The sequence below is a fragment of the Streptomyces deserti genome, from assembly GCF_054782695.1.
The window spans coordinates 1-44,599 of record NZ_BAAGRZ010000042.1; the positions used below are offsets into that span (position 1 = coordinate 1).

Consider the following 44,599-nt stretch of genomic DNA (forward strand, 5'->3'; position numbering starts at 1 on the left):
TCCACTCGGTGAGCAACCCGAGCCGGACTTCATCGGATAACCCGATCCATGGATGCATGTCCGTGTCAACGAACCAGCACCCCGGCGGTCACCGTGCGAGGAGAGGAACTACGTGCACCTCTCAAGCAACGGCATTGCCCGTTGTCCACGAGATACCGGATCGCATCGAGTACCGCCCGGTGGCAGTACGCCTCCGGCCGGCCACCTCGACCCCGTAGCCAGCCCGGCACCGGCAGCAGCGGCCGGATAGCCGCCCACTCCACATCCGTCATGCCCGACGGATAACGCGGCCGCCGCATCCCGTTGTCCGCAGCATTTCCGAACCGGTGAGCCAGACAGTCACACTCCTGGGCGACCGAACTGGACCGCCCGGCCATCGACACGGAAGACTGCGGCACCGGGGCCTCCTGTTGTTGCTCGGTGATTCGACACCAACGAGCTGTTCAGGAGGTCCTACTCGTATGCGCCAAGCACCCCGCGGCCACCCGATCGAGACTCCCGTTCGACGCGCATCTCTCAAGATCGGAAGACAACAGCTTCTTATGCCAGCTGTGCGGAGGCGCCGTCCCGCATGTTGCTGCCGTTGCGCCGTATGGCCGGTTCGACCATCCAGGTGGGCTACAGCCCGGTCTGGCGGGATGCTGGCCACTGCAGGACAGATCACGCCCTGCGGTGTGTGCTTGCTGCCCTGGCGGGTGGCCGAACCGGCTCATCCCGTAGAGGGAGATCACGCGGACCACTGCCTGGCAGCCCATTGCCCTGGGACGAGAGAGATGACACCACGCAGGGCAGTGCGAGCACTGCATGGTGAAGATCTGGGAAGGATGCCGTCTCGAAGCTACTCGGAGGAGCCCAGGGATGCCGTACGTCGTGGCACATGACGGGACGAAGATCGCGTATCGCTCGCTCGGGCAGGGACCGCCGCTGGTGTGCCTTGCCGGTGGGCCGGGAACGGACGTGCGGAGCCTGGGGAACCTGGGCGGGCTCGACCGGCATAGGACGCTCGTTCTGGTGGACTCACGCGCGGCGGGTGCTTCGGATGTGCCGGCCGACCGGTCCGGCTGCGCCTACACCGAACAGGTCCACGATCTGGAGGCGCTGCGTCGTCACCTGGGAGCCGGACCCGTGGACGTACTGGCGCACTCGGCAGGTGCCCTGACCGCCCAGCACTACGCGGCCTCCTTCGCAGACGGGGTGCGCCGTCTGGTGCTGGTCTCGCCCGCCGGCCGCATTGGGCGGGAGGTCGATTCGACCGAGGTCGCCGCCCTTCGGGCGCGGCGCGCCGACGAGCCGTGGTATCGCCCCGCCGCCGAGGCCGCAGAGCTGTTGGCCACCGAAATCTCAGGCGTTGCGGCCGAAGACGCGCAACGGCGCTCGGCTCCCTTTCTGTACGGCAGGTGGACGGACGAGACCCGTGCTCACCATGAAGCCGACCGTGTCCGGCCTCCCGCCTGGCTCTACGAGGCCTTCTACCGAGGGAACCCTGCCGAGCACGCGACCGAGGAGCGGCTGAGGTTCCTGCGGTCGGTGGCAGTCCCGGTGCTGGCGCTGGCAGGCGCCGAGGACTGCGTCGCCGGTACCCGGCCGGCCGCGCTGACCGCGGCGCTTTACCGGTACGGCAGGCTCGAGACCGTTCCGGGCGCCGGCCACCATCCGTGGCTCGACGAACCGGAGTGCTTCCGCGACTTGATCGAAAGCTTTCTCAGGGACTGACTCCGGGCCCGGGGAGGTCGGCCTGCTCCCCCTCCGGGGCACCGCCCGTGGACCGGGCCGCGTGCTGCACCACCTTCAACGCCCCGAAGGACAACAGCCCTTGCGCGCCACCTTCATAGCCGTACCCGCTCGCGCCGCGTCCGCCCAGGGGCGCGTCGGGCGCGGCCCCCGGGGAGCAGTTGACGCCTACGCTCCCGGCGTCGAGTCGCCGGGCCAGCTCACGCGCATGGGCGGTCTCGCCGTAGACGTACGCGGACAGCGCGTACGCGGTGCTGTTGGCCAGCGCGACGGCTTCTGCGTCGTCGCGGTAGGGCAGGACCGGCGCGACCGGGCCGAACGGCTCCTCGTTCAGGATCCGCGCCTGCGGCGGCACGTCACCGAGCACCGTGGCCGGGTAGTGGAAGCCGGCTGTCTCGGGGACGCGCCCTCCGAGCACCAGGCGCGCGCCGCAGCGTACGGCGTCCTCGACCAGGGCGTGCACGGCGGCGCGGCGGCGCGCGCTGTTCAACGGCCCCATCGTGCCGCCCGGCTCGCTGTCCGGTGCGGGCGCGCGAAGCACCAGGCGTCGTACGAAGGCGTCGACGACCTGTTCGTGCACGATGAAGCGGCTCGGGGCGCCGCAACTCTGGCCGGCCGAGCCGAACTTGGCGACCGTGAGGGCGTCCACGGCGGTCTCGACATCCGCGTCCTCGGTCACGATCACCGGTGCGTGCCCGCCCAGTTCGAGGACGCACGGAGTGAGCTGCTCCGCCGCGGCGGCAGCCACCAGGCGGCCGACGCCAGTGGAGCCGGTGAAGGAGACGCGCCGGAACTCCGGGCGGCGCACCAGCGCCTCGGCCTCGGCCGGAGCCGCGTGCACCACTTGGACCAGACCGTCGGGCAGCCCGGCCTCGGCCGCCGCCCGAGCCACCGCGGCGGGGACACAGGGGGTCTCCTCGGGACCCTTGACGACGACGGAGCAGCCCATGGCGAGGGCTGGACCGAGCTTGCGGGCGAGTACCACGGCAGGGAAGTTCCACGGCACGATCGCCAGTACCGGGCCGGCCGGGTCCACCATGACCTCACGCACGATCCCGGCGCGTTCGGGCAGCGCGGTGGGCCTGGTGACCTCGAGAGCGGCGTCGGCGCTCCACCGCAGGGTCTCCACGGCGCGCTGGAGCTCCGCCAGGGCCTCGGCCGGCGTCTTGCCGTGCTCCTGGCTGAAGCGGGGCGCCAGCTCAGGCAGTCGGCGGTCCAGGACGTCGGCGAGGTCCCTGATCTTCCGGACCCGGTGCGCCACCGTTCTGTCCGCCCAGTCCGGCGACGCCTCCGCGGCCGTTCGCGCGACCCGGGGCACGTCCGCCGCGGACAGCAGCGGGACCTCACCGATGCGCCGTCCCGTACGGGGATCGACCACGGCCGCGACCGCGCCGCGTCCCGTCTCGGTGGCCATCAGATCGCCGGCCGGAAGAAGTAGGTACGACGGCCGACGATCCGGCCGTCGCGGACGGTGTAGGTGTCCGCGAACTGCTCGTCCAGGGCTTCACCGGACCGGCTCGTACCGGTGAACCTGCCCCAGCAGGCGGCGGCTTCCAGATCACTGACGATGTGCAGCACATGATGGCACCCGGAGGCGATGACGCGTTCGACGCGATAGAAACGCTCGATCCGCGCCAGGCCCCGTAGCGGCTCGTAGCCGGGGCGGTCGTACACACAGTCCTCGGCGAAGACACGGCCGAGGTCGTCCCAGCGTGCCGCGTCGATGATGGAGAAGAGCTCGGTCACCAGGCTCTCGGCCGACCGGGTGACCGTCGTCGGTGCAGCCATGTCGTCCTCTCTGCGCAGGGGTTCGTGAACCGGGTCAGGCCAGCAGGGACGCGGCGGGCACCCGGCGGATGCCGTCCGCGTCCTCGAATTCGTAGGTGAGAACCGCCAGGGCCTTCGCGATCACGGCGGTCATCGCGTCGTGGTCGTCGCAGGCGCCCCACAGGATGTCCATCTCGTGGGTCATCACCCCGCCGGGCAGCTCGTCGCCTGGCCGCACGAAGGTGCGGTACCCGGAGATCCCGTCCAACTGCCGCACCTCCCGCCGGCCGTGGACGGCGACGAACCGGCAGGGGGCGACCGGCGCGAGCCCGTGATGCTGGAAGTGCACGCGCTCCGGCCGCAGTTCGCCGGCCTCGACGTCCTCGCCCAGCGCCTGCCGGCCCGCGAGCCGCACCAGGTCGACTCCGCAGGCGCGCCGGGACAGCTCGTTGATGTGCCCGCCGACGCGCCCGTTGACCTCGATGATCCTCGGGCCCGCCGGGGTCAGCTTGATCTCGGTGTGGGTCAGGCCGGTGCGCACGCCCAGGGCCATGAGCGCTCGCGTGGTCAGATCGAGGATCTCCCGCCGTTCCGCGTCGGACACCTGGGCCGGCCAGTACTGGCCCGGCTCCCGGAAGGGGTGTGCCAGCGGGAACTTACCGGTCAGCGCCAAGTGGACGACCCCGTCGGGGCCGCACAGGCTCTCGACGGACACGTAGTCACCGGACGGCAGGCCGGGCCTGCCCACCAGCAGTTCCTCGACGACGAGCGGCGCTTCGTGGCCGGGGGACGTACGCACCGCGGCGAACAGTTCCGCCAGCAGGGCCGGGGCCACGGCCGCATCGTGCACCGCGTGAGTGTTGCGGCTGCCTTCGCCTCTGACGGGCTTCACGATCGCGGGGAGACCGACCGCCGCGACCGCCGAGGGCCAGTCCGCCGGAGCGCGCAGCGGATGGCTGCGCACCTCGTCGACGCCGGCCTCCCGAAGCCGTCGCCGCTGGCGCACCTTGTCGGTGAGCAGACGGGCCGTGTCCTCGTCGTGGAAGGGCAGCCCGAGATCGGCGGTGAGTCGGGCAGCGGTCCGCAGCATCGGTTCGCTGAAGGTGACCAGCGCCGACGGCCCGTACCCGCGCAGCGCTGCGGCGTCGGCCGCCGGGTCGCCCGTGAGCGGTAGTACGGCGCCCAGGGTGCCCAGTACCTCCGCGAGCCGCGCCACATGATCGGTGGGGGCCACGACGAACACGATGTCCGCGAGGTCGCGCAGACCCACGGCGATGTCCCCTGCGGCCACGGCCCCCTTGTCGTAGACGACGGCGATGACCGGCCGACCGCCCGTCATGCCCGCACCGCCCGCGATACGGACGGCCATCCGGCCGGGGCCGAGGGATCCTCGGCCGCGACGGCCAGCGCCTGTCGGTACAGCTCGGTGTAACGCCCCGCATGCTCCGGATCCACCAGGTCGGGATCGAAGTCCACGACGACGCGGCTGCCGCCCTCCAGCCCCTCGACCTCGAAGTCGACGCGGAACGGGAAACTGGGCTTGCCCGCCACCCACCAGCCGTCGGCCCGCAGGGCGGTCAGACTCGCGAGGCCGTCGTACAGGTGGAAGTCGGTGTAGTTGAACGTGACGTCGAAGGCCGGACGGCCGAGCCGTCTCTCGATCTCGGCCAGGGGAAACGCCCGGTGGGGTATGGACCGCCGCTCGGCCGTCATGGCGTCCCCGGCGAGGTCCGCCCACGATCGAGCGGTCCGCGTGAACCGCATGGGAAGCGTGTTCAGGTGCAGGCCGACCACCAGGTCGGAGTCCGCGGTCTCCGGGCGGGTGCTGACCACCACGCCGGTGACGATGTCCTGGCCGCGGCCGAGCCAGGCGCCGAGCGTCCAGGCGTGCACGCCGAGCACGAAGGCCTTCAGCGACGCCCCCGACCGCCGAGCCGCGGACCGCAACTCCTCGAGCAGCTCCGGCTCCAGGTTGAAGGCGTGCTGGCCGACCGCGTTCGCCGCGGCCGGGCGGGCGCCCGGGTCGATCAGCAGCACGGGCGCGTCCGCCTCGGCCCGCCAGAACTCCGCCGCCTCGAGGGAGGCGAGCGCCGCGGCCTCGGCGGCGGCGAAGTCCCGGTGAGCGGTGGCGGGCAGCTCCGGCAGGTCGGGGGTGACGCCGCGCAGCAACGCGTCGTACACCGTGAGCAGGTCCATGATCAGCCGTCCCAACCCCCAGCCGTCGGCGATGGCGTGATGGCAGGAGAGCGCCACCTGGAAGGAGTCCCGATCGGTGACGACATGGCAGCGCAGCAGCGGCGCCTTGCTCCAGTCGAAGGGCCGGTTCACCTGCTCCGCACTCCACCTCCGGGCGAGCTCGGCCGCCGTGTGCGGACCGTCCTCGTCGGCCGACTCGACGGTGAACCGTGGCTCGGCCTCGGCCCACACCAGTTGGACGGGCACCGAGAACGTGCCGAGTTCGAAGGAGGTGCGCAGCGCCGGGTGGCGGCGGCTCACCTCGGTCAGCGCCTGACCGAACAGTTTCTCGTCGAACGCCGCCCGGGTCCGCCAGCCCGTCCTGGAGTGGTACAGCTCGGGATCCCCACTGGCCTCGCACAGGTAGATCATCCCGACCTGGAGTGCCGAGGCCGGGATCGCCTCGGTCACTCCGTCGGGCACCAGGGCCCGGTCGGCCGGGTCGAGCAGACCGGCGGGAGCCGGCCCGGCAGCACCGGACGCGGACGCCCCGACGTCCTTCTCGGCGGTGGCCTGTTCGAGGTGGGCCGCCAGTTCGCGGGCCGTCGGGTAATACAGAAGGTCCCGCAGGGAGACGGACAGACCCCGGCTCTGCGCCTCGGTGACGACGCGCAGCGCGATGAGCGAGTCCCCGCCCATCGCATAGAAGTCGTCGTCAGGGCCGATGTCCTCGTCGCCCAGGTGCGTGCGCACGAGATCCAGCAGCAGGTCGGTGACAGAGGCAGTCATGGGCTCCCCTCAGAGCGGACGGGCCTGGCTCGGGACGCGGCGGCGTGCGTCCGCGCTCAGCCGGGTGCGGACGGGCAGTCGGGTGAACCCCGCCACGAAGTTGGACGCGAGCCGACGCGGCGGCCCGGCCGGCTCGAACTCCTCGACCAGGGCGACGATCTGCTCGAAGAGGACGCGCAGGGTCAGCCGGCCCACGGCCGCGCCCAGGCAGTAGTGGGGGCCGTAGCCGAACGCGATGTGCCGGTTGTCGGGCCGGGGCATGAGGAACCGCTCGGGGTCGGCGAAGACCGTCTCGTCACGATTGGCCGAGCCCACCCACACCGCCACCGCGTCCCCCGCCGGCACCACGCCGCCGCTGAGTTCGACGTCCTGGACCGCGTACCGCAGGAAAGAGCGGGCGGCGGACGTCCAGCGCAGTCCCTCTTCCACGAGCGCCGGGACGAGTTCCGGGTTCTCCCGCACCGCCCGGTACACCTCCGGGTTCCGGGCGAGGGCGAGCACGGTGCCCGCCGCGGTGTGCGGGGTGGTGGCGTTCGCGCCGAGCAGCACGCTGTAGCAGTTGACGACGACCTCGTCCCGGGTGAGCGCGGTCCCGTCGACGGAGGCGGCCGTCAGGTGGCGGATGAGGTCCTTGCCCTCGGTGCCCGCCCTCGACCGGGCTTCTCGCCCGAAGTACTCGAACAGCTCGTGGTGCGCGATGGCGAGCGTCGCGGCGCTGCTGCCCGTGCGGTGGACCGGATCCTCGGGCGCCGCCGCCATGCCCGTCCACCGCACGAGGTCCGGCCAATCCTCCTCGGGCAGGTCCATCAGAGCCGCGGCCGCCGCCATGGGCAGCAGCGCGGCATGCTCGCTCACATCCCACACCTGGTCGTCGGCGACGGATCGCAGGGCCGCGTCCACGGCCGTCCGGATCCGCTGCTCCGCCGCCGCCAGCGAGGCACCGCTGAACAGGGCCCGCAGCGGTCGGCGCAGTTCGCCGTGGCGGGGCGGGTCCGTGGCGACGAGCATCTTGCCCGCCGCGGCGTCACCCCGCCCGAGCTGCTGGAGGAGGCTGCCCCGCTCGGACGTGAACTCGCGGTGCTGACCGAGCACCCGGCAGGCGTCCTGGTAGCGGGTGACCGACCAGAAGGCGCGTCCGTCCGGCAGCTCCTGGCGGTGCAGCGGCGCCCGGCGCCGCATCGCCGCCCACACCAGATGGGGGTCGCCCACTGCATGGAAGCCCGCGTCGAACAGGTTGACGCCGTTCAGGTCGACCGCGTCGAGGTCGGTCACGGACCAGCCGCCCGCCAGGTCCTCCGTCACGATTCCGACCTCGCTTCCGCCACGGCTCGGGCCAGTCCGGCAGGGCTCGGGTCCAGATACAGAGAGCGCGGCGAGATGTCGACGCCGTACGACCGCCGCAGTTCGCCCAGGATCGTGACGGCCAGCAGCGAGTGCCCGCCGATCTCGAAGAAGTCGTCGTCCGCGCCGATACCGACGACGCCGATGTGGTCCGTCCACAGCTGGACGATCGCGCGCTCCAGCGGCGACTCGGGCGCCCGGTGGGGCGCGCTCAGCTCGGGCCTGTCCTGCACCGACGTGGCGGCCAGGGCAGCACGGTCCACCTTGCCGTTCGGGGTGAGCGGCAGTGTGTCGACGATCCGCACGAGGGCGGGCACGCAGTAGTCCGGCAGCACCCGCACCAGTCGCTCCCGCACGTCCAGCGCGGAGAGGGGACCTGCGTCGTCGGCGACCACATGGCCGATCAGCCGGCGTTCCCCGGACGGTGCCCGTTGGACGACGACCGCTGCCCGGGCCACGCCGGGCAGCGCGGCCAGCGCCGACTCCACCTCGCCGGTCTCGACCCGGAAGCCCCGGATCTTCACCTGGTCGTCGTCGCGCCCGAGGAACTCCAGCGTGCCGTCGCACAGCCGCCGCACCCGGTCTCCGGTGCGGTACATGCGGGCGCCGGGCGTCGGTGCGTACGGGTCGGCCACGAACCGCTCGGCAGTCCGTCCCGGGGCCCCGAGATAGCCGTGGGCCAGGCCTTCACCGGTGACGTACAGTTCCCCTTCCTCGCCGTCCGGCACGGGGCGCAGCCGCTCGTCCAGGACCCGCGCCCCGGTGCCCCTGATGGGCCGGCCGATCGGGACCGTCGCGGTGGCGGGCGCCTCCCGCATGGGGTGGCAGCAGCTGAACGTGGTGTTCTCCGTGGGTCCGTACCCGTTGACGACGGTGGTTTCGGGCAGGGCGGCGACGGCGCGGGCGACATGCGGCTCGGACAGCACGTCGCCTCCCGCCAGCAGACAGCGCAGGCCGCGCAGTTCATCCAGACCGGTGTCGACGACCTGGTGGAACAGGCCGGCGGTCAGCCACATCACCGTGACGCCCTCGCGGCCCGCGTACGCGGTCAGTTCGGCGGCGGACAGCTGCCCGGGCGGGGCGACGGCGAGCCGTGCCCCGGCCAGCAGCGCCCCCCAGACCTCCCAGGTCGACGCGTCGAAGGCAAGGGGCGCGAACTGGAGGAACACGTCGTCCGCACGGATGTCGGTGATGTCCGTCCCGACCACCAGGCGCAGCACCGCCCGGTGCGGAACGCACACCCCCTTGGGACGGCCGGTGGACCCCGAGGTGTAGGCGACGTAGGCGATGTCCTCCGGTCCGGTCCCGGCGTCCGGCCCCGCGGCCGGCAGGTCGTCGTCCGCCTGCTCGCCGCCGTCCGGGGTGAGCACCGTACGGCCGTGGGTCGACATCTCGGCCGCCAGGTGAGGTGGCGACAGCACCACCTTCACCGAGGCGTCGTCGAGGATCGTCTGCCGCCGTTCGAAGGGCTGTCGGGCGTCCAGCGCCAGGTAGGCGGAACCGGCCTTGAGCACGGCAAGGAGCATCACCACCGCCGCGGCGGAGCGCTCGGCGTGGACGGCGACGACGTCTCCGGGGCGCACCCCGTGCCGCCGCAGCCGCCCTGCCGTCCGGTCGGCTCTGGCGTCGAGTGCGGCGTAGGTCAGCTCGCCGTCGTGGGCGCTGACCGCGACCGCGTCGGGTGTCTCGCGGACCCGCTCGGCGAACACCCCGTGAATGGTCTGCATGATCAGCCGTGACCTCCTCCGTGACCGGTCCCCGCACCACTCGGCTCGGGGCTCCTCGGGTCGGCGAGCAGCGAGGCGAGGAGGTCCGTCAGCTGCTCCGGTGCGCAGAGGAAGGCGTAGTGCCCGCCGTCGAGCACGGAGAACCGGACGTCCGCCGAGTACTCCCGCCACGGCCGGATCTGCTCCAGGGTGATCTCCTCGTCGTCGGCCCAGTGCAGCGCGGTGATGCCGACGGGCAGGGTCAGTGGGCGCTGCCGACGGTAGACACGGTTGGCGTCGAGGTCCTGGTGCAGAACCTCCAGGGTCAGCTCGATCAGGGCGGGATGCGGATCGCCGCCCCGCTCGACGATGATCCGGCCCAGCTCCCGGCCGAGTTGCTCGTCGTCCATGTCCAGGAAGCGGTCCTGCGGACAGTGGTGCGGGGGCACCTGGGCCGAGACGACCAGCCGGTGCGGCAGTGGCAGGCTCCGCTCGGCCAGCAGGGCCGCCGTCTCGAACGCGGGCAGCGCGCCCGCGCAGTGTCCGAACAGCACGAACGGCCGGTCCAGATAGGGCAGCAGCTGCTTCACCAGGTCGGCAGCCAGCTCCTCATAGGTGCCGTAGTGCGGCTCCCGCACCCGGTTCTCCCGGGCCGGGAGCTGGATCGGGCACACCTCGGCGGTGCCGATCACGCGGGGCCACTGGCTGAACATCGAGCCGCCCACACCGGAGTACGGAAAGCAGAAGACACGGGCTTCGGCGTCGTCGGACGGCCTACGCAGCAGCCGGGTGGAGAAAGGGTGCCTGTCGCTCATGTCCACGACACCACGGTCCTGTCGTCGACGAAGCCGAGGATGCCCGCCAGCGTGGTGCGACGCAGCTGCGGATCGGTGTTGGGCTCGACCGCGTGGACGTGGGCGCCGTTGAAAACGTAGACGTCACCGGCGTGCACGTCGACCCACTTCAGCTCGACTCCCTCCAGGGTGTCCAGCGGGTAGGGCGAACCCGTGTAGTGCAGGCCCAGTGCCCGCTTGGACGTCTCGTCGGGCCGGATGTTCCAGTACGCGAGTCGGCCGCCGTCGCCGTTCTCCAGGCAGATGTTCAGTGCCGCGGGCTGGTAGCCGGCCACCTTCTGTATCTCGAAGTCGGCCTGCTGCGGTTCGGTGCACTGGGACAGGTCGTCGTGCGGAGCCAGCGCGTACTCGCCCTGGCCGTGCCAGGAGCGCAGCAGTCCGCGGCAGGCCTCCCGGCCCCCGTGTCGGGCCGGCCGCACCGTGGCGCCGGCCTCGGCCAGCACCCTGTCCAGCCCTTCGTAGAAGATCTTCAGGGGGTCGTCCGGAACGGCCAGCACGTCGTCGAGCGCCGCGGCCATCTCCGCGGTCTCGTCCAGGTACGCCGCGGTGGTCTTGTGGTAATGAAAGGCGCCCAGGAAGTAACCGGGCGCCTCCGCGCCGCGGGTCCTCCTGTCGGGGCTGGCCCAGAACCGCTCGGCCAGCTCGGCGCAGGTGTCCGGCTTCACCATGCCGCGGAACATGACTCCGGCGATCCGGCCGTGCAGGACGTCGAGGAGCGCCCTCGGCTCGAAGGTGTCGTACTCGCGGAAGACGAAGTAGTCGACGTCGCCGCTCCAGCCGGTCAGCCGGCGGCGGGACGCGGTGCTGTCGGTCGTGGCGAACGTGGTCATGATTCCTCCAAATGGTGATCGCCGCGGGCCGGTTCGCCGCCCGCTTCCGGGCGGTTCCCGGGCGGGCCGGAAGCCGGGACGGAGACCGCGGATGTCGCGCTCGCCGGGGACTGCCCGTCGTCGACCGCGCGCACCGAGGGCAGCAGCAGGACGAGGGGTCCCGCCAGCACGATCAGCACACCGGCCCACACCAGTGCGGGACCGACGCCGAGCGCCGCCGACGCGGGACCGGCGAGGGCGAGCCCGAGGGGAACGAACGCGAAGGAGCCCACGGCCTCGTACGACATGACCCGGGCGAGCTTCTCCTCGGGCACGTTCTTCTGCAGGGCGGTGTCCAGCAGCACTTCGTAGACGTCGATGCAGACGCCCGCCGCGAAGGCGAGCACGGCGACGGCGGCGACCGGCGCCTCGGCGGCGAGCAGGAACAGAGGCAGCGGGAAGCCCATGGTCAGCAGTGCCGCCAGCCGGATCGGGCGGCGGGTGCGCAGCCGTACGGCCGTGGTGCTGCCGACCACATAGCCGATGGCCTGCGCGGTGAGGATCAGACTCCAGGCGGGCGCCCCGCCCAGATGGTCCTTGGCGACCACCGGGCCGAGCACGTAGAAGCCGCCGGCCAGCAGCACGTTCACGACGCACAGCTGGGCCACCATCAGCCACACCCACTGGCGTGCCGTGAACTCCTTCCAGCCGTCCCGCAGTTCCCGCACCAGGGAAGCGGACGTCTCGGCGGCCGGGGTCGACTTCAGCCGGATCCCGAACAGGAGCGCGGCGGAGATGAGGAAGGAGGCCGCGTCGATGGCCAACGTCGGCCCGGCGCCGACCAGGGCGACCAGGATCCCGGCGACGGCCGCACCGATGATGTTCCCGCCGCGCATGGCCAGTTGCAGCAGGCCGTTGGCGGACTGCAGGACGTCCCCGGAGACGAGCTGCGGCATCACGGACCGGGAGGCCGGTTCGAAGAGTGCGGCGGCGGCGCCGTTGACGCAGGCCAGGAGGGCGAGGGAGAGCGTCGAGGCGTGCTCGGTGATCACCAGCGCGGCCGCGGCGCCCTGCGCGAGGCCGGCCACCACATCCGCTCCGACCATCACCCGGTACTTGGGCCACCGGTCGGCGACGACGCCGCCCAGCAGGACGAACACCACCTGGCTCGCCAGCCGGGCGGTGAGCACCAGACCGAGCCCGGTGGCCGACCCGTCCGGCAGCTCGAGAACGGTGAAGGCCAGGGCGACCGGAGCGATCGCGTTGCCGAGCAGGGAGACGGATCGGGCCGACAGGAGGCACAGCACCGAGCGATCGCGCAGGACCCACAGGTTCGACGACAACGGTCACCCACCCGTGCCCTGGTCCGGGCGTCCGCAGGCCACGAGGCCGGCCGGGCGCAGGTCGGTCCAGTGCTCCTCCACATACGCCACGCATTCCGGGCGGGGCCGGTCCGCGAGGACCATGTCCCAGCCCGGCGGGACCTCGGCGAAGGACGGCCAGAGGGAGTACTGGCCTTCCGCGTTGCGCAGGACCCGGTACAGCGCGTCCGGATCGTCGAAGGGGTTCGTCATCAGTCGTCTCCGTTCGCGGGGGCCGTACCGGCTCCCTGGGGGGATACCGGCCGCTCGAGGGCAGCGGAGAGATGACGGCCGATCTCCGCGAGCGGGGCCGGGTGGTTCATGTTCGTGTGGGTGGTCTCGATCGGGTGCCACATCACCTCGCCGTCCACGAACTCCTTCCAGACGTCGGGCGTGGGAGCTCCCTCGGTGCGGCCTTGTGTCGCCATGAAGAACAGCACGTCGCCCGTGATCCGCTTCGGCTCGTACGCGCCCACGATGTGCCGGTTGTGCGCCATCGCCGTCAGCAGGGCGACCAACTGCGCTTCCTGAAGGCTGGCGAGGGCTCCCGTGTCGTTCTGCAGGATCTCCACCGCCTTGGCGATCTCGGGCGAGCCCTCCTGCGGGATGGCCTGCGGCCGGGACGGGTCCAGCAGCGCCGCCAGCATCTCCCGGTCGTCCAGGCGGTAGTGGTTGGGCACGCCCGGATAGCAGTCGAGCATGGTCAGCAGCGCCACCTCATGGCCCTGCCGCTGGAGCTGTGCGGTCATCTCGAAGGCGACGATGCCGCCGAACGACCAGCCGAGCAGGTGGTAGGGGCCGGCGGGCTGGATGGCCCGGATCCGCTCGGCATAGTCGGCGGCCATCTCCTCCACCGTGGCGGGCATGTCGTCCGGGTGGAGCAGGCCCCGTGCCTGGATGCCGTAGACCGGGACATCGCCGGGGATGTGCTTCAGGAAGCCCGCGTAGCTCCAGCTGAGACCGCCGCCGGGGTGGATGCAGAAGAGTGGGGGCCGCGTGCCGACCGTCCGCAGCGGCAGTTCGATCTCCAGGGCGCTGTCCCCGTTGCCGATGCCGGCGTGTTCGGCCAGCCCGGCCACGGTGGGCGCCTCGAACAGGGTGCGCATGCCGATCCGCAGACCGAGGGTGTCACGCACCCGGCTGATCAGCCGGGCCGCCAGCAGTGAGTGCCCGCCGAGCTGGAAGAAGTCGTCGTCGATGCCGACCGAGGGCAGTCCGAGCACCTCGGCGAACAGTTCGGACAGCACTTCCTCACGCGGTGACCTGGGCCGCCGGGTGCTGACATGGTCGGTGAGGTCGGGCGCCGGCAACAGGTCGCGGTTGAGCTTGCCGTTGCCCCGCAGCGGGAGGGTCTCCAGGCTCACGAACGCGGCCGGCACCATGTGTTCGGGTACCCGCGCGCAGAGGTGGTCGCGCAGCTCGGCGGGACCGGGGCCGTCCGGCGATCCGGGCACCACGTAGGCGACGAGCCGCTTGTCGCCGGGCCGGTCCTCGCGTACGACGACCGCCGCGCGCGCGATCCCGGGATGTTCGGTCAGGACCGTCTCGATCTCGCCCGGTTCGATGCGGAAACCGCGCACCTTGACCTGGTCGTCGGCCCGGCCCGCGAACTCCAGGGTGCCGTCCCGTCGCCAGCGCGCCAGGTCCCCGCTTCGGTACATCCGCTCGCCGGGCGCTCCGAACGGGTTGGCGACGAACCGCGCGGCGGTCAGCCCGGGCTGCCCCAGATACCCGCGCCCGACGCCGGCGCCGGCCAGGTACAGCTCGCCCGTGACGCCCACGGGTACCGGGTTGAGCCACTGGTCGAGGACGTGGACGCGGGTGTTGGCCAGCGGCTGTCCCACGGGGATGACACCGTCCAGGTCCTCCGGGCGCACCCGGTGGACGACGCTCATCATCGTGGTCTCGGTGGGGCCGAGCTGGTTGACCAACTCGCAGCCCCAGCGGTCCAGCAGCTCACGCGCCTCGCCCGGGCGCAGCGTCTCCCCGGCGGTGCCGACCAGCCGCAGCGAGGAGAAGTCGGCCGGGTCGGCCCCGTACACGATGATCGACTCCAGCAGCGAGGGCACGACGCAGAGGATGACGGTGGGACGGCTGTCGCGGATGGCGCCGATGACGACACCGGGGTCCCGGCTGCCCTCCTCCGGCAGCAGGGCGACGGACGCGCCCACCGCCAGCGGCCCGAAGATCTCGCGCACCGGAGGCTCGAAGGCCAGGGAGGTGATCTGCAGGCTGATGTCCTGGGCGGTCAGACGGAACCGCCGTGCCATGTCGAGCAGCCGGTTCACCACACCGCCGTGCTCGATCAACACGCACTTGGGCTTGCCGGTGGAACCGGAGGTGTAGATGGCGTACGCCAGATCCCTTCCGCCGGTGTCGCGGTCGGGCCGTAGGACCGGGGCGGCGTGGAGCCGTGCGTCGGAGTCGACCCGGACCACCTCGGTGCCGGCCGGGGCGATGCCGTCGGCGAGGTCGCCCCGGCTGACCAGGAGGGCGGCCCCGCTGTCTGCGGCCATGTACCGCAGCCGTTCCCCGGGCAGCTCCGGGTCCAGGGGCACGTACGCGCCGCCCGCCTTCCACACGCCGAGCATGGCGGCCACGGCCTCCGGGCCGCGCGGCAGGCAGATCCCGGCGACCGTGCCCGGGCCCACGCCCAGGGCGCGCAGCAGGTGGGCATACTGGTTGGCGCGTTCGTCGAGCCGCCGGTACGTCCACCGGACATCCTGCTGTATCAGGGCCGTCGCGTCGGGGGTGCGGTCCGTCTGCTCCTCGACGAGGTCCGCCACGGTCTTCCGGCGTGGGAAGGGCGCGTCCGTGTCGTTGCGGTCCACCACCAGCAGCCGGTGTTCGGCCGGATCGAGGACCGCGAGGCAGCCGAGCCGTGAGTCGGGCCGCGCCACCACGTCCCGCAGCAGCCGGACCAGGCACGCGGCGACGTGCTCGGCGGTCTCCCGGTCGAAGAGGTCGCGGCTGTACTCCAGGTCGCCCAGAATGCGCTGCGGCGCGTGGGGCGCCCCGCCTCCGGTGTCGAACTTGAACGACAGGTCGAACTTGGCGGTGCCGGTGGTCACCGGCTGGGACGAGACCTCCAGTCCGGGCAGGGCGAAGTCGTCCGGGATGCCGTTCTGGGCCGCGAACATGACCTGGAAGAGCGGGTGACGGGCGGCTGAGCGGGGCGGGTTCAGCACCTCGACCAGCCGCTCGAAGGGCAGGTCCTGGTGGTCGTAGGCGGCGAGACTGCCCGTTCGTACCCGGCGCAGCAGCTCCGCGAAACTCGGGTTGCCGGAGGTGTCGGTGCGCGTCACCACCGTGTTGACGAAGAAGCCCACGAGATGGTGCAGCGCCTGATCGCCGCGGCCCGCGACGGCGTTGCCGATCGGGAGGTCGGTGCCCGCTCCCAGACGGGTCAGCAGCGCGGCCACCGCCGCCTGGAGGACCATGTGGACCGTACAACCGCTGCGCCGGGCCAGGGCGAACAGATCGGCGCTCAGCGTCTCGTCGAGGTCGACGGGAACCATGTCGCCGAGGAAGCCGGGATCGGCCGGGCGGGGACGGTCGGCCGGCAGCGCCAGCTCCTCCGGGGCGTCCTCCAGCGCCGCCCGCCAGTACGCGAGCTGCCTGGCCGCCAGGGTCCCGGGCCGGTCGTCGCCCTCCAGCAGACGCCGCTGCCACAGGGCGTAGTCGGCGTACTGGACGGGCAGGGGCGGCCACGCGGGCGCCGTGCCGGACAGCCGGGCCGTGTACGCCTCCGTCAGGTCCCGCATGAGCGGCTCGAGCGACCAGCCGTCACCGGCGATGTGGTGCAGCACCAGGAGCAGCACGCTCCGTTCGGCGCCGGTCTCGAAGAGCGTGGCACGCAGCGGCAGATCGGCCGCCAGATCGAAGCTCCGCCGCGCTTCCTCGGTGAGCAGTCCGTCCACCTGGCCGGGGGCGGCACGGCGGACGACCAGTCGCAGAGCGGCGTCCGCCGGGTCCAGGATCCTCTGGTACGGGGTGCCCTCCCGGTCGACGTACAGCGTCCGCAGGATCTCGTGCCGCCGCACCACGTCCCGCAGGGCCGCTTCGAGAGCCGCCACGTCGACGCGGCCGTTCAGGCGCAGGGCGTAGGGGATGTGATAGGCCGGGTTCTTGCCGTGCACCTGCTGCAGGATCCACAGCCGCTGCTGGGCGAAGGACAGCGGGACGTCACCGGACCGGTCCGTCGGGGTGAGGGCAGGCCGTGCGGAGTCCGGTCCCGTCTCCAGTCTGCGGGCGAGGGCCGCCGGGGTACGGGTGTCGAACAGGTCCTTGAGGGCGACCTCCACGCCCAGCAGGGCCCGGATCCGGTTGACCACGCGGATGGCTGTCAGCGAGTGACCGCCGAGCGCGAAGAAGTCGTCGTCGGGGGCCAGCCTGTCGCGGTCCAGCACTTGGGCGAACAGCTCGCAGATCAGCTCCTGGCGCAGGGAGCCGGAGAACGCGCCGCCCGGTGAGGGGGGAGCGTCGGCGGGGACGCCGGACAGGGACAGCCCTTGTGCGCCGAGCGCGTCCCGGTCCAGCTTCCCGTTGGCGGTGAGGGGCAGGGCTTCCAGGGTCCGCAGGGCGGCGGGCACCATGTAGTCCGGCAACCGCTCCAGCAGGTGGGCGCGCAGGCCGGGTTCGTCCAGGGGGACCGACGGATCGGGTATGACGTAGGCGACGAGGGTCGGCGTGCCGTCGGCGTCCTCCCGGGCGGCAGCGGCCTGCCGGACGGCGGGATGAGCCATCAACGCCGCCTCGACCTCGCCCAGTTCGACACGGAAGCCCCGAATCTTGACCTGTTCGTCGGCCCGGCCCAGATACTCGATGTCGCCATCGGGCAGTCGGCGCCCCAGGTCTCCGGAGCGGTAGCCGCGCACCGGGCGGCCGTCCGCGCCGGTGACCGTGACGAAGCGCTGGGCCGTCAGTTCCGGACGGCCCAGATAGCCCCTGGCGACGCCGGGACCGGTCACCACGATCTCGCCCGGCTGCCCGTGGGGGACGGGTGTCAGGTCGTCGTCGGTGATGAGCACACCGAGATCGGGCAACGGGCGGCCGATCAGGCTGCCGCCGCGGTCGAGGTCCTCGCGCAGCACGCGCCGGTATGTGGCATGCACGGTGATCTCGGTGATGCCGTACATGTTGACGAGCGCAGGAGTCCGGTCCCCGTACTTGTCCAACCACGGCGCGAGGTCGGTGAAACGCAGCGCCTCTCCGCCGAACACCACCCACTTCAGGGGCAGCCGCTCGTCGTGGCGGGCCTCCTCGGCGACCAACTGGGCGAACGCGGTGGGGGTCTGGCTCAGGACGGTCACCCTCTCCTCGGCCAGCAGCCGGCGGAACGCGGCCGGGTCCCGGGCGGTGTCGCCCGGAACGACCACGATCCGGCCGCCGTGCAGGAGGGCTCCCCACATCTCCCATACGGAGAAGTCGAAGGCGAACGAGTGGAAGAGGGACCACACGTCCTCGTGGCCGAAACCGAACAGGGCCTGGCTGCTGTGGAAGAGCCGCAGGACGTTGTGGTGGGTGACCTCGACACCCTTGGGACGGCCCGTGGTTCCGGACGTGAAGATGACGTAGGCACGGCTCGAGGGCGCGATGCCCGGTGCCGTGTACGTCCAGTCACCGGGATCGTCGGGGACGTCGTCCACGTACACCACGGGCACGCCTGTGGGGACTCGGCCGGACAGCGAGCGTGAGGCCAGGACGAGGGGCGGAGCCGCGTCTTCGAGGATCGCCTGTGTTCTGGCGCGGGGGGAGGCGGGATCGAGGGGGACATAGAAATTGCCGGTCTTCAGGACGGCGAGTGCGGCAGCCACCATGTCGGTGGAACGATTCATCATGAGGGCAATACCCTGATCGCCCGCCCACACGTGTAGCAGAATTCTCTTGACCAGCGAGTTCGCCCGCACGTCCAGTTGACGGTAGCTGAGGCTTTCTTCGCCGCAGCGTACTGCTTCCCTGTCGGGATACTTCTCCACCGTTGCCGAAAATGCCTCAAGGAGGTTTTCCGAGAAGGATGAAGACCTTCCGGAAAGGGCGTCTGGTATCGGCATCTATCCCCCGTACCCTCGCTTCACGCTTGAAAGGGCGGCGCGGATTCTGCATATGCAGACCGTGCACACACGAGGACGCTAGCCATCATCGGGGGAATGATCAACCACCCATCTCTGTATGACTGAAACAGATACATCGCCAGGGATACGGGATGACACGTTCCCGCAGCTGGAAGGGTTGCGGGCCGCCCTTCGGCAGCCCCGGAGCGTGGCTTGAACCGAGGCGTTTCTCCTCTGATACCTCGGGTACGGATAGAGATATTTCGACCCTGCCGGGCCGCGGAGAAGGGGCATTCCGGCGAGGAGTGCAAAGCTCATGGCAGCGCGATGGGCCGTCATACTCTTCCCCGTGTCCACAGGGCCCGCCGACGTTACGGCGGCCGGAGGTCGAGTCCGGTCTTGGTGACGATGCCGTCGGTGAGAGCGGGTCGGTGCCGCATCCGCTTGAGACGGCTTTTCACCAAGACGGTGAGCTGGTCGAGTCTGCGTTTGGCGAGGTGAGCCATAAGGAAGCAACTGCCTCCGGACGCCGGTTCTGGCCTGCCGGGCGGTGCAGCGCGCCGGTCGCCGACGCTCGTACGCTGCGCCCTCCGCGGTGACGAGGGAAAGGTGGGGCTATGTGGGCGCCTGGCCCTTGGCTCGGCAGGGCAGATCAGCTGAGTCTTGCTGCCGTGCCGCACCGTGAGCCTCTGGCACCGTACACAGGGGCCGATCTGCACGTCGGCCGAAACGGACTGATGCGTCACCGGGCCGGTGTGACTGAGCGCTTGAGTTGGCCTGTTGAGCGTCGTGGTTGGCCCACGGGGCCCGATCGAGCAGGTGAGTGCCGGTTCACGCATCGGTGGCGGATGCCGCTGATGCCCGGCGGGGTGGCGTGGTGGCTACTGGAAGCTCTCGCAGCGTACGGACGGGGGAGCAGAAGACTGGGAGGAAGGCGCCGGCCAGGCAGATCGCGCCCACCCAGACTGCCGCGCGGAGGCCTGCCGCCTGGCCGACAAGGCCACCGAGGGCGGAGCCGATGGCCAGGGCGCCGGTGAGCAGGAATCGGAAGGTGGCATTCATGCGGCCGAGCAGCGGATCAGGGGTCAAGTGCTGGCGCAAGGTGACGCCGAGGACGTTGTCGATGCCCGTCTTGGTCATGGACGCGAGCCACCCGGCACCGGCCACCCACAGCCACGGCCCCTCGCCGATCAGCGCGACAGCGAGTGCGGCGGGTGCGAACCAGAGCCCGGCCAACCCCAGGGTGCGGCCGTGGCCGAGGCGGGCGGCGAGGTGGTGGGCGAGGCCGGCGCCGAGCAGGATGCCCAGGCCGCCGGCAGCCCAGTACGTCCCGAGCGCCCCGGCGGACAGGTGCAGTTCGCGGATGAACAGCACTGGCAGTATGGCATTGATCATTTGTGCGCCGAGGTTGGTGAGGGTCGCGGTGAGCGCCAGCGCGCGTAGCTCGCGGCTGCCCAGGACGTGGTGCAGCCCATCCGCTATCTCGGCCCGCAGCCGTCGCCGGTCGGCCGGTAGCACGGCAGGAGCGTGTCGTCGGCCGATGCCCGTGAGGCCGGTGGCGGAGGCCAGGTAAGCGACGGCCCCGCCGAGGATCGCGAGGGGAGCCGTGAAGAGCTGGACGAAGAAGCCGCCGGCCCCGCGGCCGGCGATGTTGGCGCCGGCCATCAGGCTCACGAGGGCGGCGTTCGCCGGCACCAGGCGCTCGCGGCCGACCAGTTCGGGCAGGACGCTCTGCGAGCCGACGTCGAAGAACACCGTGGCGCAGCCGTTCAGCAGCACCACCGCGTACAGCTGCGGCAGTGACAGCACGCCCAGGCGACGGGGATCGAGGCGAACAGCGCGGCGCGGGCGGCGTCGGCGGCGACCAGCACCCAGCGGCCGGGCAGGCGGTCCACCCAGGCGCCCGCGGGCAGGCCGATGAGGAGGAAGGCGGCGGTGGACAGCGCGGCCAGCGCACCGGCCTGGCCGGGGCCGGCGCCGAGGGTGGTGACGGCCAGTAGCGGGATCGCCACATAGTCGACATTGCTGCCGAGGTGGCTGAGGGCGCCCGCGGCGAAGAGCACGCGGAAGTTGCGCAGCCGCCACGGGGAATGGGGCGCTTCGGTCATGGCCGGTACCGTGCGCGACCGCCAACCGCTCCACCTAGTGATTTGTCCTCAGCTAAATGATCGAGATCGAACTCGGCGTGGAGGACGTGGCCCGTACCCGCTTCGCGATCTCCCCGCTGTGGGAGGTGGTGGCCAGCGTCCGGGTGCTCAAGGGCGCGGACGAACACGGCCTGCATCGCACCTGGGCCGAACAGGTGCGCCCGAGGCTGGCGGCGGCGGACCTCGACCTGGGGCCACTGTTCGACCTCGTTCCGGTGTCGACGCGCTCGCCCTGGGCCGGCCGCATTCCGGGGTTCATCTGCCCGCCGCCCACGACGCCGCTGCCGTCACTGGATGTTGAGCTGGCCACGGTCGGGCCACCCCGCCGGCGCTCCTGCCCACGACGGCCGAGGTGCCGCCTGCGCGGATGGCGGCGCTGCGCGCCGACCCGGCAGCCGAGCTGGGGCGACTGGCCGACGTGTTGGAGGCGTATTGGGAGCTGGCTCTGGCGCCGTACTGGTCGCGGATCCTCACGCTGCTGGAGGGCGACATCCGCTACCGCGCCGGCCGCCTGGTCGAAGGCGGCGCCCAGCACCTGTTCGCAGACCTTGACCCACGGGTCACCTGGGCCGGAGGCACTCTGCACCTGAAGCACCGCACCGTGCGCGGAGGGCGCCGGCTCGACGGCCGGGGCCTGCTGCTGGTGCCGTCCGCCTTCGTGTGGCCGCGTGTGTTCTCCGTGCTCAACGAGCCATGGCAGCCCTCGCTGCGCTATCCGCCACGCGCCGTCGGCATGCTATGGCAGACACGGCCCGCGACCGTGTCCGATGCCCTGGCGGGGGTGCTGGGCCGCTCCCGTGCAACCCTCCTGACTGAGCTGACCGCTCCCGCCTCGACGACCGACCTCGCCCGCCGCACCGGGCTGACTCCCGGCGGCGTCTCCCAGCACCTGACGGCCCTGCGCACCGCTGGTCTGGTCAGCGCCCACCGTGCGGGCAGAGAGGTGCTGTACGCACGCACCCGGGCCGGCGAGGTCGTCGTGGAAGCCGCAGGCTCAGGATCACCGCCGTCCGCCGCCCAAGCGTGAACCACTCACCTGCGCGATCGGGCCCCGTAGGCCAACTACGACGCTCAGCAGGCCAACTGAAGCGCTCCGTCACAGCCGGCGGCTGGTGGAGGAACACTGCGGTGGGCATATCGCATTGCACCAACTTGCCCAGTTCAAAGGCCGTTTGTCCCGATGGCAGGTCGAACGGGGACAGCACAAGGGACTTATCCCCGCTCCGGCCCTGGACTCGGGCCGGTGGTCGGATGAACAGGCCGACGACGTCAAGGCACGCCGCGACCAGATCATCGAGGTGCTCGGCACACCCCCGGCTACGGCGCGAGCCGCGGCGCGCAGGCGCCGGATCTCGCCAGCAAGAAGCCGGAGGTGTGGGCGTGCGACGTCGAACAGCTCGCCGAGCAGGGCCCCCTGGAGCGCGTCGCCGAATTCGAGGGCTACGCGCTGTACGACGAGCGGCAGCTGACCTCCCCACCCCGGAGATGTGCGCGGCGCTCGAACAGATCGTGACCGAGCGGGCCGCGTGGCTTCAGGCCTCGGCCCGTACGGACGAGGCGGCCGGCCGGTGCGGCTGAGGTCGCCGAGTTCGAGAAAGCCGCCAAGGAGCAGGGCATCGCGCCGGGCCGCAATGCCTCGGATCGCCGACCTCTACCCCGGCGAGGCCAACCGATGCCAGGACGCGGCCCTCATCGCGGACGCCGCCCGCACCATGCCGCTCACTCTGCGCTCGCTTGAGCTGACCGACGAGATCACCACCGAGCTGACCATGCTGGTCGGCTTCGACCAGGACCTCGCCGCCGAGGCCACCCGCACCAGCAACCGCATCCGCGGCCTGCTCACCCAGTTCCACCCCAGCCTCGAACGCGTCCTCGGCCCTCGTCTGGACCACCCCTCACCTGGCTCCTCGAGCGCCACGGCTCCCCGCAGGCCCTGCGCAAAGCAGGCCGCCGCAGACTCGTGGCAAGAAGAACCGCGGCAGCCGGGGGATCATCGCCGCCGACGACATTGACTACTTCATCGAACGCGTCAACGCCCACGCCGACGCCTACGGTCTGGAACCCATCCCCACGGCGCACGTCCGCTCGCACATGTTCCGCCGCACGATGTGGGTGATCACCGGCCGTGAACCGGACTCCGAGACGCCCTCGGCCTCCAGCTCAAGCACGCCGCCCGCCGGGCCCTGGCCAACTGCACCACGCAGGGATACGCCCAGATGGACACCACATGGGCCAAGTCGAGAAAGGCCGACGCTCAACGCTCGCCGCTCTGAAGCCCATACCGGCCTGACCGGCGGAACGGCCCGCCTACGCTTCATCACGCCACATCGTCGGCATGCTCCTCCTTCGGCCGCTCCGCGGGGCGCTCCGGCACGGGGCCGGCCAGGCCGGGGATACGTCGGCCGACGAGCAGGTAGATGACCACACTGGCCAGGGCGAACGAGCCGACGCCGAGGAACATGGTGGTGCCGTCGTAGGCCGCGAGCAGGAGACCGCCGGTGTAGGGGCCGATGAAGACGCCGAGTTGGGCGAAGGTCTGCGCGCCGAAGTAGGAGCCGCGGCGGTCCTCGGGCGCGATCCGGTCGAGGATGGCGAACTCCGCTGGATAGATGAGGATCTCGCCGAGGGAGAACACCACCATCGCGGCGACGAAGTGCCAGATGTTGTCCGCGAACGCGAAGCCGGCCATGCCGAGGACGGTCAGCAGACCGCCAGCGACGATGGACGTCACGGGGTTTCGCTTGTCCATGAAGCGGGAGACGGACAACTGCAGGACCACCACGGTCACCGCGTTGGTGGTCAGCACGTAGCCCAGGATCGCGGTGCCGTCGGCGAACCCATCGGAGAGATGCTGCGCGAGCAGCGAGGAGACCCGGCCGTGCACGGCCTCCAGCAGCAGTCCGGCGAGGATGAGGAACAGCAGCCGCGAGTCGGTCGCCACGACCCGCGCGCTCTCCGCGAGCCCTTTGAGAACGCTGCCGGAGAGCTGTGTCTGGCCCTCACCGGTGGCCGTCCGGCCGGGCTTGCCGGCCGGCACCGGCGACGACGAGGTAAGCAGCAGGACTGTGGCCAGGCCGAGCAGGTAGACGGCGTAGCCGAGCGCGCCGACGAGGAATGCCGACCGGTCGCCGGCCAGACCGACCGCCGCGCCCACGACCGGCCCGACGGCGAACCCCATGTTGGTGGTCACGTACTGGTACGAGAACCACTTCACCCGTCGGCCCGGCGGGAGAAGGTCGCTCAGCAGCGCCTTGCCCACAGGCCCGAAGGAGCTGCTGCTCAACGCCATCGTCGCGTTGAGGACGAACACGGCCAGGACGTCGTGGCTGTAGTAGAGGCCCACGAACGAGCTGATCACCCCCACCAGGGAGATCAGCAGCAGCCGGGTCCGGCCGAAGAGGTCGGAGAGCGCCCCTGCGACGAACCCGGCGAAAATCGAGAAGAACACCGACGAGCCGATGATGAAGCCGATCAGGCCCGGCTGGAGCCCGATTTCCTTGTGGAGGAACACGGCCAGGAAGGGCACGGTGACCGAGTTGGCGAGGCTCATGATGCCGGAGCCGACGATCAGCGCCCGGGCGAGTGTGGGTGGCGACGCGGTGGTGGTGTTGGTCATCGCGCTGTCGCGCCCTTTCCGGTGTGGAACGTGCCCGGGTGGGCCGGCCGGTGTCGCCCGGCACCTCGTGCTCGGTGAGGAATCGTGCGTGCCCGTGGGGGCAGCCCGCCCAATGGAGGAAGGCCGTCCCTGTCGTGTGGCCCCGGGCTGTGACACCGCCCGGAAGCCGGCTAATTAGGAGGGGCCTTGGTCGTGCTGCCTCGGGCGGCCGGGGGTCATCCACGCGGCGGCGACGGTGGCGACCGCCGCCGCGACCGCCGCTACGGTGAACCCCTTGGTGAAGCCGTTCAACGTCGTCCCGGTCAGGCTCGCGGCGGCGACGCTGGACACTACGGCGGCGCCGATGGAGGCGCCGAACTCGTGGAAGGTGCTGACGATGCCGGAGGCGATTCCCGCCTCTTGGGGCGCCACCTGGCTCAGTGCGGTCGCCGAGGCGATGACGAACATCGCGCCGGTGCCCGCGGCAGCGACGGCCACACCGGCCACGACACCGGCCGGGTGCATGGACACCGCGGGAACGGCCATGCCGACTGCCGCGGCCGTCAGGCCCGCGACGGCCGGCCCGCGTGCCCCCCACCGCCCGATCGCTCGTCCGGTGAGGTGTGCCCCGAGCATCGTCGCCACTGCCACCGGCAGGAACAGCAGGCCGGTCCGCAACGCGCCGTACCCACGGGCATGCTGGAAGTAGAAGGTGCCCAGGAAGAACACCGCGATCATCAACGCCGTCGCCATCATGATGAGGAACGCGCCCGTCGCCACGGGCCGCCGCACCAGCAGTCGGACGTCCATCAGAGGTGACGCCGCCCGCCGCTGCCACACCACGAACAGCGCATAGCCGACGGCGGCCGCCAGGACGAGCGTGCCCGTGAGCGCGGTGAGCCATCCCCGTTCACCGGCAGCGATGAGCGCATAGATCAACGACGCGGTGGAGGCCGTCACCAGGATCGCGCCGAGGACGTCGAGCCCGGGCCGGCCGGCGAACGCCGTCCGCGCCGGCAGCAGAACGGCGAGCGCCACGGCGATCACCAGGCCAATGGGCACGTTGACGAGGAAGACCCACGGCCACCCGGGACCGGAAGTGAGCAGACCGCCGAGAAGGACGCCGAGGGCGGCGCCGCCACCACCCAGCGCGGACCACACGCCCAGGGCCTTGTTCCGCTCGTCCCCGTCGAACAGGGCCACCACCACCGACAACGCCGCGGGCGACAGCAGCGCCGCTCCGACTCCCTGCGCGACGCGACCGCCTACCAGCATGCCCGCGGAGTCGGCCAGCCCAGTGACCAGCGATGCCGCGGTGAACAGCAGGAGCCCGGCGAGTACGACCCGCTTGGCCCCGATCAGGTCCGTGAGCCGGCCGCCGAGCAGCATCAGCCCGCCGAAGGTGAGCGTATAGGCGCTGACGGTCCAGGTCAGCGCCTCGCGGCTGAGTCCGAGGCCGGTCTCGATGTGTGGCAGGGCGATGGCCACGACGGTGACGTCAAGGATCAGCATGAGCTGCGCCACGCCGAGGAAGCCGAGGATGCGCCACCGCGACGGATGCGGCTCATGAGGTGATCGCTGCCGGACTGCATGCTGGGTTACCAAGATTCCCTCCCCGCCCACAACTCGTACGCTCGTGTACGAGTTCTGTCCTCGACTATAAGCCGTATCTCCGTGTACGAGTTAGGGTTTCGGCATGGTCGCTCCCTCCACCCGCCCCAAACGCCGCGCCGACGCCGAGCGCAACATCGCCCGCATCGTGTCCGCGGCGCGCACGCTCCTGAGCTCCGACCCGAACGCCACCACCGACGACATCGCGCAGGCCGCGGGCGTGGGACGGATGACCCTGTACGGGCACTTCCGCACTCGCGCCGACCTGGTCGAAGCCGCGCTGAAGGACGCGCTGCGCGCCGGAGAGAAAACCTTGGCGGCCGTCGACCTGACCGGAGACGCCCGCGCGGCCATGTCACGCCTGCTGGCGTCGAGCTGGCAGCTCACGGCCGAGTCCGCGGCCCTGCTGGCCGCCGCCGGAGAAGTCCTCCCCACGGGGCGGGTGCGAGAACTGCACGACGAACCCGCCCAGCGCGTGGACCAACTCATCCGCCGCGGCCAGGAACAAGGAGTCTTCCGCACCGACCTGCCCACCGCCTGGCTGGTCAGCGCCGTCCACTACATCCTCGACGGCGCGGCGAAGGAGGTACGCGCCGGACGCCTGGCCGCACGCGACGCCGCCGACGTCGTGACGAAGTCCGTGCAATCAGTGCTGACCGGCTAGGTTCCACCGCAGGGCGATGTCCAGAGGTTCTGGCAGCACACGAAGGCTGGTGATGGAGAAATCGAAGTGCCTGCGGGACGGGGCCGCGATGGCGCCTCCCAAGGCCCAAGGACGACTTGTACGCGGCGATCCGCCGTGACGCACGGACAGGGATGCCGCACTGGGCTTCGAAGACGTGAGCACAAAGCAGGCTGCGGAGCGGCGGGCACGGAGCCCGCCGTCGGTTCAGTGGCCGGACTCGGCGTGAGAGCCGTGGTCGCCGAGCTGGGCTTCGAACCAGTCGTGCAGGGCGTCCGCCAGCGCGGGCTCCCTCGTGGTGTAGGTCAGTGTGGCGCCGTCCGCCCGCTCTTTGAAGCGCACCTCGATACGGTCGTGACCGTCTTGCAGCGCGGCAAGGCCGGGCATGTCCTCGCCGTGGATGCGGGCGGGGTCCCCGAAGTCTCCGCGGCCGAACGCCGTTGCTTCCTTGCGCAGATGGGCGCGTATCAGATCGATCTGTTCCGCGTCACCGGGCCGGTCAGCCACCACATCCTGGGTACCGCCCGCCGCGGTGGGAGTGAAGCGGTGGGTGGTCTGTTCGAGGTCGAAGGGCATCACACTCCGGCCCCGATCGGCCACCACCTTCTGTCGCTCACTCTGCCCCTCGCCCGGATCCTGCTGCGAGCCGCCGGCCGTCAGGGCGACAGCCGTCACTGTGCCGGCGACCGCCATACCTGCGGCCGCCCACAGGGCCCTTCGCCTGGTGCTACTCATCCAGTGCCTCCACCATCACGTCGAGGGCGTGGAGCACGCCCGCTCTCTCATGAGCCGGGATTGATTCAAGGAGCCGGGAGAAGCGCTCCCGTCGTGCCTGAGCGAGATTCTGCGCGGCTTGCCGTCCCGAAGCGGTGAGCCGCAGCACGACACCGCGTCCGTCGTCGGGGGCCGGGGCGCGCTCCACCCAGCCGCGCGAGGAAAGCTGCGTGACCAGCCGGCTCACGGTGCTCTTCTGCAACCGCAGTCGGCGTGTCAGCTCCACCTGCCGGAGCTCGCCCTCCTGCGCCAGCTCGCCCAGAGCGTGCGCCTCGGAGACCGGTACCGGCTGGCCACAAGGGGTTGTTTCCGGCTGGTGCAGCCCGAAGGCGCGAACGAAGCTCCCCAGTGCCTCCTGGAGAACGACCGGGTCATCAGCCCGTTGATCCCTGGACATGGTTCGACCGTACAACCAGAAGGTTCGATAGCACAACCAGGTTCCGGTGGTTGGGCAGAGGCACTGCTCAAGAAGTGATCCGGACAGTGGCAGAGGGACGACCGAAAGCGCCAACGCGACCGGGGCCGCGCATGGGTAGGCGACAGCTGAGCCGCATCAGTCGCACGAGGCACCAACAAGACACCCCACGGGATGGGACCGCAGGCCGCCGAACAGCAGCGTCGGACCGGGACCGATACTGAGCGGACGGCTCAGACGGGGGGGAAGGTGGACTGGTCAACGGGGACGCTTGGGTTCGCCGCGGGCGTGCTGATCGCACTCGTCACCGCACCGGTGGGAGTCTCCGGCGCCGTGTTCCTGCTGCCCGTCCAGCTGAGCGGCCAGGCCGAGCGAGCCCAACAGCTGCTCAACGAAGTTCTACGCCGCTTCCATCTCAAGACTCGGGCCGCCGCCCTCGCACTCGCCTCACCCCGGGCCGTCAGCCGCCCCAGAAAGCCCTCTACCCCCGACCGAACCTCAGCGGGCGGCCCCCGCCGCGTCTAGGGCATTTCTGTTGGCTGGGTGGATCTCGGGGTTCGCCGGGCAACAGCCCGCATGGTGCGGCGACACGAGCTGACAGATGCGCAGTGGCAGCAGATCCTGGCCGAGTTACAGATCGAGGCCGACGCCGCCGAACCCGACGGCCAACCGCCGGGGCCCGCCATCGCCTTCCGCGGGACTTCCCGCAAGAGGGGGCGGTGCGCGTGTGGAAGCCGATGGACGGCAGGCGCTGGGTCGCTCGCGGGGCGGACTGACCAGCAAGACCACTTGCTGTTCGACGACCGGGCCCGTCCGCTGTCCTGGCAGATCTCCCCGGGTCAGCGGGGCGACAGCCCCATGTTCATCCCCGTGCTGGACGGCTTACGGATCCAGCGGCGCGGTCCCGGCCGACCGCGCCGCCGTCCGGACCGCGTCCGTGGCGACAAGGCATACTCCAGCCGCGACAACCGCGCTTACCTGCGGCGGCGGGGGCTCAAAGCGACCATTGCCCAGCCCGATGACCAGCAGGACAACCGCAGGCGCAAGGGCCGGGCCGGCGGGCGGCCACCGGCCTTCGACAAGGCCCAGTACCGCCGCCGCAGCGCCGTCGAGCGATGCGTCAGCAAGTGGAAGCAGTACCGCGCTGTCGCCACGCGGTACGACAAACCCGACTACATCTTCAACGGCACCCTGGCCGTCACCGCGATCGTCATCTGGCTCGAGACATCGTCCAAGAGCCATCAGAAACGACCTAGTGCTGTGACCGGAAAGGTTTGCCGGAAAGCTCGCGGCGTCCGGTGCGGTGCATCGCAAGGCGGAGCATCGCCCGCGTACTGGATGTACTCGGGTGATGCGACAACGCGGCGAGGTGCCGTGCCGGGCGTCGCGAGCCGGTGAACATTTCCGGTCACAGCACTAGACGAACAGAAACCGAGTCGACCGCCCCAGTCCGGTCGTCCCACTCGGGTACAGCCACCGTGACCTGCGCCTGTGCCGCTCGGGGGCCAAGGCCCTGGGGGTGCGAGGCGAAACGCGAGGGCGAGGATCCGGGGCATCCCTGATGCGGTCGCGGCGTCCCCACCGGCACAATGCAGACCATGGCAGATCCACGTCCGGACTACCTCGCGCGCCTCGACGCCGCGCTCGTCGGCCCTAGGCACACCCGCCGCAGCCTGGTGCGCGAGGCGGCGGATCATTTGGATGACGCCACCGAGGCGCTCGTCGCAACCGGTCACGACGAGGAGTCCGCCGCACGCCTGGCGGTCGTCGACTTCGGCTCGGTGCCGGACATCGCGGCATCATTCCAGACGACGCTGGCCGTGGCCGCTTCCCGGCGTACGGCGTGGCTCCTGCTGCTCGTCCTCGGCTACCAACCACTCCTCTGGGACTCCGGTCTCAACCTGGCCTCGAACACCGCCGAGGCCCGATCCGACACATGGTTGTTCCACCTGCTTGACGACACGATCGAGACAGGCAGCTGGATCGTCCTGGCTGGCGCACTGTTCCTCCTCGTGGCCACCGGGATCGGCAACCGATGGTGGTTCAATGGTCGGGCCACAGCAAGGTTCACCGGCGCCTTCGCACTCGCCGCTACGACGTTCGTGCCCCTTACCAGTGTTGCAATGATCGTGACTGCCGACGGTGGTAATGCCGGGCTCTGGATGCTGGCGCTCACCCTGGTGGTGTTGCCGCTCGCCGGCGTCGCGGTATCTGCCCGGCATACCCTGGCGGCCAGCTGATACGTCCGTGAAAGCGCGCCGGACCGTGCTGATGCGATGCGGGGTCGGCATGGCGGAGAGGGACTCCGGCTCTGCGGGCTAGCCCGGGCGGAGCACGGCCTCGACGACACTGGCAAGGCCCCGCCAGGCGTCACGTTCAGCTCGCAAGGCCCTGTGGCCAGCAGGGGTCAAGCTGTACGTCCGGCGCCTGCGTCCACCGACCGTGCTCCACGTGCTGACGAGCAGGCCAGCGGCCTCGAGGCGCCGCAGTGCCGGGTACAGCGTCCCGGTGGCGAGATCGAGCGCGCCGTCGCTACGCGCCGCCAGGGCCTCGGAGATGGCATAACCATGCAGGCCGCCACCCTCCAAGATCGCGAGGATCAGCGCGTCCAGGTGCCCGCGTAGCGCATCCGCCTTCATGGCAGTAGCGTACGGGCTGCTTCATAAGTAGACAAGCTACATGTAGTGTGTTTACCTATCGCCCGCTGAAGCCTAGGCCGGCTCAACGGATGCGAAAGGACGAACAATGGTGACCACAACTCTTTGGCTGCTCCGGGCGACTCTGTTGCTGCACGCCGCCCTGGCGCTCGCGCAACCGGTGTCGGCCGGGAGCTACCTGTCAGGCAATTTCGACATCCTGGCGACGCACGGCAATAGCGGGATCCTGCTGGTGGTGGCCACTGCAGTGTGGGGCGCCGCGGCGCTCGGACACGTCGCGGCCAACCGGGGGGCCGGATGGCCGCTGCTCCTCCTCGTCCCGGTCGTCTTCATGGCCGAGGGGATACAGATCGGCATGGGACACCAGCGCAACCTGGCGGTGCACATCCCCCTGGGAGTGTTCATCGTGCTTACGGCGGTGCTCCTCGCCATCTGGTCCTTCACGTCGTGGGCACGCCCGCAGCGGCGTGTGACGCGAGTTATAACTGGAGAGGAACGATGACGATCTCGCGCCGGAAGTTCCTTGGCCTCGCCGCCGGCGGAGTGGGCGCCGCCGCCACCGGCTGCTCGACATCCACGCCGGCCTCGACCGGCCAGCTCTTGCCCAGCAGCATCGCGCTGCCCCGGCCGTTCACCGTGCCACTGCCGCAGATGCCAGTCCTCCGACCGACAGCGACGGCCCGCGGACGAGACGTGTTCGACCTCGTGCAGCGCCCGGCGACGCTTGAACTACTGCCCGGAGTCCGCACCGACCTGCTGACCTACGGCGGCACCTTTCCCGGGCCGCTGCTGGAGACGCGAAGCGGCCGGCCGGCAGTGGTGCGGCACCGCAACGCACTCGACGTACCGGTTTCGGTGCACCTGCACGGGGGCCACACGCCCAGCACGAGCGACGGCTACCCCACCGACCTGGTGCACCCCGGCGAAAGCCGCGACTACGCCTACCCAATGCGGCAGCGGGCGGCAATGCTCTGGTACCACGACCACCGCATGGACTTCACCGGCGAGCAGGTGTACCGCGGCCTTCTCGGGGTGCACCTGGTGCGCGACGATGAGGAGGACGCTCTGCCGCTGCCCCGCGGTGATCGCGAGGTGGTGCTCGCGATCGTGGACCGTTCCTTCGACGAGCACGGTGAGCTCCACTACCCGTCATCTGGCGCGGGCGAGCATGCCCACCATCACGCTGACTCCCCGGGTGTTGACGACGCCCACATCGAGGGGGTGCTCGGCGACGTGATGCTTGTGAACGGGGTTGCTTGGCCGGTGCTGGAGGTGGACGCCGCACGTTACCGGCTGCGGTTACTCAACGGCTGCAGTTCTCGTCGCCTCGACCTGGTGCTCGACCCACCGCCTGCTGCCGGCGCGGTTTTCACGCAGGTCGGCTCCGACGGTGGACTGCTCACCACGCCGATAGCACACGAGCATCTGGTGATGGCCCAGGCGGAACGGTTCGACGTCCTCGCGGACTTCTCGACGTATCCCGTCGGCACACATGTCACGCTGCGCAACCGGTTCGGCTCCGGCCCGATGGGCGCCGTGATGCGGTTCGTGGTCGCACGGCGCGCCAGCGACGACAGCGCACCAGCGGATCGACTGCCCGATCGACTGTCGGAAATCGAGCCCCTCGACACCACCGGCGCCCGGGTACGCGAGTGGTCCTTCACCCGTGGCGAGGTACACGGCAGGTCGGGCTGGGTAATCAACGGTGAGCCCTTCGACCCGGAGGTGATGGCAACCACGGTGCCACTCGGCAAGACGGAAATCTGGCGCTTCCGCACTGACCTGCACCATCCCGTGCACGTGCACCTGGACCCGTTCCAGGTCGTCGGGCGTGGGACGTCCCGGGGCCCAGGACCGTTCGACCACGGCTGGAAGGACACCGTCGACGTCCGGCCTGCCGAGCACGTCGACGTCGCAGTGCGGTTCACCGACTACACGGGCCGCTACCTCATCCACTGCCACAACCTCGAACATGAGGACCTGATGATGATGGCTGCGTTCGCCACCACCTGACCTTCACCGCGGGTGGCAGACAGAGGCGAGGACGCCCGGACCTGCTTTCGATGCGTCAGAGCAGCCGGAGACGAGACATCAGGCCGGAGCGCTCGCATGAACACGGCCGAACAGCTCGTTCAACAACTCCTGGGTAGGTGCGTCAACTCCGGTGACGGCTCGTCGAGGAGCAGGATGCACGGGCCGGCGGGCCAGTGCGCGGGCCACCAGGACCCGCTGCCGCTGACCGCCGGAGAGCTCACTGTGGTTGCCGCGCTGCTGCCAGGTTCAGGACGGTGTGACGGCCAGCACACGGTTGAGTGCGCCGTCGGTGCGGGCGGTGAGGTCGTCCCAGGTGCCCTCCTCCGCGATCCGGCCGGCCTCGAGGACGGCGATGCGGTCGGCGCGGCGGATGGTGGCGGGGCGGTGGGCGATGACGAGGGTGGTGCGGTTGCCCTGGGCGAGCGCGGCGGCGAGTTGGGCGTCACCGGCGTTGTCCAGATGTGCGGTGGTTTCGTCCAGTACGAGGATCCGAGGCTGGGTCAGCAGGGCGCGGGCGAGAGAGATCCGGGCGCGCTGGCCGCCGGAGAGGGTGGCGCCGCGCTCCCCGATGAGGGAGTCCAGGGGGGTGATCCGGTCGACGCCGCACAGCCGGGCCGTTTCGGCAAGGAGTTCGTCGTCCGCGTCGGGTGCGGCGAGGCGCAGGTTCTCGGCGAGGGTGCCGTGGAAGAGGGGGGCGTCCTGGCCCACGACGGCGACGGCACGGCGCAGGTCGGCGTCGGCCAGGTCGCGGAGGTCGACGGGACGGCCGGCGCCGGGCACCAGGTGGACCGCGCCCTCGGACGGGTCCCAGAAACGGGCCAGCAGGTGGGCGCAGGTCGACTTGCCGGCGCCCGAGACACCGACCAGGGCGAGCGTCTGCCCTGCGGGAACCGTCAGCTCGAGCCCGTTCAGCACGCGCCGGCCCCCGTAGTCGAAGTTCACCTGGTGCAGTCGGATGCCCAGGGGGCCCGGAGGGAGCGGGCGGGGTGAGGCGGGCGGCGGGGCGAGAGCGGGGGCTTTCAGGGCCGCGTGGACGCGGACGGCGGCGGAGCGCAGGCCGACGGCCTGGCTCAGTGCCCTGGCCGACTCGGCGACCGGGCCCAGCACCGACAGGGCGAGCGTCATTGCGGCCGGCGCCCATGCGCCGTGCAGCCGCCCGGAGGTCACGGACTGCGCGGCGGCGGCCACCACGCCGAGGACCGCGAGCACGATGAGGGCGTCGCGGACGGCGGCGGCCATGGCTTCCCAGGTGGCCTCGGCCCGCTGGGCGTCACCCACCCTTCGGCCCTGTGCGGCGAGGCGGCGGCGCCGTTCGGTCAGCCCGCCGAAGGCGAGCAGTTCGCGCAGCCCGTCGACGGCCTCCACGGTGTCGGCCGAGAGCTTCGCGGAGGCCGCCCTGGTGCGGGCCCCGCGCGCGGCGCGCCCGCGTGCGTCGGCGAAGGGCGCGACGGCCAGCAGCGCGGCGACCGGCAGCACCGCGACCAGCAACCACGGCTCCACCGTGGCCAGTGCCGCGGCTCCGCCGGTGAACACCACACCGGATGCGAGGAGTTGTGCCGTGGTGTGGGCGTAGAAGAACTCCAACGCCTCCACGTCGGCCATCGCCGTGGCGGCCAGGTCCCCACTGCGGCGGCCGGCCACGCGGGCGGGTGCGCTGCGGGCGAGCCCGTCGAAGACCCGTACACGCAGTTCGGCCAGTACCCGGTAGGCCAGGTCGTGGGAGAGGTCCATCTCGCGCCAGGTCATCAGGGCGCGTACGAGGACGAGGACGATCAGAGCGGTGACCGTGCCTGCCGAGGGGGCGCGGTCCTCGATGACGGTGGTTCCGACGGTGTGCGCGGCGAGCGTCAACAGCGCGACCAGGGAGCCCTGTTCGACGAGTGCGGCGGCGCAGGTGCGGGTCATCATGGCGCGGTGCCCGGCGAGTGCGGGCAGCAGGGCGCGCAGGGAGCCCCGCGCGGGCTCGGTCGCGTCGGCGGTGCTGCCGGGCGTGACATCGGTGCCCGCGTCGGTGGTGGTGCTCATGCGGCGAGCCCTCCTTCGTAGGTGTGGCCCGCCTTGACGAGCTCGGCGTAGACGCCTCCGGCCTCGACGAGGGCGGTGTGGTCGCCGACGGCGTCCAGGCGTCCTCCGTCGAGCACCACGATGCGGTCGGCGTGCCGGGCGGCGGCGAGCCGGTGGGCGACCACCAGGACGGTCCGGCCGCCGGCGGCGTCGAGGAGTTCGCGGACGATGTCCGCCTCGCGGCGTTCGTCGACCGCGCTGGTGGCCTCGTCGAGGACGAGCACCGGGGCGTCGGCCAGCAGGGCCCGGGCGAGGGCGAGCCGCTGCCGCTGGCCGCCTGACAGGGTGGCGCCGCGTTCGCCGAGGACGGTGGCGTAGCCGTCGGGGAGGGCGGCGATCTCGTCGTGGACGCCGGCGGTTCGTGCCGCGCGTATGAGGTCGTCGTCCGTGGCTTCGGGACGGGCCAGGCGCAGGTTGTCGGCGATGGTGGCGTGGAAGAGGTAGGTCTCCTGGGAGACGACGGCGATGCCCTGCCGCAGCGAGTCGAGCGTGTACCCGGTCACGTCGTGGCCGTCGAGGGTGATCCGGCCGTGGTGCGGGTCGTGGTGTCGCAGGAGCAGGGCGAGCAGGGTGGACTTGCCGGCGCCCGACGGACCGACGATCGCGGTGGTGCGCCCTGCCTCGGCGGTGAAGGTGACGCCGCGCAGCGCGGGAGCCTCGGCGCCGTCGTAGCTGAAGTCCACGCTCTCGAAGCGCACCTGGGGCGGTCCGGACCAGTGCGCTCGCGCGGTTCCCGTGTCGGGGACCGCGGGTTCGGCGGTGCGCAGCGCCCGGAGCCCGTCCGCGGCCGATACGCCCAGGTATCCGGCGTGCCACTCGCGGGACAGGTCGCGTACGGGCCGGAAACACTCGGAGGCCAGGAGCAGCACCAGGTACGTGCCGGTCGCGGTGGTGGATCCGGTGGCGGCCGACCAGCAGGCCAGCAGCGCGGCGGCAACGGTGCCGCCCTGGATGGCGAGGTCGGTGAGGCCGGTGTCGACGAGCGAGACGCGCAGCTTGGCGACGGTGGCCCGGTGCAGCGCCGCCGACCGCTCCTCCAGCCGCTCACGGGTGCGCCCGACGGCACCCGCGGCCCGCAACGCGTGCATGCCTTGCAGTGCTTCGAGGTAGTCGGCGCCCAGTCCCTCGTAGGTGTCCCAGTGTTCCTTGCCGCGCTTGGCGAGGAGCCGGTCCCAGGCGCGCGGCCCGGCCAGGGCGAGCAGCAGGGCCGGTACGAGGCCGAGGAGGGCGACCGGTTCCACTGCGGTCAGGGCGACGAGCAGCAGAGGCGGAACGGTGAAGGTGATGAGGAGCTGGGGGAGGTAGCGGGAGACGTAGGCGTCCACGCCCTCGACCCCGTCGACGAGGGTGGTGCGGACTGCTCCGGCGCGCGCGGTGGTCAGGTAGGCGGGTCCGAGCCGTCCGAGGTGGGCGAGGAGTTCATCCCGCAGGTGCACCCTGACCTGTGCCCCGGCGCGGGCGGCGGTACGCCGCTGCTGGTAGCCGAGCCCTGCACGGGCGGCGACGACGCCGAGCACCGCGCCGAGGAGCAGCGGGAGCCGGTCCGTGTCGCCCTGGGCCACGTCGGCGAGGGAGACGGCCAGCAGCACGGCCTGCCCGAGGTGGGTGACGGCGACGGCCCCCTGCAGGAGGGTGGCCGCGAGCAGGGGGCGCCGTGCGTGGTGTGCGGCGCGGCGCAGCTCGGGGTGAACGATCACAAGGACCCCTCTTCGGAGTGGGTGGTGCCGAGGGCAAGGCCGTGGACGATCCAGTCGCTGCCAGGCGGGGCGCCGAGGGCGGCGCCGAGGTCGGCCTGCTGCCAGGAGCCGACGGGGCGGCCGTACAGGCCGTGACGGACTGCGGCCACGTGGGCCAGGTGGACGGCGAAGCCCGCGCGCAGGTGTGTCCGGCGGATCCGCGGGGCATCGGCGTCCGTCGGACAGCCGTAGCCGAGCAGGACGACGCCCGCGTCCGCGATCCATGCCTGGCCGGCGGCCCAGACGGCGAGCGTCGGCCGGGCATCCCCCGCGGCAAGGCGTCGCAGGGTGCCGTCGGGCGTAGGCTCGACGAGTTCGGGCTCGGGTTCGCCGACGGCCGCGCACCAGGCGAGCTCACCGGCGCTCGCTTCGTCGGCGGTGGCGAGGACCGCACGCAAGGCGTCCCCGGGCGGGGTGCCACGCAGGGGCGGGCGGGCGCTGCGTCGGGCCAGCAGCTCGCCGGGCGTGGGCACGTCCGCGGCCTGGTGTCCCGCCTCTGGCGGGAGGACCTGATGTCCCCCCTCGGCCAGGACAACTGCGTGTGGCCCCCCGGGCAGGACGCCCTGATCTGCCCGCCCGGCCGGGGCATCCCGAAGCGCCCCTTCAGCCGGGGCACCCAGAAGCACTCCCTCGGGCTGGGAAGCCCGGCGCGCGCCCGCGGACAGGGGAATCTCGGGCACTGCCTCGGCCAGGGGATCCCGTCGCGCCTCCTCGGGCAGGGCGAAGTGCACCGTGGTGAGGGGGTCTTCCTCGCCTCCGTCCACGCGTACGGTCACGGGCCCCACGCCCAGTGCACGCCCCGCGAGCCACAGCGCCCCGGCGGCGTGCCCGGTGTCCAGCAGGATCAGCGGCCAGGCACGGTGACCGTAGTGGGAGACCGTGCGCTGCGGGGTGGCGGACAGTTCTACGGTGGCCCCGGGCGGCGCACCGTCGGGTTCCGGGCCGAGGCGGTGCACGCGGTGGCGCAGCGGGTCGTAGCCGTAACAGCCGGGCGGCAGCGAGCATCCGGTGCCCACGACGAGCCGGGCGTCCACCGGGTGCAGTGCGCCCGCGGACGGGGCGGGCCGCAGCCGTCCGGCGCCGTCCGAGGCCCCCAGGGAGAGCCGGAGCAGGCGGCCCAGGTCGAGTTCCCCGGCGCCCGCGTCCGGCAGGGGGCGCGGCGGTCCCGGCCATGGGCTGACGGCGGGCCCGGCGGGCGTGTCCGGTCCGGGCTTCTCGGAAGAACGGGCGCGGGCGAGCGCGGTGACGAGATCCACGAGGCCGCCCTCACATGTGAGGTGGAGGAGCCAGGGTGAAGTCCTCGGGGGCGCTCGGCGCGGTCGTGCGCCAGCCGCGGCCGGTGGCGGCGTCGGTGAGGCGCGGGCAACCGAAGTAGCCGAAGGCGGCCGGGGCGTTGGGAATGAGGCCGGAGACGAGGACCCGGGCGACGCGCAGCGGTGTCTCGGCCACGTCCTCGGTGGTGAGGTCGAACGTCATGATGCGGTGGCCGCCGGCGTGGAGGGCGCGCTCCAGCCGGTCCCGGCTGCCGGGCACGACCGCGTCGACGGGTATGACGCCGTGGGCGGGCTCGGTGAATCTCCGGGCCTCGGGGGCCATCCGTTCGTCCAGCCAGACCTGGACGTGTGCGCCCAGGTCCCGTACGTGCTCGAAGTGTTCGCCGCATGCGTCGAGGTAGCGGCGGTCCTCGCGGTGGTCCAGGTAGAGGCCGCGGGCGAGCAGTCCGGCTTCGACGGCCTGGAACACCCAGCCGTCGGGGTCGGTGAGGCCCTGGGTGAAGACCCAGGTGTGGACGGCTTCGAGCACGGCCTTGCGGGCGGCCTCGGCAGGGTCGTACTTGCAGGCGAATCCGGCGGCGTAGAGGCCGAGCCGGGAGTCGTGGACGAGCGCGGCCATGCAGGGGGCGAACTCCGAGGGCATCTCGACGAGATGGACGTCGAGCCCTGATCCGGCGAGGTCGTCGGTGAGGCCGGGCACGCTGACCGGGTCGATGCCGCGGGTCGGGCCGTCGAGGTGCCACCACAGTTCGAGCGCGTCACGTTCGACGAGCTCCAGCAGGCCGCGCTCGATCGCGTCGTCCAGGCCCTGTCCGGTGGCGATCCCCGCGTAGTTGAGGTGGTGGGTTCGGGGCAGCGAACGCAGCTCCCCCTGCCGCCAGTTGAGGTGGGTGAGCGCGACGGGTGCCCAGACCTCGGTCCGCTCCCCGCCGGGCAGCCGTTCCTCACCGCGCGTCCACAGGGACGGGGTGTCGGGGGTGAGGGGGCGGTAGGGGAACTTCTCGCGGGCGTACTGCCAGTCGGCGTAGGCCGGCAGTTCGTCCGGCCCGTACAGCCGCAGGCCCTTTCCGGTCAGCTCGGCGGCTGTGGCGCGCAGCGGGGCGTCGGGGTGGGCGGGGGGCGGTACGCGGTTGCCGCAGTACCGCTCGATTCCTTCCGCTATGGCGGCGATCCGGGCGCCCTCGGGATCGCCGAAGGTGGTGCCGAGCGACACCCGGTCGGCGGGCCACAGGCCGAGCTTGCGCGCGTCGGATATCTCGGCGGTGAGCGCGGTGTAGCGGGGTGGCGCGCCCGCGGGGTGCTCAACGGGCTTGACCCTGCGGACGATGCCGCAGACGGGGTCGACCAGGGCTTCCAGCGGCAGCGCCGTCATCGCAGGATCTCCTGTACGGGATCGGTGGGGGCGGGGCGGGTACGGAGCGCGGGCAGGCGAAGCGCCACGGTCCCGGGGTCGACCTCGCGCCGGGAGGCGAGCAGCCGCGTGGCCGTGACCGGGTCGTCGCCGGTGTGCGGGTTACGGGCGTGGGCCGGGAAGTGGTGCCCGGCGATCTCCAGGCGGAGCCGGGTGCCCGCAGGCAGCCGCCGTGCCAGTCGGCCGAGCGCCACGGTGAACTCTGCGGCCTGCCCCGGGGGGGCCTGGCGCCGGACGATGCCGACCGCGAGCCGCTCGGCCGTCCCTTCGGGGGTGACCGCGACGAGCCGGGCGGCCCAGTCGGCAGACGGGCTGTCGGCGCTGGCGCGCACCCGCACCTCGGCGTCGCCGATCACGTCCAGCGGGCGCGGGAGCGGTGGGGTGACCAGCAGGCAGCGGTCGGGCACGCCGTCCGTGGGCACGGACAACTCCTCGGAAGAGACGGGGCGTTCGGGGTCGGCCGTGAAGGACGCTCCGTGCAGCAGCCGGACGGCCTGAGTGTGCGGCTCGCCCTCCGTACCGGCGGGCACCCACAGGGGGCTGCCGCCCAACCCGACCGCGCCACGGTGCCCGGGCGTGAGGTCCCCGGTGAGGGCCAGGCGGGCCCAGCATGCATACAGCTCGCCGAGGCTGATCCGGTGTGCGGGCCGGGCGTCGGGTCCGGGCGTGGCGACGAGGCCGTGGCCCCAGGGGCCCAGCAGCAGGCGTGCCGAGGGTCCGCCCCAGCCGCGCCACAGGGTGACGGTGTCCTCGGCGAAGTGGTCGTGGTGGCCGCCCACGGCGAGCAGGGGCAGCCCGGCATCCCGCGCCCGCGAGCAGAGCCTGCCGCGCTCGCGGTGCCGCCATAGGCCCGGCCAGGAGGGGAGGCTCCTGCCGAGCCGGACCGGGAGGTCGCTCAGCGGTAGGTGGGCGAGTAGACCGGGATCCGCGGCGAGGGCCTTCTCCAGGGCGTCCTCGTCGGAGTCGTGCCGGTCTCCGTGGGCGGCCCACCACCCTGCGCGAGCCGACAGCCGTTCCGCACCCGAGGGTGCGCGAGCCGTCTCGGCGGTGCCCAGTGCGGGCACCGCGGCGATGACGGCGTCGGGGCGGGCGTCCTCGGGCGCGTCGAGCGCGAGGGCGAGTGCGCAGTGAGCGGCGTATGAGGCGCCGACCGCCACGATGCGCCCGTCGCTCCAGGGCTGTTGACGGATCCAGCGGACGGTCGACGCTCCGTCCGCGGCCTCCATCTCGTACGGGTGCCATTCCCCCGGCGATGCGTGCCGGCCGCGTACGTCCTGGGCCAGGGCGGCGAACCCGCGCCGGGCCCACCCGCGCAGTTCGGCGTGGTGGCGGCGCCGGTCGTAGGGCGTGCGGATGAGGACGGCCGGGAAGGGTCCTTCCCCGTCCGGGAGTTGAGCGGCGGTGGCAAGACCCTCGACGGCCACGGTGACCGGCGTCATCCGGCCTTCCCCGGCATCGGGTCGACGTCGGGGACGGGCAGCACGGGGTGCTCGGTGACGGTCAGCGTGCGCAGGTCGACGCGCCGGAGCCGACGCCGCGCGGGCAGCCCGCCGGAATGGGGGGCGCCGGTGGCCCACCGGGTGAGGTCGTCGGCGAGCAGAGCGACGAGCAACCCCGCTGCGGAGGGGGTAAGTTGCACGGTCGCACCGGATGTACGAGGTCCGCTCCAGTAGGCGGCCAGCTCGCGGTGCGCGGGTGTGGCGGCGAGCCGGCGGGCACGGACGTGCCTCGAGGTGACGTCCCCGGGGGCGGCCGCGAGCGGCTCCACGTACGCCTGCCAGCCCTCGCGGTGACAGCGCAGCCAGGCGATGCCGCGCTCCGGCAGCCGATCGGCCGCATCCCACAGCCCTTCGGGAACGGGCCCGTCGAGGCACCACACGGCAGCGGCGGGCTCGTCCCCGGCCGGAGCACCGGCCAGGTCGTCAGGGGCCGCGGACCGAGGGCCGGCGCCTGAGGCCCGGAGGAGCGCGGCCAGCGGCTCGGTCAGCGCGGCATCGCCCAGCAGCCAAATATGCCGGCGCTCGACGGGCCAGTGCGCGCGCTGCGGCCCGTCCGCCATGTATCCGGCGCTTTCGAAGGCCCCCAGGAGCCGGTCGAGTTCGGCATCGGGCTCGTCGGCGGCCGATGCGGAAAGCCGGGAGAGGAGGGCACCCTCGTTCGCGTCGCCCGTCCGTACGCTGAGGAACTCCCCGTCGGCCGTGCGGACGGCGAGTCCCCGCCCGGGTACGGCGACGACCTCGACACCGGGTGCGAGCTGGCTGCGGGACACTCGGTCCTCCTGTCGGGGAAGGGGCCTTGGAAGGGCGTGGGCCCGCCCGCCGAGTGACGGGCGGGCCCACAGTCGAGGGTCTTGACCCCCGCTCGCTCTCGCTTACTCCTCGGTGTCGTCGAAGGGGTTCTCGACGAGCGCGTTGGAGTGGGTGGCCGAGGCGTGGGCCAGCTGACCCGGGTCGGCGATCGGTGCGAAGACCTGCTCGTTGTCCATGAACTCTCCTTCATCGCAAGGGAGGTGCGGCGTTCGGGTGAGCGCCGACACGAGGACTCTAATGAATATGATTTTCATATTCTAGACCTGGGAGAGGGTGATCCGGGTAACACACCGGCCAACCGCCCTCGGGGTCCCGGCCGACCCGCCCCGCCACCTTGAGGACATCCGCCAGCAGCCCGGGCGTGACGACCTCCCGTCGGCCACCACGCGGCCTTCCCGCAGGGCGACGATCCGCTCGGCGAACCGGGCGGCGTGGGCCAGGTCGTGCAGCACCATCACCACGGTGAGGCCCCGCTCCTCGCGCAGCCGGACCACGGTCTGCAGCACGTCGAGTTGGTGGTGCAGGTCCAGGTAGGTGGTCGGCTCGTCGAGCAGCAGGACGCGGGTGTCCTGGGCGAGCGCCATGGCGAGCCTCACCCGCTGCCGCTCGCCCCCGGACAGGGCGTCGACGTCGCGCTCGGCCCACTGCTCCACGCCGACGTCGCGCAACGCACGCCGCCCGACGGGATCGTCGCCCTCGCGCAGCATGCCGAGGGGCCCGCGCGCCGCGTACCGCCCCTGCCGCACGAGATGCCGGACAGTCATCCCAGGGACGGCCGGGGCCGACTGGTGCAGCAGCGCGACCCGCCGGGCAGTGGAGCGCCGGGAGAGCCGGGCCAGATCGTCGCCGCTGAGCAGGACGCGTCCCTCGTCCGGTTTGCAGCCCGGCGGCCAGCCGCAACGGGGTCGACTTGCCGCAGCCGTTGAGGCCGATGAGGGCGGTCAGCTCGCCCGGTTCGACGCTCACGTCGACGCCGCGCAGCACGGGTCGGCCGGGGTAGCCGAAGTGGACTCCCTCGACCTGGATCCCCACGGGTTCGATCATGCTCTGTCCTTCGTCGACATCAGAACGTTCGGCTCGGCGTACGGCGTACGACGAGCAGCAGCAACCCGGCACCCACGCACGCGGTGAGGGCCCCGACCGGGAGCGTGAGCCGCCCGGAGTCCAGCGCGATCGCCAGCAGCTGCGACACCAGTTGTGCCGCCGCGTCCGCCCCGCACACCACGGCCGCACCCACGAGGGCGGCTCCGGGCAGCGTCATCCGCAGGTCCGCACCGAACACGGCCAGCGCGAGGTGCGGCACGAGCAGCCCGACGAAACCCAGCGCTCCGACGGCGGCCACCGCTCCCGCCGTCAGCGCCACGGCGCACACCAGGGCGAGGGTCCGGGCCCGCGCGGCGGACAGCCCTGCTGCACTGGCGATGTCGTCGCCGCAGCGCAGCAGGGTCAGGGGCGCGGCCAGCAGCCACGCCGCGGCACCCCAAGCAAGCGCCCAGGGCCAGAGCAGGTGCCAGTGCTGCCACACGCGGCCCTCGGTCGTGCCGACGAGCCACTGGACCACGCTGCCGAGCTCACCCGGCGCCACGAGCAGCACCATGGCCGTGAGCCCGCCGAGCACCGCCGACATGAGCACCCCGTGCACGGCCGTCTGCGCGGGGTCCCCCCGGCCACGCCCGGCGAGCAGCCACAACAGCCCCGCCCCTACGAACCCGCCCACGCACGCGGCGACGACGACGGCGAGGGGCGATTCCCACCCCGCGAGCCCGAGACCGCTCGCGGTGACGGCCCCAAGTACGCCGCCCGGAGTCACGCCGGTGACCTCGGGCCCGGCGAGGGGATTGCGCAGGGCGGACTGGAGGACCAGACCCGCCACGCCCAGACATGCCCCCGCACCGAGAGCCACCAGCAGCCGGGGCAGACGGAGCTGGAACAGGATGTGCCGTTCCGTCACGTCGCCGCCCCCGCCGAGGACGTCCCAGACCACAGCCGGGGACATGCCCCGGCCGGCCGCCAACTCGATGCAGGCGCACGCGACGACGAGTGCGGCGAACACCGCGAAACGCCGGCTCACCGGGACTCCCTCACTTCGGTCGGTACGACTTCCGGACCGCTCCCCCGCGGCTCCGGGCCCGCGGCACCGGAACCTGTCGATCGTCGCCGCGCCGTCGGCCTCCGCTTGCCCGACCGGAGCAGGGCGACGCCGACGGGCACGCCGAAGAGGGCCGTCCAGGCGCCGGCCGGTGTCTCCACGGGCGCCAGCGCGAGCCGGGCCGGGACGTCGGCCACGGCCACCACGACGGAGCCCCACGCCGCCGACCAGGGCAGCCAACGCACCGCGTCGCCATCGGGGTTGAGCCGTCGCGCCAGGTGCGGGGCGAGGAACCCGACCCACGCCACCGGCCCGCACACGGCCGTCACGGGCGCGATCAGGACGACGGCGATGACCAGTGCGGCGAACCGGGCCCGCTGGGCGCGCACGCCCAGCGCCTCGGCGTCCTCGTCTCCCAGCCGCAGCACCGACAGCACCGGCGCGCACAGCACGAGCGCGGGCACCGCCACGAGCAGCCAGGGCCACAGGCCGAGGACGTCGTCCCAGGTACGGGCGGAGAGCGAGCCGAGCAGGTAGCGGTAGATCAACTGGAGGTCGAGCTGGTCGGCCATTACCATGAGCACGAGCAGTGCGGCCTGGAGTGCGCCGGCGACCGCGGCCCCGGTGAGCAGGACGGCGGACGGGCTGCGCCCCATGCCGGCGGCGAGCAGCGTGAGCGCACCGCCGAGCGCTGCCCCACCGATGGCCAGCAGTGGCTGGACGGCGGCCGGGATCGACACGGCCAGCACCAGCGGCGCGGCCACCCCGAGCGCGGCCCCGGACGACACGCCCAGCATCTCGGGGACCGCCAGGGGATTGCGCAGCGCCTCCTGCAGGACGAGCCCTGCCGCGCCCAGGCAGGCACCGGCGACCAGCGCCAGCACCAGCCGGGGCACGCGGAGTTCGGTGACGACGACCCCAGCGAGCGTGGCATCCGCGTCCAGCAGTGCTCCGGGCAGCCGGTGCAGCGGGACGTACGGCGTGCCCAGGCTCAGTGCGCAGGCGGAGGCCGCGACCAACAGACCGATGAGCACGACAAGTTGCCACATCCTGCCGGATCGCGGGAATCGCCTGCCCGAGGCCGCCGCACCCACCGCGCTTTCCGTCGCGGTGCGTGCGCTCACCGCAGGGCGGCCGTGGCCTCGTCGAGGACGATGCCCAGCGATCGGGTGCCGCGTCCCTTGGCCCACACCTCGGAGTTCACCTCGTGGACGG

33 protein-coding genes and 5 pseudogenes are annotated in these 44,599 nt (G+C 71.9%); 10 read left to right on the forward strand and 28 right to left on the reverse strand.

Annotated elements, in window-relative coordinates:
- Positions 1–65 precede the first annotated feature (65 nt).
- Positions 66–377 carry a transposase gene (locus ACYVMZ_RS36190; RefSeq protein WP_461087162.1) on the reverse strand — a complete coding sequence of 104 codons (312 nt, stop codon included), beginning with the start codon at positions 375–377 and terminating at the stop codon, positions 66–68.
- A gap of 481 nt (positions 378–858) precedes the next feature.
- On the opposite strand from ACYVMZ_RS36190, the gene ACYVMZ_RS36195 reads away from it, so the two are divergent.
- Positions 859–1,713, forward strand: coding sequence for an alpha/beta fold hydrolase (locus ACYVMZ_RS36195; RefSeq protein WP_461087133.1), 855 nt, complete (start codon positions 859–861; stop codon positions 1,711–1,713).
- Here ACYVMZ_RS36195 and ACYVMZ_RS36200 read toward each other — a convergent pair.
- The 12 genes and pseudogenes from ACYVMZ_RS36200 to ACYVMZ_RS36255 form a co-directional block, all read right to left on the reverse strand.
- Positions 1,703–3,145 (reverse strand): aldehyde dehydrogenase family protein, encoded by a 1,443-nt coding sequence (locus ACYVMZ_RS36200; RefSeq protein ID WP_461087134.1) that lies wholly within the window; start codon positions 3,143–3,145, stop codon positions 1,703–1,705. The two genes, ACYVMZ_RS36195 and ACYVMZ_RS36200, sit on opposite strands and share 11 nt — an antisense overlap.
- Positions 3,145–3,519, reverse strand: a complete 375-nt coding sequence (locus ACYVMZ_RS36205; protein ID WP_461087135.1) for a nuclear transport factor 2 family protein — start codon at positions 3,517–3,519, stop codon at positions 3,145–3,147. The genes ACYVMZ_RS36200 and ACYVMZ_RS36205 overlap by 1 nt, the downstream gene beginning before the upstream one ends.
- Before the next feature lie 34 nt (positions 3,520–3,553).
- On the reverse strand, positions 3,554–4,867 hold the full coding sequence (locus ACYVMZ_RS36210; protein WP_461087136.1) for an ATP-grasp domain-containing protein: 1,314 nt from the start codon (positions 4,865–4,867) through the stop codon (positions 3,554–3,556).
- Positions 4,834–6,462 (reverse strand): condensation domain-containing protein, encoded by a 1,629-nt coding sequence (locus ACYVMZ_RS36215; protein ID WP_461087137.1) that lies wholly within the window; start codon positions 6,460–6,462, stop codon positions 4,834–4,836. The genes ACYVMZ_RS36210 and ACYVMZ_RS36215 overlap by 34 nt, the downstream gene beginning before the upstream one ends.
- A gap of 9 nt (positions 6,463–6,471) precedes the next feature.
- Complete coding sequence (locus ACYVMZ_RS36220) at positions 6,472–7,764, reverse strand: cytochrome P450 (RefSeq protein ID WP_461087138.1); 1,293 nt, start codon at positions 7,762–7,764, stop codon at positions 6,472–6,474.
- Complete coding sequence (locus ACYVMZ_RS36225) at positions 7,761–9,530, reverse strand: amino acid adenylation domain-containing protein (protein WP_461087139.1); 1,770 nt, start codon at positions 9,528–9,530, stop codon at positions 7,761–7,763. Before ACYVMZ_RS36225 ends, ACYVMZ_RS36220 begins: the two co-directional genes overlap by 4 nt.
- Positions 9,531–9,532: 2 nt before the next feature.
- On the reverse strand, positions 9,533–10,324 hold the full coding sequence (locus tag ACYVMZ_RS36230; RefSeq protein ID WP_461087140.1) for a thioesterase II family protein: 792 nt from the start codon (positions 10,322–10,324) through the stop codon (positions 9,533–9,535).
- Positions 10,321–11,193, reverse strand: coding sequence for a hypothetical protein (locus ACYVMZ_RS36235; protein WP_461087141.1), 873 nt, complete (start codon positions 11,191–11,193; stop codon positions 10,321–10,323). The genes ACYVMZ_RS36230 and ACYVMZ_RS36235 overlap by 4 nt, the downstream gene beginning before the upstream one ends.
- On the reverse strand, positions 11,190–12,515 hold the full coding sequence (locus tag ACYVMZ_RS36240; protein WP_461087142.1) for an MFS transporter: 1,326 nt from the start codon (positions 12,513–12,515) through the stop codon (positions 11,190–11,192). Before ACYVMZ_RS36240 ends, ACYVMZ_RS36235 begins: the two co-directional genes overlap by 4 nt.
- Before the next feature lie 3 nt (positions 12,516–12,518).
- Positions 12,519–12,746 (reverse strand): MbtH family protein, encoded by a 228-nt coding sequence (locus ACYVMZ_RS36245; protein ID WP_461087143.1) that lies wholly within the window; start codon positions 12,744–12,746, stop codon positions 12,519–12,521.
- Complete coding sequence (locus tag ACYVMZ_RS36250) at positions 12,746–18,586, reverse strand: amino acid adenylation domain-containing protein (RefSeq protein WP_461087144.1); 5,841 nt, start codon at positions 18,584–18,586, stop codon at positions 12,746–12,748. The genes ACYVMZ_RS36245 and ACYVMZ_RS36250 overlap by 1 nt, the downstream gene beginning before the upstream one ends.
- 831 nt (positions 18,587–19,417) lie before the next feature.
- Positions 19,418–20,694: pseudogene (locus tag ACYVMZ_RS36255) on the reverse strand (MFS transporter).
- Positions 20,695–20,750: 56 nt separating this feature from the next.
- Here ACYVMZ_RS36255 and ACYVMZ_RS36260 point away from each other — a divergent pair.
- The 3 genes and pseudogenes from ACYVMZ_RS36260 to ACYVMZ_RS36270 all read left to right on the forward strand — a co-directional run.
- Positions 20,751–21,760 (forward strand): annotated as a pseudogene (locus ACYVMZ_RS36260) (ArsR/SmtB family transcription factor).
- Positions 21,761–22,105: 345 nt separating this feature from the next.
- Complete coding sequence (locus ACYVMZ_RS36265; RefSeq protein WP_461087145.1) at positions 22,106–22,246, forward strand: hypothetical protein; 141 nt, start codon at positions 22,106–22,108, stop codon at positions 22,244–22,246.
- A 115-nt stretch (positions 22,247–22,361) separates the two neighbouring features.
- Positions 22,362–22,696 (forward strand): annotated as a pseudogene (locus ACYVMZ_RS36270) (IS110 family transposase); the annotation flags it as partial.
- Positions 22,697–23,050: 354 nt separating this feature from the next.
- Here ACYVMZ_RS36270 and ACYVMZ_RS36275 read toward each other — a convergent pair.
- Both ACYVMZ_RS36275 and ACYVMZ_RS36280 read right to left on the reverse strand, forming a co-directional pair.
- Positions 23,051–24,349, reverse strand: coding sequence for an MDR family MFS transporter (locus tag ACYVMZ_RS36275; protein ID WP_461087146.1), 1,299 nt, complete (start codon positions 24,347–24,349; stop codon positions 23,051–23,053).
- 174 nt (positions 24,350–24,523) lie between these two features.
- Complete coding sequence (locus tag ACYVMZ_RS36280; protein WP_461087147.1) at positions 24,524–25,852, reverse strand: MFS transporter; 1,329 nt, start codon at positions 25,850–25,852, stop codon at positions 24,524–24,526.
- Positions 25,853–26,024: 172 nt separating this feature from the next.
- Between ACYVMZ_RS36280 and ACYVMZ_RS36285 the strand changes: the two genes are divergently transcribed.
- Entirely contained in the window at positions 26,025–26,603 is a 579-nt protein-coding gene (locus ACYVMZ_RS36285) for a TetR/AcrR family transcriptional regulator (RefSeq protein WP_461087148.1), read from the forward strand.
- A 225-nt stretch (positions 26,604–26,828) separates the two neighbouring features.
- Here ACYVMZ_RS36285 and ACYVMZ_RS36290 read toward each other — a convergent pair whose 3' ends face one another.
- On the reverse strand, positions 26,829–27,314 hold the full coding sequence (locus tag ACYVMZ_RS36290) for an aspartate carbamoyltransferase (protein WP_461087149.1): 486 nt from the start codon (positions 27,312–27,314) through the stop codon (positions 26,829–26,831).
- Between the two features lie 34 nt (positions 27,315–27,348).
- Positions 27,349–27,792, reverse strand: a complete 444-nt coding sequence (locus ACYVMZ_RS36295) for a MarR family winged helix-turn-helix transcriptional regulator (protein ID WP_289928403.1) — start codon at positions 27,790–27,792, stop codon at positions 27,349–27,351.
- 267 nt (positions 27,793–28,059) lie between these two features.
- On the opposite strand from ACYVMZ_RS36295, the pseudogene ACYVMZ_RS36300 reads away from it, so the two are divergent.
- The 3 genes and pseudogenes from ACYVMZ_RS36300 to ACYVMZ_RS36310 all read left to right on the forward strand — a co-directional run.
- Positions 28,060–28,170 (forward strand): annotated as a pseudogene (locus tag ACYVMZ_RS36300) (sulfite exporter TauE/SafE family protein); the annotation flags it as partial.
- 216 nt (positions 28,171–28,386) lie between these two features.
- Complete coding sequence (locus ACYVMZ_RS36305; protein ID WP_461087163.1) at positions 28,387–29,208, forward strand: transposase; 822 nt, start codon at positions 28,387–28,389, stop codon at positions 29,206–29,208.
- A 200-nt stretch (positions 29,209–29,408) separates the two neighbouring features.
- Entirely contained in the window at positions 29,409–30,050 is a 642-nt protein-coding gene (locus ACYVMZ_RS36310) for a permease prefix domain 1-containing protein (RefSeq protein ID WP_461087150.1), read from the forward strand.
- Positions 30,051–30,128: 78 nt separating this feature from the next.
- Here the strand turns inward: ACYVMZ_RS36310 and ACYVMZ_RS36315 are convergent, their stop codons facing one another.
- Complete coding sequence (locus ACYVMZ_RS36315) at positions 30,129–30,449, reverse strand: PadR family transcriptional regulator (protein WP_461087151.1); 321 nt, start codon at positions 30,447–30,449, stop codon at positions 30,129–30,131.
- Between the two features lie 106 nt (positions 30,450–30,555).
- Between ACYVMZ_RS36315 and ACYVMZ_RS36320 the strand changes: the two genes are divergently transcribed.
- Both ACYVMZ_RS36320 and ACYVMZ_RS36325 read left to right on the forward strand, forming a co-directional pair.
- Positions 30,556–30,969: a hypothetical protein gene (locus ACYVMZ_RS36320; protein ID WP_461087152.1), complete on the forward strand. Its 414-nt coding sequence runs from the start codon at positions 30,556–30,558 to the stop codon at positions 30,967–30,969.
- Positions 30,966–32,480, forward strand: a complete 1,515-nt coding sequence (locus tag ACYVMZ_RS36325) for a multicopper oxidase family protein (RefSeq protein ID WP_461087153.1) — start codon at positions 30,966–30,968, stop codon at positions 32,478–32,480. Before ACYVMZ_RS36320 ends, ACYVMZ_RS36325 begins: the two co-directional genes overlap by 4 nt.
- A gap of 267 nt (positions 32,481–32,747) precedes the next feature.
- On the opposite strand, the gene ACYVMZ_RS36330 is transcribed toward ACYVMZ_RS36325, so the two are convergent.
- From ACYVMZ_RS36330 to ACYVMZ_RS36375, 10 genes and pseudogenes are all read right to left on the reverse strand, one after another.
- Positions 32,748–34,526: an ABC transporter ATP-binding protein gene (locus ACYVMZ_RS36330; protein ID WP_461087154.1), complete on the reverse strand. Its 1,779-nt coding sequence runs from the start codon at positions 34,524–34,526 to the stop codon at positions 32,748–32,750.
- The gene (locus ACYVMZ_RS36335) at positions 34,523–36,262 is read right to left on the reverse strand and encodes an ABC transporter ATP-binding protein/permease (RefSeq protein ID WP_461087155.1); all 1,740 of its coding nucleotides are present in this window, start codon (positions 36,260–36,262) and stop codon (positions 34,523–34,525) included. The genes ACYVMZ_RS36330 and ACYVMZ_RS36335 overlap by 4 nt, the downstream gene beginning before the upstream one ends.
- The gene (locus ACYVMZ_RS36340; protein ID WP_461087156.1) at positions 36,259–37,557 is read right to left on the reverse strand and encodes a nitroreductase family protein; all 1,299 of its coding nucleotides are present in this window, start codon (positions 37,555–37,557) and stop codon (positions 36,259–36,261) included. Before ACYVMZ_RS36340 ends, ACYVMZ_RS36335 begins: the two co-directional genes overlap by 4 nt.
- 10 nt (positions 37,558–37,567) lie before the next feature.
- Positions 37,568–38,947 carry a YcaO-like family protein gene (locus ACYVMZ_RS36345; RefSeq protein WP_461087157.1) on the reverse strand — a complete coding sequence of 460 codons (1,380 nt, stop codon included), beginning with the start codon at positions 38,945–38,947 and terminating at the stop codon, positions 37,568–37,570.
- Positions 38,944–40,425, reverse strand: a complete 1,482-nt coding sequence (locus tag ACYVMZ_RS36350; protein WP_461087158.1) for a CocE/NonD family hydrolase — start codon at positions 40,423–40,425, stop codon at positions 38,944–38,946. Before ACYVMZ_RS36350 ends, ACYVMZ_RS36345 begins: the two co-directional genes overlap by 4 nt.
- Positions 40,422–41,255, reverse strand: coding sequence for a hypothetical protein (locus tag ACYVMZ_RS36355; RefSeq protein WP_461087159.1), 834 nt, complete (start codon positions 41,253–41,255; stop codon positions 40,422–40,424). Before ACYVMZ_RS36355 ends, ACYVMZ_RS36350 begins: the two co-directional genes overlap by 4 nt.
- 102 nt (positions 41,256–41,357) lie before the next feature.
- Positions 41,358–41,471, reverse strand: a complete 114-nt coding sequence (gene amiA, locus ACYVMZ_RS36360; protein WP_383886003.1) for a streptamidine family RiPP — start codon at positions 41,469–41,471, stop codon at positions 41,358–41,360.
- Positions 41,472–41,529: 58 nt separating this feature from the next.
- Positions 41,530–42,339 (reverse strand): annotated as a pseudogene (locus ACYVMZ_RS36365) (ABC transporter ATP-binding protein).
- Positions 42,340–42,358: 19 nt separating this feature from the next.
- A complete protein-coding gene (locus tag ACYVMZ_RS36370) occupies positions 42,359–43,366 on the reverse strand; it encodes a FecCD family ABC transporter permease (protein ID WP_461087160.1) in 1,008 nt (335 codons plus the stop codon).
- Positions 43,363–44,433 carry a FecCD family ABC transporter permease gene (locus tag ACYVMZ_RS36375; protein WP_461087161.1) on the reverse strand — a complete coding sequence of 357 codons (1,071 nt, stop codon included), beginning with the start codon at positions 44,431–44,433 and terminating at the stop codon, positions 43,363–43,365. Before ACYVMZ_RS36375 ends, ACYVMZ_RS36370 begins: the two co-directional genes overlap by 4 nt.
- Positions 44,434–44,599 lie beyond the last annotated feature (166 nt).

Bases quoted from the DNA above. Each gene is read 5' to 3' on its own strand.
- ACYVMZ_RS36245 (WP_461087143.1), bottom strand. From the start codon at position 12,746: ATGACGAACCCCTTCGACGATCCGGACGCGCTGTACCGGGTCCTGCGC.
- ACYVMZ_RS36200 (WP_461087134.1), bottom strand. From the start codon at position 3,145: ATGGCCACCGAGACGGGACGCGGCGCGGTCGCGGCCGTGGTCGATCCC.
- ACYVMZ_RS36285 (WP_461087148.1), top strand. From the start codon at position 26,025: ATGGTCGCTCCCTCCACCCGCCCCAAACGCCGCGCCGACGCCGAGCGC.
- ACYVMZ_RS36195 (WP_461087133.1), top strand. From the start codon at position 859: ATGCCGTACGTCGTGGCACATGACGGGACGAAGATCGCGTATCGCTCG.
- ACYVMZ_RS36310 (WP_461087150.1), top strand. From the start codon at position 29,409: ATGGCAGATCCACGTCCGGACTACCTCGCGCGCCTCGACGCCGCGCTC.
- ACYVMZ_RS36205 (WP_461087135.1), bottom strand. From the start codon at position 3,519: ATGGCTGCACCGACGACGGTCACCCGGTCGGCCGAGAGCCTGGTGACC.
- ACYVMZ_RS36250 (WP_461087144.1), bottom strand. From the start codon at position 18,586: ATGCCGATACCAGACGCCCTTTCCGGAAGGTCTTCATCCTTCTCGGAA.
- ACYVMZ_RS36375 (WP_461087161.1), bottom strand. From the start codon at position 44,433: ATGTGGCAACTTGTCGTGCTCATCGGTCTGTTGGTCGCGGCCTCCGCC.
- ACYVMZ_RS36330 (WP_461087154.1), bottom strand. From the start codon at position 34,526: ATGAGCACCACCACCGACGCGGGCACCGATGTCACGCCCGGCAGCACC.
- ACYVMZ_RS36295 (WP_289928403.1), bottom strand. From the start codon at position 27,792: ATGTCCAGGGATCAACGGGCTGATGACCCGGTCGTTCTCCAGGAGGCA.
- ACYVMZ_RS36315 (WP_461087151.1), bottom strand. From the start codon at position 30,449: ATGAAGGCGGATGCGCTACGCGGGCACCTGGACGCGCTGATCCTCGCG.
- ACYVMZ_RS36235 (WP_461087141.1), bottom strand. From the start codon at position 11,193: ATGACCACGTTCGCCACGACCGACAGCACCGCGTCCCGCCGCCGGCTG.
- ACYVMZ_RS36275 (WP_461087146.1), bottom strand. From the start codon at position 24,349: ATGACCAACACCACCACCGCGTCGCCACCCACACTCGCCCGGGCGCTG.
- ACYVMZ_RS36345 (WP_461087157.1), bottom strand. From the start codon at position 38,947: ATGACGGCGCTGCCGCTGGAAGCCCTGGTCGACCCCGTCTGCGGCATC.
- ACYVMZ_RS36210 (WP_461087136.1), bottom strand. From the start codon at position 4,867: ATGGCCGTCCGTATCGCGGGCGGTGCGGGCATGACGGGCGGTCGGCCG.
- ACYVMZ_RS36325 (WP_461087153.1), top strand. From the start codon at position 30,966: ATGACGATCTCGCGCCGGAAGTTCCTTGGCCTCGCCGCCGGCGGAGTG.
- ACYVMZ_RS36225 (WP_461087139.1), bottom strand. From the start codon at position 9,530: ATGCAGACCATTCACGGGGTGTTCGCCGAGCGGGTCCGCGAGACACCC.
- ACYVMZ_RS36290 (WP_461087149.1), bottom strand. From the start codon at position 27,314: ATGGCGGTCGCCGGCACAGTGACGGCTGTCGCCCTGACGGCCGGCGGC.
- ACYVMZ_RS36190 (WP_461087162.1), bottom strand. From the start codon at position 377: ATGGCCGGGCGGTCCAGTTCGGTCGCCCAGGAGTGTGACTGTCTGGCT.
- ACYVMZ_RS36230 (WP_461087140.1), bottom strand. From the start codon at position 10,324: ATGAGCGACAGGCACCCTTTCTCCACCCGGCTGCTGCGTAGGCCGTCC.
- ACYVMZ_RS36320 (WP_461087152.1), top strand. From the start codon at position 30,556: ATGGTGACCACAACTCTTTGGCTGCTCCGGGCGACTCTGTTGCTGCAC.
- ACYVMZ_RS36350 (WP_461087158.1), bottom strand. From the start codon at position 40,425: ATGACGCCGGTCACCGTGGCCGTCGAGGGTCTTGCCACCGCCGCTCAA.
- amiA (WP_383886003.1), bottom strand. From the start codon at position 41,471: ATGGACAACGAGCAGGTCTTCGCACCGATCGCCGACCCGGGTCAGCTG.
- ACYVMZ_RS36305 (WP_461087163.1), top strand. From the start codon at position 28,387: ATGGTGCGGCGACACGAGCTGACAGATGCGCAGTGGCAGCAGATCCTG.
- ACYVMZ_RS36215 (WP_461087137.1), bottom strand. From the start codon at position 6,462: ATGACTGCCTCTGTCACCGACCTGCTGCTGGATCTCGTGCGCACGCAC.